At 68.3% G+C, this 57,671-nt stretch carries 25 protein-coding genes (2 of these 25 cut by a window edge); 19 read left to right on the forward strand and 6 right to left on the reverse strand.

Annotated features, from left to right (window positions below; translation table 11 throughout):
- Both U5A67_RS06090 and gtdA read right to left on the reverse strand, forming a co-directional pair.
- On the reverse strand, positions 1-338 hold the 5' end (the start) of the coding sequence (locus U5A67_RS06090) for a fumarylacetoacetate hydrolase family protein (protein ID WP_321818220.1). 361 nt of this gene lie to the left of the window's left edge; 338 of the gene's 699 nt are visible here — the first part of the coding sequence; the start codon lies at positions 336-338; the stop codon falls past the left edge of the window.
- A gap of 33 nt (positions 339-371) precedes the next feature.
- Positions 372-1,415 carry a gentisate 1,2-dioxygenase gene (gene gtdA / locus U5A67_RS06095; protein WP_321818219.1) on the reverse strand — a complete coding sequence of 348 codons (1,044 nt, stop codon included), beginning with the start codon at positions 1,413-1,415 and terminating at the stop codon, positions 372-374.
- A gap of 161 nt (positions 1,416-1,576) precedes the next feature.
- Here gtdA and U5A67_RS06100 point away from each other — a divergent pair, with 161 nt between their 5' ends.
- Complete coding sequence (locus U5A67_RS06100; protein ID WP_321818218.1) at positions 1,577-2,650, forward strand: LysR family transcriptional regulator; 1,074 nt, start codon at positions 1,577-1,579, stop codon at positions 2,648-2,650.
- A 19-nt stretch (positions 2,651-2,669) separates the two neighbouring features.
- On the opposite strand, the gene U5A67_RS06105 is transcribed toward U5A67_RS06100, so the two are convergent.
- Positions 2,670-3,758, reverse strand: a complete 1,089-nt coding sequence (locus U5A67_RS06105; protein WP_321818217.1) for a peptidoglycan DD-metalloendopeptidase family protein — start codon at positions 3,756-3,758, stop codon at positions 2,670-2,672.
- Positions 3,759-3,948: 190 nt separating this feature from the next.
- Here U5A67_RS06105 and U5A67_RS06110 point away from each other — a divergent pair, with 190 nt between their 5' ends.
- From U5A67_RS06110 to U5A67_RS06140, 7 genes are all read left to right on the forward strand, one after another.
- Positions 3,949-4,176, forward strand: a complete 228-nt coding sequence (locus U5A67_RS06110; protein ID WP_321959682.1) for a hypothetical protein — start codon at positions 3,949-3,951, stop codon at positions 4,174-4,176.
- Positions 4,177-4,271: 95 nt separating this feature from the next.
- Positions 4,272-4,508 carry an MbtH family protein gene (locus U5A67_RS06115; RefSeq protein ID WP_321818216.1) on the forward strand — a complete coding sequence of 79 codons (237 nt, stop codon included), beginning with the start codon at positions 4,272-4,274 and terminating at the stop codon, positions 4,506-4,508.
- Between the two features lie 10 nt (positions 4,509-4,518).
- Entirely contained in the window at positions 4,519-5,283 is a 765-nt protein-coding gene (locus U5A67_RS06120; protein WP_321818215.1) for a thioesterase II family protein, read from the forward strand.
- A gap of 67 nt (positions 5,284-5,350) precedes the next feature.
- On the forward strand, positions 5,351-6,796 hold the full coding sequence (locus tag U5A67_RS06125; RefSeq protein WP_321818214.1) for a peptide synthetase: 1,446 nt from the start codon (positions 5,351-5,353) through the stop codon (positions 6,794-6,796).
- Between the two features lie 221 nt (positions 6,797-7,017).
- Positions 7,018-24,210 (forward strand): non-ribosomal peptide synthetase, encoded by a 17,193-nt coding sequence (locus U5A67_RS06130; RefSeq protein ID WP_321818213.1) that lies wholly within the window; start codon positions 7,018-7,020, stop codon positions 24,208-24,210.
- Positions 24,211-24,234: 24 nt separating this feature from the next.
- Positions 24,235-35,418, forward strand: coding sequence for a non-ribosomal peptide synthetase (locus U5A67_RS06135; protein WP_321959683.1), 11,184 nt, complete (start codon positions 24,235-24,237; stop codon positions 35,416-35,418).
- A 4-nt stretch (positions 35,419-35,422) separates the two neighbouring features.
- Entirely contained in the window at positions 35,423-40,897 is a 5,475-nt protein-coding gene (locus U5A67_RS06140; RefSeq protein ID WP_321818500.1) for a non-ribosomal peptide synthetase, read from the forward strand.
- A 43-nt stretch (positions 40,898-40,940) separates the two neighbouring features.
- Here the strand turns inward: U5A67_RS06140 and U5A67_RS06145 are convergent, their stop codons facing one another.
- Positions 40,941-41,684, reverse strand: a complete 744-nt coding sequence (locus U5A67_RS06145) for a helix-turn-helix transcriptional regulator (protein ID WP_321818519.1) — start codon at positions 41,682-41,684, stop codon at positions 40,941-40,943.
- Here U5A67_RS06145 and U5A67_RS06150 point away from each other — a divergent pair.
- The 8 genes from U5A67_RS06150 to U5A67_RS06185 all read left to right on the forward strand — a co-directional run bounded on the left by U5A67_RS06150 (position 41,574) and on the right by U5A67_RS06185 (position 53,473).
- Positions 41,574-41,834 (forward strand): hypothetical protein, encoded by a 261-nt coding sequence (locus tag U5A67_RS06150; protein ID WP_321818521.1) that lies wholly within the window; start codon positions 41,574-41,576, stop codon positions 41,832-41,834. The genes U5A67_RS06145 and U5A67_RS06150 overlap by 111 nt on opposite strands.
- A 241-nt stretch (positions 41,835-42,075) precedes the next feature.
- Positions 42,076-44,280 (forward strand): TonB-dependent siderophore receptor, encoded by a 2,205-nt coding sequence (locus U5A67_RS06155; protein WP_205987867.1) that lies wholly within the window; start codon positions 42,076-42,078, stop codon positions 44,278-44,280.
- A gap of 39 nt (positions 44,281-44,319) precedes the next feature.
- Complete coding sequence (locus tag U5A67_RS06160) at positions 44,320-45,189, forward strand: ATP-binding cassette domain-containing protein (protein WP_321818520.1); 870 nt, start codon at positions 44,320-44,322, stop codon at positions 45,187-45,189.
- 1 nt (position 45,190) lies between these two features.
- Positions 45,191-46,171 carry an ABC transporter substrate-binding protein gene (locus U5A67_RS06165; RefSeq protein ID WP_321818501.1) on the forward strand — a complete coding sequence of 327 codons (981 nt, stop codon included), beginning with the start codon at positions 45,191-45,193 and terminating at the stop codon, positions 46,169-46,171.
- On the forward strand, positions 46,168-48,231 hold the full coding sequence (fhuB, locus tag U5A67_RS06170) for a Fe(3+)-hydroxamate ABC transporter permease FhuB (RefSeq protein WP_321818502.1): 2,064 nt from the start codon (positions 46,168-46,170) through the stop codon (positions 48,229-48,231). The genes U5A67_RS06165 and fhuB overlap by 4 nt, the downstream gene beginning before the upstream one ends.
- An 87-nt stretch (positions 48,232-48,318) precedes the next feature.
- Positions 48,319-50,052 carry a cyclic peptide export ABC transporter gene (locus tag U5A67_RS06175; protein ID WP_321818503.1) on the forward strand — a complete coding sequence of 578 codons (1,734 nt, stop codon included), beginning with the start codon at positions 48,319-48,321 and terminating at the stop codon, positions 50,050-50,052.
- A 54-nt stretch (positions 50,053-50,106) separates the two neighbouring features.
- Positions 50,107-52,596, forward strand: coding sequence for a penicillin acylase family protein (locus U5A67_RS06180; protein ID WP_321818504.1), 2,490 nt, complete (start codon positions 50,107-50,109; stop codon positions 52,594-52,596).
- A 28-nt stretch (positions 52,597-52,624) separates the two neighbouring features.
- On the forward strand, positions 52,625-53,473 hold the full coding sequence (locus U5A67_RS06185; protein ID WP_321818505.1) for a hypothetical protein: 849 nt from the start codon (positions 52,625-52,627) through the stop codon (positions 53,471-53,473).
- On the opposite strand, the gene U5A67_RS06190 is transcribed toward U5A67_RS06185, so the two are convergent.
- Positions 53,470-54,264, reverse strand: a complete 795-nt coding sequence (locus U5A67_RS06190; protein ID WP_321818506.1) for a 4'-phosphopantetheinyl transferase family protein — start codon at positions 54,262-54,264, stop codon at positions 53,470-53,472. The genes U5A67_RS06185 and U5A67_RS06190 overlap by 4 nt on opposite strands.
- A gap of 161 nt (positions 54,265-54,425) precedes the next feature.
- Here U5A67_RS06190 and U5A67_RS06195 point away from each other — a divergent pair, with 161 nt between their 5' ends.
- On the forward strand, positions 54,426-55,268 hold the full coding sequence (locus tag U5A67_RS06195; protein ID WP_321818507.1) for a helix-turn-helix transcriptional regulator: 843 nt from the start codon (positions 54,426-54,428) through the stop codon (positions 55,266-55,268).
- Between the two features lie 162 nt (positions 55,269-55,430).
- Positions 55,431-55,880, forward strand: a complete 450-nt coding sequence (locus U5A67_RS06200; protein WP_321818508.1) for a surface-adhesin E family protein — start codon at positions 55,431-55,433, stop codon at positions 55,878-55,880.
- Between the two features lie 67 nt (positions 55,881-55,947).
- Here the strand turns inward: U5A67_RS06200 and U5A67_RS06205 are convergent, their stop codons facing one another.
- Positions 55,948-56,835, reverse strand: a complete 888-nt coding sequence (locus tag U5A67_RS06205; RefSeq protein WP_321818509.1) for an SDR family oxidoreductase — start codon at positions 56,833-56,835, stop codon at positions 55,948-55,950.
- Between the two features lie 98 nt (positions 56,836-56,933).
- Here U5A67_RS06205 and U5A67_RS06210 point away from each other — a divergent pair, with 98 nt between their 5' ends.
- Positions 56,934-57,671, forward strand: the 5' portion of a protein-coding gene (locus tag U5A67_RS06210; protein WP_321818510.1) for a helix-turn-helix transcriptional regulator. Its footprint extends 135 nt past the window's final position; the window shows 738 of its 873 coding nt (coding positions 1-738); its start codon is at positions 56,934-56,936; the stop codon falls past the right edge of the window.

Here is a 57,671-nt window from a genome sequence, read left to right on the forward strand (position 1 = left end):
AGGCCGACTGCATAGCCCCACACATAATCGAGCGCGTTGTCGACCTCGATATCCGCACCGCTCTTGCCGATCACAGCCACGAGTTCGGCTTCGTAGTGATAGTTCGTGGTCTGCGCCGGATACGCGATGTCGAGCGTTTCGTCATAGGCCACCGGCACGATCGAATCGCCCGGCTTGCAGAAGAAGAACGGCGGTTCGCGGTCGGGATCGAAGCCCATTTCACGCGCATGTGCGGCGTAATTGCGGCCCACGCAATAAACGCGGCGCACGGCAAATTGATCATTCGAACCGGCGACGGGAACGGCAACAGGTGCCTCGGGAGTAAAGACGAATGCCATGATTCTCTGGATGCTCTCTGAAAAGGAATGGGATCAGCTACGCGCTTCGCGCAGCAGATTCAATGCGGCCATCACGGGACGGTCCGAATAGCTGAACAGCACGCTGTCGGCATCGGCGTCGAGTCGGACCGGCGCCCACGACGGCGCGACGAAAACATCGTGCGGCGCGAATTCGAATGCCTTGTCGCCGATATGCGCGGTGCCCTGCCCTTCGACCACGCAATAGACGGTGGCGTCGGTGCTGCGGTAAGTGCGGCCGCGAAAACCCTGCGGCAGAAACTGCATGAAGGTGGCGATGGTGGGCATCGGCCAGCCGCCGGTGGCCGGGTTCACGTAGCGCAGCTTCACGCCGTCCCATTCGTCGAGATCGCCGTGACGATACAGCGTGTCCAGCGCCTCGCGGCTGCGTTCATACGGATAACTAAAGATCGGCGAAGTCGGATCGCTTACCTTATGACGCACCGGCAGCATATTGCTGCCGTAACGCGCGAAGCTGTCGCCTTCGGGGCGCGTGACCGGCTGGGTGTCTTCGGGGAAATTCTCGGCGAAACTCGCGTCGAGATGCGCAACCAGCGGAATATCCAGACCGTCGAGCCAGATCACCGGCTCGCCGCCATCGTCGAGCGACGGATTGCCGTGGTCGTGCCACGTCCACGAAGGCGTGATGATGAAATCGCCCGGATGCATGGTGGTGCGCTCGCCGTTCACGGCCGTCCACGCGCCCTTGCCTTCGACGATAAAGCGCAGCGCCGACTGCGTATGCCGATGACTCGGAGCGATTTCGCCGGGCAGAATCAGTTGCAGGCCCGCGTAGAGATTCGGCGTCACGGCCGATTTGCCGGGCAGGCCCGGATTCTCCATCACCAGCACGCGGCGCACGGCTTCGGCCGCGCTGATCACGGAACCGGCCTGCATCACCAGTTCGCGGATCTGCGCGTATCGCCAGTGAGCGGGCTGCGCCTTGGGATGCGGCGACGCCGAAACGAGCGTGTGCAGCGACTCCCACAGCGGCGAGAGTTGCTGGCGAGCGATGCGCTCGTAATAGGCGGCGCGGGATTCGTTTTGAACCGTCGACATCGGTGTCTCCTTTTTTTGGCGGCGCGCGGCGCGCTTGTGAGTGCTGCGCGCGGCCGGATTCGATCTGCAACGAGTGAATTTATAGGCCTGCGAGGCATACCCTGTAAAATGACAAATTCATCTCATCCATATAGTTCTGTATATACCTTGGAGCGCGCGTCATGACGGACTGGACTCATCGGCTGCGGTTACGGCATCTGGAATTGCTGCTCAAAGTCGGCGAAACCGGCAATCTGAGCCAGTCGGCGGCGGCGCTCAACACCACGCAGCCGGCGCTGTCGAAATGGCTCAAGGAACTGGAGGAAGACATCGGCCTGCCGCTGTTCGAGCGGCACGCGCGCGGGCTGCGGCCCACGTCCTATGGCGAGGCGTTGATCGCGCACGCGCGCCGGATCGCCGGGCATCTGGATAGCGCGCGCGACGACCTGGCCGCGCAGCGCGACGGCGGCAGCGGGCTGGTGGCGATCGGTACGTCGGGGGTGTCGGCGGCGGATACCGTGCCGATGGCGGTCGCGCGACTCGTGAAAGATCTGCCGCGCGCGCAGGTGCGCCTTGTCGAAAGCACCATGAATCTGATGATGCCGCAACTCATGCGCGGCGAACTCGACATCGTGGTCGGGCGCACCTCCAGCGAGGCGATCGATCCGCTGCTGCAAGGCGAAGTGCTGTACCGCGAGCGCATCAACTTCGTTTGCGGGCTGGAGCATCCGCTCGCCGCGCGCGAGTCGATCGACTGGGACGATGCGTTTGCGTATCCGTGGATCATCTGGCCCGAGGGCACGCCGGTGCGCAAGGCGCTGGAAACGGCGCTGGCGGCGGCCGGGCGCGGCCTGCCGCGACATTGCGTGGAATCGAATTCGTCGATCCTCAACGTCACGCTGCTCAATCAGACGGCGCTACTGGGCGTGGCATCGCATCGCGCGGCCATGCGTTTTGCGCGGCTCAACGCGCTGCATGTCTTGCCGATGCGGCTGACGGGTTTTGGATCGGTGTCGATGTACTGGCGCGCGGACAGCGCGAACCGCGTGGCCGTGGCGCTTGCGCTAACGCATTTGCGTGCGTGCGCACGCATCGGCGTGGAAGGCGAGGAGGAGTGGAACGAGGAGGAAGACGAAGACCGGCTCGCAGCGGCCGCGCATGCGGGGAAAGGTCCGCGGAAATCACCGCAGAAAGCGGCAAGCAAAGCGGCAGCAAGCAAACGCACCAACAAACGGGCAAGCGCATCAAGTCGATGACGCGCTCGCCCGGAAGCGCTTAAAGCATCGGCGTGAGTTTCTGGACCTGCTGCGCGAAATGTTCCTTGTCGGCGCCGTCGAGCGCGGTACGCACGGGCAGATCGACCGTCAGCGGGTCTTGCGGCACGTTATCCACGTGCACTTCGTAATGCAGATGCGGCCCGGTCGCCCATCCGGTCTTGCCGACATAGCCGATCACCTGGCCCTGCTTCACCTGCGCGCCCGCACGCAGCGACTTCGCGAAACGCGAAAGATGCGCGAAGGTCGTCGAGTACTCGCCGAAGTTCTTGATCTTGATGACGCGGCCATAGCCCAGTTCCCAACCTGCGAACGTCACCGTGCCTTGCGCCGTGGCGTGGATCGGCGTGCCGATAGGCGCCGCGAGATCGACGCCTTCGTGCGCCGCCCAGCGGTGCGTGACCGGGTCCAGGCGCTCCGGCGAAAACTCCGACGAAACGCGCGTGAAGTTCACGGGATAACGCAGGAAGGTCGGCGCGGCCGGGCGGCCGTCGGCGCGATAGTAGAACGCCTTGCCGTCCAGATTGCGGTAGAGGAACAGATCGTGCGATTCCTTGCCCGTGGAAATACGCATGGCGACGGGCGTGGCGTCGGCGTTCGCTGCGCTGCCAGTCGTTGCATCCGCAACCGTCGCGGCCGATGCCGAAGAAGCCGCAGCAGCCGAAGTCGCCACCTGAGTCGTGCCGTTGCGGAACACGAAGCGCACTTCGCTGCCCGGACGCAGATCGTGACGGAAGTCGATCCGCCCTTCCAGCGCGTGCGCGAGCTTCGCGGTGATCGCGGCGTTGATGCCCATCTGATCGGCGGCTTCGGAGAAGCTGTGCTTGACCTGCACGGTTTCGACCCGGTACGCGGGCACGGCGGGTTGCACGACGGGAGCCGGCGCGGGAGTGGGAAGCTGGGCGACTGCGGGCACTGAGGCGCGGCGGGCGGCTTGCTCGGGCATGTCGTCGGATGCATGCAGCGAAACATCGTCGCCTGGCTTTGGCAACTGGTGCGAAAGCCATGCTGTGCAGACCGTGCTGAGAGCGGCCACGATGAACGCCTTGCCCGCGACTCCCGAAGATGTCGTCGATACGAGCTTGGGCATCTACTGGGTACGGATTACTGGCAGAAAACCGCGCGATGCGCCGTTTTCGGGGAGACATCGACGCCGTTGCAGCGACGATGAACGAAGGCACCGAGACTAACGGACGATTCTTAAGCGAAACTTAAAAAACTGTCAAAAGCGTTGAATCCCTGTTTTTAACGGATCGATCGCGGCAATTTACAGAGGAATCGTGAATTTTGCTGCAACCCCTTCGATCTTCGCTATGCCAGCGGCATCGCAAGCAGGTTCGCCCTTCGCTCAAACGCCTCTGAACACCCGCGACGTCACATTTTTAAATACGAATGATTCTCATTTCTTGACGGACGTAATGGGGCGCAATATTATTCTGACCATTCCAAAGACGTCGCCATTTGACGTCTACCTGGCGCCTAACGTCGTCATTGTCAGCTATTCGTAATGTTCGCGGATCGAGCGCCGAAGCCATGCTGCCTTCCCCACGGATCGCAGCCGCAGGCCCACCCTCGATAAGCACTGCTATGGAGATTCAAGAAAATGAGTTGGGGCGACGAAAGCACAGTTTATGACGTAGTCATCAACGGCGAAGAGCAGTACTCGATCTGGCCGACCTACAAGGCCATGCCGGCCGGCTGGCGCGCCACCGGCAAGCAGGGCAGCAAGGCCGATTGCCTCGCGCACATCGACGAAGTCTGGGTCGACATGCGCCCGCTTTCGCTGCGTCAGGCGATGGACGAAGCCGACCAAGCCGCCGCCGCCACCGCCGCGCGCTGACGAGCCACGCATGCAGCCCATTCGACTGTTCTGTCTGCCCTATGCGGGCGGCGCGGCGCATATCTATCGCGACTGGCCGCGCGACGTGCCGGCATGGCTCACGGTCACGCCGCTCCATCTGCCGGGGCGCGGCCTGCGCCTGCGCGATCCGCTCGAACCGCGCTGGGATCGTTTGATCGACGATCTGGCCGGCAGCATCGTCGCTTCGCTGGGTCACGCTTCAGACAGCCCTTTCGCGCTGTACGGCCATAGCCTGGGCGGCCTGATCGCGTTCGAACTCGCTCATGCACTGCGCGAGCGCATCGGCCGCGAACCGGTATGGCTCGGCATTGGCGGCTGTCCCGCGCCGGCTTTTCAGACAGTCGAAAACGCATGGCTCACCTGCCCCGAGCAGACCGTGATCGCCGAACTCGAACGCTTCGGCCAGACCTCGCCGGAGTTGCTGGCCAATCGCGAGTTCGTCGAGATGATCCTGCCGGTGGTACGCAACGATTTTCATCTGTACGGCACCTGGCGCGCCCGGCCGCGCGCGCCGCTTGCCGGAGCGCTGCATGTATTCGGCGGCCGCGCCGATCCGGCGACGCAAGATCTCGCGTCGCTCGACGGCTGGCGTAGCGAAACGTTTGGCGCCTTCGAGCGCAGTCTGTTCGACGGCGGTCATTTCTTTATCGACGCCCAGCGTCGCGCGCTGCTCGACACCATCACCAGTTCGCTCAACCTGATCGGTTTGCTCAGGTCGCGGCGGGACCGGATCGAGCAGCCCTTCCCGGCTTGAACTGACGGACCGGTGGCGCATCGCGGACAGCGACGCCGGCCTCTCTCATTCATAGGATTCCTCTCCAATGAACACCAGCGCCTTTCCTCCCCTGTTCGATTTTTCCGCGCAATTGCCGGAGCGTGACAGTTTCATGCAACTGCTGCGCGAATTCGCCGCCACCGACGCGTTTCGCAGCGCGACCGTGGACGAACTCGTGCTCGACGGCGACTTCTTCCGCCGTCCGCTGCGTCCCGAGGATTTCAGCTTCCTCCAGTACCGCAAGCCCGTGCGCGCCGATAACGTGAGCCGCCTGCCGTCGCTCGCGACCAACCGCACGCTGCTGACCATCAACGAACTCGACATCGCCCGCGCGCCCGGCGCCGACGCCACCGCGCAACGCCACTGGCAGGCGTTCTACTCGGCCAAACCACGCCTGCTGGGCGCGCAGATGGTGCCGTATCTGGAAGCCTACGCGTTCGACTATCTCGGCAACGAAGCCCAGCCCGGCGAAGATGCGCAAACGATTGGCGCCCGCCTGCGCGCCGTGATCGACGACGAAATGGCGGCCTGGTCGAATCACTTCGACATGCTGATGAAACGCGACTTCCTCGAAAACGGTCTGCGTTTCATCATGATCCAGCGCTGGGCAACGCTCACCACGCGCCGCACCGCGCTCGAACGCGCGCGCGCCTCGCAGTATTTCGACTGGCTCGAACCGATCGCGCAGCCCAGCCTCGCCAGCAAGCTCCCGGACGACGCCACCTTCGCCCGCATCGCCCGCATGTGCGGCGTGACCGCGCCCACGCATTCGTACTGGCAGTTCTATCTGCCGACCACGCTGCAGCGCTGCAACCTGCTCTACGCGCTCGGCTCGCGCCCGGACCGCGCGTTCGCGCTCGCTGGCGCCGCCTTCGTGGCCGAAGCCGAACATCTCGCCTTTGGCGCCGCGCTGCTGCGGGCCTGCGCGCATATCGCGCCGGACGCCGCCGCCCAGACGGACTTCGACGCGCTGAGCACGCAGTTGCAGCGCCGCTTCGCCCAGGCCATCGACACGCTGGTCGAACATCACGGCGCGGCGGCGCTGCATACGTTCGCGCAAGGCGTGGCCGGTGCGCAACTGCTGGGCGCGCGCGCTCGCTGGGACCTGGGCGAACAGCTCAACTGGCTCTCGCAGATCGACACGTATATGAATTACGCGCGCCAGATTCACGACCGCATCGAGCGCGACTTCCCGGATATCGATCGCGATACCTTCGTCGAGCCGCAGGAAATGTGCTCGACCACGCACGTGCATAACGAGCATCGTCTGGTCGTGATCGAAAGCGGCGACATGATCTTCTGGGGCAACCTCGGCATGCAGTTGAAGATGCATCCGGGCGATATGGTGCTGATCCCCGACGGCCGCCTGCATGGCTCGACCGTCGTATCGGATTCGTGCACCTACCACCAGCCGATCATTCCCAACGAGTGGATCGCCGACCTCAAGCCCGTGCCGCAACGCGCGCGCGAAGCCGTGGCCACGCCGGGCTGAGCGCCAGCGCCCGCGCCACTGACCGGGACAACGGCGCGTCCGGCATTAGCGTCACAAGCGACACAAGCAGCACACAGCACAAACCGCGCCCTCGAAGCAGCCTGCCTCGAGGAGCGCGCCTCCAAGGCTCAGTCATAGAGCCGCATTCCTCCGACCAGACACCTGCCCGGCGCGCCCGACGCGCGCCGGCTTCGCACACGCTCGCCTATTTGGAGTCATCCATGCAGCTACCCATGGACACGGCCAGTACCACGGTCCAGGACGAAACGATCAATCCCGGCGATTGGCGCTCGCGCATCATTCTCGGCCGCCAGGTGGGCGAGCAGGCGTTCGACCGCCCGCTGCCCGCGTGGCTGGAAACCTCGTACGAACGCCTGCGCGCCGACGTGATGGACCCCGGCTATCCGTGCTTCTTCGGCACCCAGGCCGAGAAGCGCGGCGAAATGTTCTATTCGTGGATCGACGGCAAGGACATCTCGACGCTGCCGCAGACGATGGCGATGTTCGCCGAACTCGCGAACCTGCCGCAGTACGAGAAGAACAACATCGCGATCTTCTTCGAGCCCGATGTCGAGCCGCTGTCGCACGCGGCCTATCACGACGCCTTCTGGCAGACGCTGCAATACCTGCACGATCACGATCCCGATCCCGCCGTCGGCCAGCAGGTCGACCCGTCGGACCCGGACTGGGAGTTCTCGTTCGCGGGGCTGCAGACCTTCGTGGTGTGCGCGTGCCCGTCGTTCGGCGCGCGTCATAGCCGCAATCTCGGGCCCGGCATGGTGCTGCTGTTCCAGCCGCGCGCCGTGTTCGTCGACAAGGTCACGAACCGCGCGATCAGCACGCAGGCGCGCTCGGAAGTGCGCCGCCGTCTGAACATCTGGGACGAAGTGCCGCCGCACGCCGATCTGGGCTATTACGGCGACACCGAAAATCGCGAGTGGAAACAATACTTCCTGCCCGACGACGAAACGCCGAACTTCGGCGCCTGCCCGTTCCTGCGCCGCAATCCGGGCCTGCAACAGGCGCTGGCCGCGCAATCGCACGAACCGGCCGCTGCATCTTACGACGCCCCTGAGGACGCACCGGCGGCCACGCTGCTCGACGCCATCGCCACCCATCTTGCGCGCCAGCCCGAGCAGATCGCCATCCGCTTTCTCGCCGATGGTGAACGCGACGAGCGCACGCTGACCTGGCGCGAACTCGACCATCGCGCCCGCACGCTCGCAGCCGCGCTGCGCGAACGCGTGGGCAGCGGCGAGCGCGCGCTGCTGATGCTGCCGTCCGGGCTCGATTACGCGACCTCGTTCCTCGCCTGCCTGCACGCGAACGTGATCGCCGTGCCGGTTTATCCGCCCGACGCCACCCAGGCGCAATCGTTCGAACGCCTGCTGGCGATTCTCGGCGATGCGGGCCCTGCGCTGCTGCTGACCGACCGCGCGCATGCCGCGGCCGTGCAGGCCTTCGCCGCAGCACGATCGACCGAAGCGGCCGACGAAGACAGCGGCACCGCGCCCGAAACGCTGGTCGTGGATGACCCCGCGCTGGTGCGCGCCGTCACGCCGCTCGAAGCGCGCGCTGTCGATCCGGCGTCGATCGCGTTCCTGCAGTACACGTCCGGCTCGACCAGCACGCCCAAAGGCGTCATGGTCACGCACGCGAATCTGGTCGCGAACGAGCGCGCGATTGCGCAATCGATGGCCTTCACGCCCGCCGACACGATGGTGAGCTGGCTGCCGCTCTTTCACGACATGGGCCTGATCGGCGGCCTGCTCGCGCCGCTCTACGTGGGCTTTCCGCTCGTGCTGATGACGCCGCAGCACTTCCTCGAAGCGCCCGCGCGCTGGCTCAAGGCCGTCGCCACCTGGCGCGGCACCGTGAGCGGCGGCCCGAACTTCGCGTTCCAGTTGTGCGCCGACCGCGTGCGCGACGCGCAACTCGACGGCCTTTCGCTCGATAGCTGGCGCGTCGCGTTCTGCGGCGCGGAGCCGATCCGCGCGCAAACGCTCGAATCCTTCGCCGATCGCTTCGCCGCACACGGCTTCGGCGCGAATGCGCTGTATCCGTGCTACGGCCTCGCGGAAGCCACGCTGCTCGTGAGCGGATCGACGCCGGGCGCGGGCATGGCCGTGCGTCACGTCGACGCCGAGGCGCTGGCGCAAGGCCGCCTCGAAACCGCGGCGGAAGAAGAAGGTCTCGCGCTCGTCAGTTGCGGACGCGTCGCGCAGGCGCATCGCGTGCGGATCGTCGATACGCGCACGCAAGCCACGCTCGACGATGGCGAAATCGGCGAAATCTGGGTGCAGGGCCCGAGCATTGCCGCGGGCTACTGGAACAACCCGCAGGCCAGCGCAGAAACCTTCTGGCAAGAGCAGGAAAATGTCTCTGGGCACGCGCCGCGCTGGCTGCGCACCGGCGACCTCGGCTGCATGAGCGAGGGCGAACTGTACGTCACGGGCCGCGTGAAAGACCTCATCATCGTGCGCGGCCAGAATCACTATCCTCAGGATATCGAAGCAACTATCGCTGCTCGCGTGGCGCGCGCCCGCAAGGGTCGCGTGAGCGCGTTCTCGGTCGAGATCGATGGCGTGGAAGGCATCGGCGTCGCGGCGGAAGTCTCGCGCGCCGTCGCCAAAACCGATCCCGCCGAACTGTTCGCCGAGATCAACGCGGCGGTTGCGCAGGCGCATGGCGAGCCGGTCAGCGTGATCGCCCTGCTCGCGCCCGGCGACCTGCCGCGCACGTCGAGCGGCAAGCTGCGCCGCAGCGCCTGCGCCAGCGCGTGGCGCGACTGCAGCCTGCCCACGGTGGCCGTCTATCGCCGCGAACACGACGCGCTCTCGCTTGCGCGGGCGCCGTATCGCGCGCCGTCGGGCGAACGGCAAACGCGTATCGCCGAAGCGTGGCAGGACGTGTTCGCCATCACGCCCATCGGCGCCGATGACGACTTCTTCGCACTCGGCGGCGACTCGCTCAAGGCCGCGCGTCTGGCGGCGCGCCTGAGCGCGGCGTGCGGCGTGGCGCTGCCGGTGCGCGCGCTGTTCACGGCGCGCACGGTGGCCGCGCAGGCGGCGTGGATCGAAGCCGCGCTCGCGCAGCCGTCGAGCGAAGCACACCTGGACGAAGCCGCCATCGACATCGTTGCGGATGCAACCATGCCGATGCCGCTCTCGCCCGCTCAGGAAGGCCTCTACTTCGAGTGGAAGCTCGCGCCGCAGAGCAGCGCGTATCACGTCAGCGGCGCGCTGCGCGTGCGCGGCCCGCTCGACGCCGCGCGCCTGCGCGACGCGCTGCTGCAAGTCTGCGCGCATCACGACGCGCTGCACATGCGCTTCACGGAACGAGACGGCATCGCGGCCCAACTGCGCGAGGACGCCCCGCGCGTGCGCTGGCAGGCGCTCGATTTGAGCACGCGCGACGCGGCCAGCCGCGAAACCCATCTGCAGGACACGTTGATCGTTGACGCGCTCGCGCCCTTCGACCTGCATCGCGACGCCCTGCTACGCGCCACGCTCGTGCGTCTGGACGCCGAATCGCACGTGCTGCAGTTCACGCTGCATCACATCGTCGCGGATGCGTGGTCGCTCGGCCTGCTTACGCAGGCGCTGTTCGCTGCCTACGACGGCCGCACGCCGCCCCGCGCCGATGCAACAGCGGACAACTATCTCGCCAGCCTCCAGCGCACGCGGGGCGCAACGGGAGAAACGCAAACGCAACTCGACTGGTGGCGCAGCGCGCTCGACGGCGATTACGCGCCCGCGCTCCTGCCCGAAGGCCGCCGCGAAACCCTCGCCGATACGCCATCCCGCGTACAGGCCGGCGCGCGTATCGAACGCCATCTGCCGAGCGCGCGAGTCGATCAGGCCGAACGCCGCGCGCGCGCCCACGGCGTCACGCTGCCGATGCTGCTGCTCGCGAGTTTTGCCGCGCTGCTGCACCGCTACGGCGGCCAGAACGCCCAGAGCGATCTGCGCATCGGCGTGCCGCTGAACGTGCGCCGCGAAGACGAACAACACACCTTCGGGTATTTCATCAACACGGTCGCGGTGCGTCTGGGCGTGAGCGGCGCGCAGCGCTTCGACGCGCTGCTGCACGCCACCCGCGACGCGCTGCTCGACGCCCAGGCGCATCAGGACGTGCCGTTCCATCGCGTGGTGGCCGCGCTCAAGGCGCGTGCCGGCAACGCACGCGCCAATCCGTTCGATGTCGTGTTCAATTTCGATCAGGTCGACTGGCAACAGTCGCTGCACGCCGACACGCTGCAACTCGACCGCTTCGATCCCGGCCCGCAGGCCACGCCCTTCGATCTCGCGCTGAACGTGTCGCGCGAGGCGCGCGGCCTGCGGTTCGCGTTCGAATACCCTGCCGATCTGTTCGAGAGCGCCACCATCGACGCTTTCGCCGATGCCTTGCTGACGCTCGTGGACCAGGCCGCGAACAGCGACGTGCGCGAAGTGCGTGACTTCCTGCTGGAATCGCCGAAAGCCTCAACGCAAACGGCAACGCAAACCCCGACACAAACCGCCGCCATCGAACCCGCCGTGCCCGCCGCGCTCGTGGCCGTGGCGCGCACGGCCACGGCGCATCCCGACCGCGTGGCGCTCGAATGCGAAGACGCGCGCCTGACTTACGGCGAGCTCGACCACTGGTCCGACCTGATTGCGCAACAACTGCGCGCGGCCGGCGCCACCATCGATACGAATATCGGCCTGTGCGTGCAGCGCACGCCCGGCATGATCGCCGCGCTGCTCGGCATCTGGAAAGCGGGTGCGGCCTTTGTGCCGCTCGACCCCGCCTATCCGGCCGCGCGCCTGCAACACATGCTCGACGACGCCCGCGTGCGCGTGGTCGCCAGCGACGCCGCGAGCCTCGCGCAACTGGACCCGCTGTTCGCGCACGTGCGCACGCTCGACATCGGCGCGAGCGAACAGACGGCCCGCGACCTCGCGCACACGCACGCCGCGCCGCGCGCTTTCGCGGTTCCGCATCCCGGCCAACTGGCCTACACGATCTACACGTCCGGCTCGACGGGCACGCCCAAGGGCGTCGCCGTCAGCCATCGCGCGCTGGCGCTGCACCTCGCGGGCTTTATCGCGACCTACCACATCGGCGCCGACGATTGCCAGCTGCAAAGCTCGACGATCAACTTCGACGTCGCGCTGCACGAACTGCTGCCCGCGCTCATGGAAGGCGGGCGCGTCGTCATGCGCGGCAGCGCGGCGTGGGATCTCGACACGCTCACGCGCCGCCTGGTCGAGCGCGGCGTGACCTTCGCGCGCCTGCCCACCGCGTACTGGCAGCAATGGCTGCAATCGCCGCCCGCGCGCGAATCGCTGCGCGCGCTGCGCCAACTGACCGTGGGCGGCGAGGCGCTGCCCGGCGACGCGCTCGCGCGCTGGCAGAGCGGCCCGCTGCGCGGCATTCGCGTCGATAACCTCTATGGCCCGACCGAAACCACGGTGGCCTGCCTGCATCGTGCGACCGATGCCTACGACGCCAGCCAGCCGATCGTGCAGATTGGCAAGCCGTTCCCGGCGCGCAGCGCGTGGGTCGCCGACGCGGATGGCAACGCCGTGCCGGTGGGCGCGGTGGGCGAACTGTGTATCGGCGGCGAAACGCTGGCGCGCGGCTACGCGGGGCGGCCCGCCCTCACCGCCGAACGCTTCGTGCCCGACCCGCACGGCAGTCCAGGCGCGCGCTGCTATCGCAGCGGCGATCTCTGCCGCCGTCGAGCCGACGGCGGTTTTGACTTTTTGGGCCGCATCGACCGGCAGATCAAACTGCGCGGTTTCCGCATCGAACCGGGCGAGATCGAAGCCGCGCTGCGCCAGTGCGAAGGCGTCGGCGAAGCGGCCATCGAAGCGCGCGGCGCGGCGGGCCACGTGCGCCTGCTCGGCTGGGTCAGCGGCCCGGCCACGCTCGACCTCGCGGCGATCCTCGACACGCTGCGCGCGCGCCTGCCCGCGCATATGGTGCCCGCGGTGCTGCAGCGCCTCGACGCGCTGCCGGTGATGGCCAACGGCAAGCTCGACCGCCGCGCGCTGCCCGATCCCGTCGATACCCCGAGCGCCGACGACGCCCTGCCCAGCGCCCCGCGCGACGCACGCGAAGCCCGCCTGCTCGACATCTGGCGCGCGGTGCTGGGTTCGGATCGCGTGGGCGTGCACGACAACTTCTTCGAAGCCGGCGGCGACTCGATCCTGAGCCTTCAGGTGGTCGCGCGCGCCGCGCAGGCCGGGCTGCACTTCTCGCTGCAGACGTTCTACGCGCAACCGGTGATCACCAGCCTCGCGCGCGTCGCCAGCGAAGCGCCGCACGACGCCGCGCCGCTGCCCGCCGAATCGCACGCGCCGCTGCCGCTCACGCCGATCCAGCGCGCGTTCTTCGAGCGCTTCCCGGCAGGCGAATCGCACTGGAACCAGACCGTCACGCTGCGCGTCGATGGCGAACTCGACGTGGCGCGCGTCATCGCCGCGTTGCGCGCGATAATCGCGACGCACGACGCGCTGCGCCTGCGCTTTTTCCACGACGCCGGGCAAGCGTCGCCCGGCTGGCGTCAGCAGGTTCAGGCGATCGACACGGTCGAAGCGCTCGACACCCCGCATACGCTGCTCGATATCGCCGATTTCGACGGTGACGCCAGCGCGCCCCACTGGCCCGCCGCGCTGCGCGAGATCGGCACGCGGCTGCAGGCGAGTCTGGACATCGGCGCGGGCCGTTTGCTGCGCGCCGCTTACGTGCGTCTGCGCGGCGAAGGCCGCCTTGTGCTCACGGCGCACCACCTCGCGGTGGATGGCATGTCGTGGCGCCTGCTGTTCGAGACCTTCGAGCGCGCCTACGCGGGCAACGCGAGCGACGCAAAAGCCGACGCCTTGCCGTGGAGCGCATGGGTCGAGCAGCAACAGGCCGCATCCGGCACGCCCGACGCAGCGGCGCTCGATGCAGCGGCGCCCGACGCAGCCACGCTCGAAGCATGGACCGCGATGCGCACGCGCGCGGACGCCGCAGCAGCACGCGCGCAAACCGCCGCCGCACGTCTTGTCGCAGCCGCCGAAGCGCCCGAAGCACACGTAGCACCCGAGGCGCCCGCTCGCCTGCGCGACACCGAAGTCCTCGCCTTCACCCTGCCCGCCGATCTCACCGCGCGCCTGCTGCGCGACGCGCCCGCACGCGCGCGCACGAGCACCGAAGCGCTGCTGATCGCCGCGCTCGCCGACGCGCTGCGCGACTGGAGCGGCGCGCCCGGCGCGTGGCTCTCGCTCGAAAGCCACGGCCGCAGCACCCACGACGCCACGGCACACGATCCGGCCCGCACGGTCGGCTGGTTCACGACGCGCCATCCGGCGTGGTTCGACCTCGAAGCCGACGCGCTCGCCGCCGTCAAATCGACGCTGCGCAGCCTGGTTGCGCGCACCGGCGGCCTGCACACGCAACACGCCGCGGCCACGCCCGCGATCAGCTTCAACTACCTCGGCCGCTTCGACCAGAGCCTGCCGGGCTCCGGCGAACTGGCTGGCGTGCTGTCCTTCGCGCTCGACGAAGACGTCGGCCCCGCGATCCACGCCGATTCGCCGATCGACTACGCGCTCGACGTCAACGCCTGGGTCGCCAACGCACGCCTGAGCGTGAGCCTGCGCCACCTGCCCGCGCGTCTGGACGCGGCCGCCGCGCAAACGCTCGCGACGCGCTTCGAAGCGCAACTCGGCGCGCTGGCCGCGCGCTGCGAAGCGGGCGACATCGCGCTCGACGCCGCCGATTTCCCGCTCGCCGCGCTGAGCCAGGACGCGCTCGACGCGCTGCGCCTCGACCCGCGCGACGTGCGCGACCTCTACCCCGCGACGCCGCTGCAAAGCGGCCTGCTGTTCCACGCGCTCGACGCGGGCGCGGGCGTCTACGTCAACCAGTTGCGCCTGACGCTCGACGGCCCGCTCGACCGCGCGGCCCTGCGCGCCGCGTGGCAATCGGCGGTCGACCGGCATGAGATTCTGCGCACGCGCTTCGCGCTGCCGTCGCACGGCGCACCCTTGCAGATCGTGCAGCACACGGCCACCGTGCCCTTCGAGGAAATCGACGATCTCGCCGATGGCGATCCCGCGCGTTATGCCGATGCGCTCGACGCCTGGTGCGAAGCCGACCGCCTGCGCGGCTTCGACTTCACGCGCGCGCCGCTGCTGCGTCTGACGCTGCTGCGCCGCCCGGACGGCGCGCACGACCTCGTGCGCACGATCCATCACGCCTTGCTCGACGGCTGGAGCAGTGCGCAACTGCTAGGCGAAATCGCCGACGATTACGCCGCGCGCGTGGCCGGTCACAGCGCGCACGCCGCGCCCACGCAGCCGTTCCGCGCTTACGTCGAATGGTTGCGCGCGCAACCTGAACCGCGCGACTGGTGGCTCGACGAATTCGAGCGCCATCCAGAACCGGCTACGCTGCTGCAACCGCTGCTGCAACATCCATCCGCCGATGAAAACAGCGCAGCCGCATCGGCCACCTATGCCCAAACGCTCGGCGCCGACTTCGCCGCGCGCCTGCGCGAAACCGCGCAACGCCAGCGCGTCACCGTGAATACGCTCGCGCAGGCCGCGTGGGCGCTGGTGCTGGCGCGCCGCGGCTTCGGCCGCCACGTGGCGTTCGGCACGACGGTCGCCGGACGTCCCGCGCAACTGGCGGGCTCGCAGCAGATGGTCGGCCTCTTTATCAACAGCCTGCCCGCGCTGATCGAAGTGCCCGCCGCGCAGCGCACCGGCGACTGGCTGCGCGCGCTGCACGCACGCCAGGCGCAGCGTCAGGAAGCGGGCCACGTGTCGCTCGCCGATCTGCAACGCTGGAGCGGCCGCAGCGGCGACGCGCTGTTCGACAGCCTGCTCGTGTTCGAAAACTATCCGCTCGACGACTCGCTGCGCGGACGCTTCGGCGCGCTGCGCGTGAGCGGCGTGGCCTCGGTCGAACGCACGCACTATGCGCTGACCATCCTGATGTCGAACGACCGCGAAGGCCACGTCAGCTGGCTCGCGGACGGCGCGCGCGTGAGCGCCGCGCGACTGCCCGCACTGGCGCAGGCGTGGCGCGATGCGCTCGACGCGCTGTGCAACGGCGAAGAACGCGCGGTTGGCGAACTCGGCCTGCAAGCCGCTTCTTTTGCTACCGATGTTACCGATGCCACCGCCGCCCGCCTGCCGCGCATCGCCGGTCACGCCTTCGCGCCGATTGGCGCGCGCCTCGCGGCCCAAGCCGTACAGCGCCCTGCGGCGCTGGCTGTTAGTTGCGAAGATGAGGCAATCGACTATGCCGCCTTGAACGCCTGGTCGAATCGCATCGCGCATCGGCTGCTGCGTCACGGCGCGCATGCGGAACGGCGCATCGGCGTGTGCGTGGCGCGCTCGGCGGCGATGGTCGCCGCGCTCTACGGCGTGAGCAAATCCGGCGCGGCCTATGTGCCGCTCGACCCGTCGCATCCGCCGCAACGGCTGCAGCGCATCCTCGATCACGCGGGCATCGACCTGATCGTGACCGACGCGGCCAGCGCCGCGCGCCTCGCCGATTGCTTCGCGGGCCGCACGCTCGTCGATGCCAGCGATGTCGCCAACGAAGTGCCGACCGACCTCGCCACGCCCATCGCGCCCGAACAGGCCGCCTACGTGATCTACACCTCCGGTTCGACCGGCGAGCCGAAAGGCGTGTGCGTGAGCCACGCGAGCCTCGACCGCCTGCTCGCGAGCCTGGAACAGCATCTGGACTTCTCCGCGCGCGACGTCTGGCTCAGCGTGACGACGATTTCCTTCGATATCGCCGCGCTCGAACTGCATCTGCCGCTCACGCGCGGCGCGCGCGTGGAACTGGCCTCGCGCGACGCCGTGCTCGACGGCGCGCGTCTGCTCGATCTGCTGGCGCAAAGCGGCGCGACCGTGATGCAGGCCACACCGACGGGCTGGCGCATGGTGCTGGAAAGCGAAGCGCGCGCCGCCGCGCCGCTGGGCTCGCATCTGCGCACGCATGAGAGCACCCAGCGGCTCAAGGCGCTGTGCGGCGGCGAGGCGTTGTCCGGCGATCTCGCCACCGCGCTGCTGCAACGCGGCGTCGATCTGCGCAACGTCTACGGCCCGACCGAAACCACGATCTGGTCGAGCATCGGCCGCGTGGCAGCCGGTCAGCCGGTGACGCTGGGCGTCGCGCTGCACGACACGGCGCTGCGCGTGCTCGACCGCGACGGCGCGCAAGTCGCGCCTGGCGCGGCGGGCGAGTTGTGCATCGGCGGCGACAATCTCGCGCGCGGCTATCTGCACGGCGCGGCGCTCACCGCGGCGGCCTTCGTGCCCGATGCGTGGGGCGCGCCCGGCGCGCGGCTCTATCGCACCGGCGACCTGTGCCGCCTGCGCGAAGACGGCGGCCTCGATTACCTCGGCCGCATCGACCAGCAGTTGAAACTGCGCGGCCACCGTATCGAGCCGGCCGAAATCGAAGCCGCACTGCGCGCGCTCGACGGCGTGCACGACGCCGCCGTGATGCTGCGCACGGACACCGGCACGCCGCGCCTCGTCGCCTGGCTGGCCGCGCCTGGCCGCGACGCGCAACGCGACGGCGCAAGCTGGCGCGCCCAGCTTGCCGAGCGCCTGCCCGCCGCGCTCGTGCCCGCCGCCTGGGTCGTGCTCGACGCGCTGCCGCTCACCTCGAGCGGCAAGATCGACCGGCGCGCCCTGCCGGCTCCCGCAGCCACCGAAGCCGATACCGGCCACACGCCGCTGATCGAGCCGCGCACGCCGCTCGAAGCGCAACTCCTTGCGATCTGGCGCGCGGTGCTGCCCGCGCAGTCGCTTGGCGTGACGACCGACTTTTTCGCGGCCGGCGGCGACTCAATTCTCAGCCTGCGCGTGGTGAGCGCGGCTCGCGACGCGGGCCTCGCGCTCTCGCCGCGCCTCGTGTTCCAGCATCCGAGCGTCGAGCTGCTTGCACGCGTGACGACCACGCTGACGCCGCAAGCAGAACAACAACCAGCGGCCAACCGCGAACTCGACACGACGATCGCCGCTGCCCTCACGCGCGCCGGCATCGACCTGCAAACGCTCGCCGATGTCTACGCCACGACGCCGCTGCAACGCGGCCTGCTCTCGCTGGGCCTGCGCGCCGATGTCGATCCGTATCATCTGCAACGCGTGTTCGAGTTACGCGGACCGTTCGACACGGCGGCCTTCCACGCCGCGTGGCGGCAGGTTTCGGCGCGTCACGGCGCGCTGCGCACCGACTTTTTCGCCGATGGCCTCGACGTGCCCGTGCAACTCGTGCGCCGCGAAGCGAGCATCGATTTCGACACGCTCGACTGGCGCGCGCTCGGCGACGACGAAGCCCGCGACGCGCTCGCCGCCCAATGGCGCGCGACCCAGGCAAGCGGTTTCGACTTCGCGCGCGCCTCGCATCAGCGCGTTTTGCTGATCGAGCGCGGCGAGCATTGCCGCTGGTTCGTGTGGCGCTTCCATCACGCGCAACTCGACGGCTGGAGCATCGGCATCGTCTTGCGCGATCTGCTGCAGGCGTATGGCGCGCTGCGCGAAGCCCGGCCGCTGGCTCTGCAAGCCGCACCCGCCTTCGCCGATTACGTGCGCTGGCTCGACACGCATCACGACGAAGCCGAAACCCTCGCACCGTGGCGCGAAACGCTGGCAGCGTCGACGCCCACGCCGCTGCCGCTGGCTCGCCCCCTCGCGCACACCACGCGCATCGATGCCAATAGCCGCGCGCTCGAACACACGCTGCAGTTGAGCAGCGACGAATCGGCGCAACTCGAACGCTTCGCGCGCACCTGTGGCGTGACGCTCAACACGCTGATCCAGGGCGCGTGGATCTGGCTGCTCTCGCGCCACGCGAACCAGCGCGATATCGCGCTGGGCGTGACGGTATCGGGCCGCAGCGACGGCTGGGCAGGCGCCGACGAAACCGCAGGACTCTTTATCAACACCTTGCCGCTCGCGGTCACGCTGCCGCCGTCCATGACGGTGCGCGCCTGGCTTACCGATCTGCAGACGCGCAACCTCAGCTTGCAGGAACACGCGCAGACGCCGCTTGCCACGCTGCAACGCGCGTTCGCGGGCCAGGCCGGCACGCCGCTGTTCGAGAGCATTTTCGTGTTCGAGAACTATCCGCTCGACGCCGCGCTGCGTGCGCCGCTGGCGCAAGGTCTAGCGATCCGCCGCGTGGCAACCGGCGTCGACGGTCACGCGCACGACGGCCGCAACCACTTCCCGCTGAGCCTGATCGCGGTGCCCGGCGAAGCGCTGACGCTCACGCTCGCCGCGCAGCCGACGCATTACGACGAAGCCGCCGTGCAGCAACTCGCGACGCAGTTGCGCGGCGCGCTCGACGCTTTTGTCGCCGATCCGGCGCGGGCGATGGGGGCGATCGGCGATACCGGTTTCGCCCAGCCACAAACCGCTGCCCCGAAGCACGCAGAAACCAACCTGCTCGCCCGCGTCGCTCACCACGCGGCCACGCAGCCGCGCGCCGTTGCGCTGCTCGACGAAACCGGCCCGCTCGACTGGGGCACGCTCTGGTCGGACGCCGGTGCGCTCGCGGCGCGCCTCACGGCGTTCGGGATCGGCGCTGAAGACACGGTGGCGGTCGCGCTGCCGCGCAGTCACGCGCTCGTCGTCGCGATGCTGGCGATCTGGCGCGCAGGCGGCGTCTATGCGCCGCTCGATCCGTCGATGCCCGCCGCGCGTCTGGCATGGCAACTGCGCGATGCAGACGCACGCTGCCTGATCGCCGCCGATGACCCCGTCTGGCGCGCGCAGGACATCGCGCTGCTCAAGCCGGCAGCCACGCACGCAAGCGCCGAACCGCACACCATCGACGCACACATCGCCCTGCCCGCGCAGCGCGCCGCGTACCTGATCTACACGTCCGGTTCCACGGGCACGCCCAAGGGCGTCACGATCCCGCACGGCGCGCTGGCCGCTTACGTGGCAGCGCTGCTCGAACGCCTGCCCACCGGCATCGGCAGTGCCGGGTATCTCTCCACGCCCGCCGCCGACCTCGGCCATTCGACGCTGATGGCCGCGCTCTGGTCGGGCTGGACGCTGCATCTGATCGACGACGCCCGCGCCTTCGACGCCGACCGCTACGCGCAATGGTGCAGCGAACATCCGGTCGATCTGCTGAAGATCTCGCCGAGCCATCTCGAAGGCCTGCTCCACGCCGCCGATGCGCGCGCCGTGCTGCCGCGCCGCGCGCTGCTGCTCGGCGGCGAAGCGAGCGGCGCGACCCTGCTCGACCGGCTCGCCGCGCTGCGCCCCGAGTGCGCGCTGATCGGCCACTATGGGCCGACCGAAAGCACGGTCGGCGTGCTGACCTCCGAGCGCGACGCGAGCGGTGCGCTACCGCTCGGCCGCCCGCTGCGCCACGCGCACGCCTATCTGCTCGACGCCGATGGCGCGCCCGCGCTGCCGGGCGCCACCGGCGAAATCCACCTTGGCGGCGTGGCGCTGGCGCGCGGTTATCGCGGCCGCCCGGGGCTGACCGCCGAGCGTTTCGTGCCCGATCCGCGCGTGCCCGGCGCGCGCGTCTATCGCACCGGCGACCGCGCGCGTCTGCGCGAGGATGGGCAGTTCGAATTCCTTGGCCGCGTCGACGACCAGCTGAAAATTCGCGGTCATCGCGTCGAGCCCGCCGAAGTCGCCGCGCATCTGCGTGCGCTGCCCGGCGTGCGCGACGCCGCCGTGATCGGCCAGAAAGACGCGCAGCAGCGTTTGCGCCTGATCGGCTATGTGACCGGCGACGATCTCGATGTGCACGCGCTGCATGACGCGCTCGCGCAACGTGTACCGGCGGCGCTGGTGCCTTCCGCACTGCATCGGCTCGATGTGCTGCCGCTCACCCGCAACGGCAAGATCGATCGCGCGGCGCTCGCTGCGCTGAACCTGAGCAATACGGCGGATTTTGCCGACGCTGCCTCGCACGCCAAAGCCACCGAAGCCGCCGCGCCGCAAACGCCCACGCAGCACGCGCTGCTCGCGATCTGGCGCAGCGTGTTGCGCGCGCCGCAACTGGGTATCGACGATAACTTCTTCATGGCGGGCGGCGACTCCATCAACGCGTTCCAGGTGGTCGCGCAGGCGCGTCGCCAGGCGCTGGTGTTTTCGTCGCGCGAGTTGTTCGCGCAGCCGACCGTGCGCGAGCTTTGCGCGACGCTCGACGCCGCTGCTGGCGAAGCGAACTCGCAGGTCTGCAGCGCGGTGGCATCGCTCGACGCCGCGGCGCTGGGCGCGCTCGGCCTCGATCCCGCGCGCGTGCAGGACACCTACCCGGCCACGCCGATGCAGCAAGGCCTGCTGTTCCACAGCCTCGCGCACGGCGACCGCACGCCCGGCGACGGCGGCATGTACGTCACGCAACGCCGCCTCAAACTGGCGGGCGTGCTCGATCGCGAGCGTTTGATCGCGGCGTGGCAGCACGCGGTCGCGCGTCACGACATCCTGCGCACGCGCTTCGAATGGCATGGCGACACGCTGTTGCAGGTTGTCGATAAAACGGTCGATCTGCCGTTCGCCACGCACGAAGCGCGCACGGAAAGTCGTGCGGAGTACGAAGCACGTCTGATCGACTGGATGCGCGCCGATCTCGCGCGCGGCTTCGACGCGGCACGCGCGCCGCTGATGCGTCTCGATCTCTTCGCCGCGCCGGATGGCGCTCACGATCTGGTCTGGACCACGCATCACGCGCTGCTCGACGGCTGGAGCGCCGCGCAACTGCTCGCCGAAACGTGGACGCACTACCGCTCGCCCGAAAACGCCGTCACGCACGAGGCGAGCGCGCCGTACCGCGCGTATGTCGACTGGCTCGACGCCCAGCCCGATGCCGCCGACTGGTGGCGCGAGGCCGCGGCCCATTGCGACGATCCGGCCACGCTGACCGCCTGCCTGAACCCGCCTGCCGCGCCGCAGGAAGGCGCGTTCCGCATGGAAGCGCCGCTCGGCGCGGCGCGCGAACGTGCCTTGCGCGACGCGGCGGCGGCCTTCGGCGTCACACTCAATACGCTGATGCAGGGCGCGTGGGCGGTGCTGCTCGCGCGCCTGGGCAATCGCGATTCGGCGGCGTTCGGCTGCACGGTGTCGGGCCGTCCGGAAACGCTCGACGGCGCGGCACAGATGCTCGGCCTCTTTATCAACAGTCTGCCGGTGTGGACGCCGGTGCAGCCCGATGCCGAAATCGGCGCCTGGCTGCGTACGCTGCAATCGCGCGCCGCCGCGATGCGCCATTACGAGCACACGCCGCTTGCGCAGTTGCAGCGCTGGGTGGGCCGCAGCGGCGACGCGCTGTTCGACACGCTGTTCGTGTTCGAGAACTATCCGCTCGAAGCGACGCTGGAAGCGCTCGACGATGCCGGTCATGCCGGCGAAGCGCTGCGCGTGAACGGCGTGGAATCGGCCGGACGCACGCACTATCCGCTGACCTTGATGGTCGTGCCGCAACCGACGCTGCGCCTGGAGTGGGAGTGGGACGGCTTGCGCCTCGATCGCGAACATGTCGGGCGTCTTGCGCAGGCGTATGAGGCGCTGCTCGATCAGATCGCTTCGGGTGCGGGGGCTTCGTTGTGCTCGCTGGCGTTGCCGGTTTTGACGCGTGAGGCCGTGCCGCTCGATGGATATGCGTTCGAGCCGGTAGCCGAGCGTGTGGCGCGGCAGCTTGTGGCGCAACCTGAGCGTGTTGCGCTGCGTGGTGAACACGCTGCGTTCAATGCCGCGCAGCTTCAGCAATGGGCGAATTCGATTGCGGCTTCGGTACGCAATGCAGGCGTGAAACGCGATGCCTGCGTGGCCGTTTGCGTCGAACGCTCGCCTGCGCTGATCGCAGCGATGCTCGGCCTCTGGCAGGCTGGCGCGGCCTATCTGCCCGTCGATCCTGCGTATCCCGATGAGCGCATCGCCGCCATGCTCGACGATGCGCGCGTGACCTGCGTAGTCGCCGATGCTACGACCGCTTCGCGTTTTGAAGCGCTCAACGTCGTGCGCGCCGATCTCGCTTTGGGGATGGCTTGCGAGGCTTCGTTCGCTCCGGTCCATCCTGACCAGCTTGCGTATGTGATCTATACGTCGGGCTCGACGGGCAAGCCTAAAGGCGTTGGCGTAACGCACGGCGCGCTGGATCGGCTTGTTGCCAGCATCGCGCGCAAGCCGGGGCTGCCTGCCGAAGCTTCCTGGCTCAGCGAATCGGCACCTGTGTTTGACATCAGCCTGCTTGAATACTGCCTGCCGCTGGTTGCGGGCATTCCGCTGGAAATCGTCTCCGCGCAGACGGCACGCGACGGTTTCGCTCTCGCGAAACGTCTCGAAGAAAGCGGCGCAAATGTGTTCCAGGCCACGCCTAGCGGATGGCGCATGCTGATCGAAGCGGGCTGGCGTAAGGACTTCGAAGCCGCACAACATCCGCCGCTGCTCGGCATTTCAGGCGGCGAAGCGCTGCATCCCGATCTCGCCGCCGCACTGATCGCGCGTAACGTCACGCTCTGGAACATCTACGGGCCGACCGAAACGACGATCTATTCCGCAGGTGCGCAGGTTCACGCCGATGAAGCCATCACGCACGGCGATCCGCTTCCCGATACGGTCCTGCGCGTCATCGACCGACAAGGCGCAGCCGTCCCCGATGGCGGACTCGGCGAGCTTTGCATCGGCGGCGAGAATCTCGCGCGCGGCTATCTCGGCCGTCCGGGCCTCACGGCAGAGCGCTTCGTGCCCGATCCCGATGGCGCGCCCGGCGCACGCATCTACCGCACCGGCGACCTCTGCCGTCTGCGCGCCGATGGCCGTCCCGAACCGTTCGGGCGTCTGGACCAGCAGATCAAGCTGCGCGGTTTCCGCATCGAACCGGGCGAGATCGAAGCCGCACTCTGCGCGTGCGAAGGCGTCGCGCATGCCGCCGTCGTGCTGCGTGGCGAAGGCGCGCGCCAACGCCTCGCGGCTTACGTCAGCGGCACTGCACAACCTGCCGATCTGCGCGCGCAACTCACGCGCACGCTGCCCGCGCATATGGTTCCATCCGCGATCGTTGCGCTCGCAACCTTACCGCTCACACCCAGCGGCAAGCTCGACCGCCGCGCCTTGCCCGAACCCGCCTGGGACGACGACAACGCGCAAGCCATCGCACCACGCAACGAGCGCGAGCAAACGCTGCTGGACATCTGGCAAAGCGTGCTCGGCCACGCGGTCCATAGCGTCTGCATGAACTTCTTCGAAGCGGGCGGCGATTCGATCAGCGGCGTGCGCGTTGCGGCGCGCATCAACGAAACCTTCGGGCGCAGCGTGCCTTTGGCCGATCTGTTTGCGCACGCAACCATCCGCTCGCTGGCCGATCTGCTCGAAACGCAGGACAAGAACCCGCAGCAAACCGACGCCGACGCGCTGAGCCAACTGCTCGCCGATTTTGAATAACCGATGGCTCATCACACCGAATCCATGACTCAACCGAATGCGTCCATGCTGGCCCTTTCGCAACGTTACGCCGCGCTGCCGCCCGAGCGCCGCGCCGCGTTCCGTCAACGCGTGGCCGAACAGCGCATCGATCCGGGCGCGCTGCCGGTCGTGCCGCTCGCCGATGCCGACAACAACGAAGGCGGCGACGCGCCGCTGAGCTTCGAGCAGGAACATCTGTGGTTCCTCTGGAAGCTGCAACCCGACGATCCCGCCTATCACATGCCGGGCGCGCTCGACCTGCACGGCGCGCTCGACGCCGAAGCGCTCGACGAAGCCCTGCGCCGCGTCGCCCAGCGCCATCAAGGCCTGCGCACGCGCTTCGTGCAGCGTGCCGATGGCGAACTGCGCCAGACGGTGGCAGGCACGCCGCTACCGGTTTGCCGCCGCCACGATCTGCGCGGCGAGCAGGCCAATGCAACTGCACTCGACGCCGCGATGCGCCGCGCCGCCGCCGCGCCCTTCGACCTCGAAGCGGGGCCGCCGATGCGCGCGGACCTGTTTTGCATCGGCGAAACGCATCATGTGCTGCTGCTCACGCTGCATCACATCGTCACCGACGGCCAGTCGATGAACCTGCTCGTGCGCGATATCGCGCAGACTTACGCGCAGTTGTGCAGCAAGGAATCAAACATCGCTGAAGAAAGCACGACGCCAGGTTTGCAGATGCGCGATTGCGCGCGCTGGCAACGCGAATGGCTCGACGAAGCGGCACTGAACACGCACCTCGATTACTGGCGCGCGCAACTGGGCACGCGCACGCCGCCCTCGCCGCTGCCTTACGACGCGCCGCGTCCGCACGATGCGGCCGAAGCGTCGGCGGGCGCGCGTCTGCGCCGCGAGATTGTGCCCGAACTCGCCGCGCGTTTGCAGGCCCAGGCGGGCGCGCACGGCGCGACGCTGTTCATGGCGCTGCTCGCGGCGTTCGGCGCGCTGCTCTATCGCTACAGCAGCCGCGACGATGTGCGTATCGGCGTGCCGTCGAGTACGCGCACGGGCGTGGAAACCGAGAATATCGTCGGCTTTTTCGTCAACACGCTGGTGGTGCGCCAGCGTCCGCGCGGCGCGATGCCGTTCACCGCGCTGCTCGGCGAAACGCGCCAGACGCTGCTCGACGCGCAGGCGCATCGCGCGCTGCCGTTCGCGCGTCTCGTGCAGGCGCTGCGTGGTGCGGGCAACGACCGCCATGACGAAACCGCGCCGTTTCACGCGATGTTCAGCCTGCAACGCAGCCAGCGCAGCGCACTCGACGCGCTGCCTGGGCTCGACGTGCACACGCGCGAGATCGACACGGGCGCGGCGCAATTCGATCTCTCGTTCAACCTGGTCGAAAGCGCGCAAGGCATTGCGCTGAACATCGTCTACGCAAGCGCGCGTTTCGACGCACGCACCGTCGCGCGTCTCGCGGATCACTACCTCGACGTGCTCGCGCAGATCGCGCAACGGCCCGACATGCTGCTCGCCGAACTCGATCTGAGCGCTGCCGATGCGGAATCGGCGCAACCGGCCACCGCGCACAAACACGCCTTCACCAGCGTGCTCGAACATATCGGGCGCCACCTGCGCGAGCGTCCCGATGCCGAAGCCGTGACCGGCGAGCATCGCTCTTTAAGCTGGCGCGAGCTGCACGACTGGACGCAGGCCGTGAAACACGCACTCGCTATCGAAGCATCGAAAGCGCCTGGCACGATTGCGCACGATCGCTGCGTGGGCCTGTGCACGGGCCGCACGCCCGCGCTGGTGGCGGGCGCGCTCGGCATCCTGCGTAGCGGCGCGGCGTATCTGCCGCTCGATCCGCACTATCCGATCGAACGACTGCAAGACACGCTCGCCGATGCAGGCGCGCGTTGCGTGGTCGCCGACGCCGAAGGCATGGCCGCGCTCGGCGACTGGGCGCGCGAGCACGGCATCGCGATGATCGACGCCGATGCGCTCGCACTTGCACCGCAGGCGCAATCCGGCGAACTCGCCAGCGTCGTGCCGCATCCCGATCAGCTTGCCTACATGATCTACACCTCGGGTTCGAGCGGCCGTCCCAAGGGCGTGGGCGTCACGCACGCGAATCTCGCGCGCCTGTTCGACAGCACGACCGAACGCTTCGGCTTCGGCGCGCACGATGTCTGGACGCTGTTTCATTCGCCCTCGTTCGACTTTTCGGTGTGGGAACTCTTCGGGCCGCTCGTGCATGGCGCGCGTCTCGTACTCGTGCCGTACTGGACCGCGCGCGCGCCCGACGCCATGCAGCGCCTGCTGCGCGAGCAGCGCGTGAGCGTGCTGAGCCAGACGCCCTCCGCGTTCGAAGCGCTGATGCGCGCCGACCTCGCCGCAGAGGCACCGTTCACCGATGTGCGCGTGGTCGTATTCGGCGGTGAAAAACTCGAACCGGCGACGCTGGCCGCCTGGCATCGCGCGCGCCGCGACGCGCGCACGCCGCTGCCGCAACTCGTCAACATGTACGGCATCACCGAAACAACGGTGCACGTCACGTACCGCGCGCTGAACGACGCCGATATTCATGGCTCGAATGGACGCATTGCCAGCCCGATCGGCGAAGCGCTCGACGATCTGCAACTGCATCTGCTCGACGCCGATATGAACCCCGTGCCGCCCGGCGCGACCGGCGAACTGTTCGTGGGCGGCGCGGGCCTTGCGCGCGGCTACGCGAATCGTCCGGGCCTGACCGCCGAGCGTTTCGTGCCCGATCCGTTCGGCACGCCAGGCACGCGTCTGTACCGTTCCGGCGACACGGCGCGCCGTCTGGCCGATGGCGAACTCGCTTATCTGGGCCGCAACGACGATCAGGTCAAGCTGCGCGGCTTTCGCATCGAGCCCGGCGAAGTGCGCGCGGCGCTGCTTCGCCACGCAGACATTGCCTCTGTCGAAGTGGTTTTCGACGAACATCCGCAGCGCGGCGCGCGGCTGGTGGCGTATCTGGTTCCTTCACCAGTTGATTCGCCATCCAAATCATTGATTCAGAGCGTGCGCGCATTCGCGGCTACGCAATTGCCCGCACATCTGCGTCCGGCCGCGTTTGTCGTGCTCGACGCGCTGCCGCTCACGATCAACGGCAAGCTCGACCGTCACGCCTTGCCTGCGCCCGAAGCCTCGTCCGCATTCGCCGATGAAACCGGCGACATCGAACCGCTGACGCCATCGCAGCAAGCGCTCGCGGCACTGTGGCGCGACGTGCTCGGCGTGCTCGGCGTGGAAGCGCTGCGTGCCAGCGATGACTTCTTCGCGCGCGGCGGCCATTCCCTGCTCGCCGTGCGGCTCGCCGCGCTGATCCAGACGACATTCGGCGTGGCGCTGCCCTTGCGCGCCTTCTTCGATTACCCGACGCTCGGCGCGCTCGCGGCGCAAATCGAACTCGCGCGTAGCGAAGCGCCATCGAATATTTCGGCGTTGCCGCCACTAGTTGCGCGCTCAACCAACGCCGAGCATGTGCCGCTCGCGTTCGCGCAGGAACGTCTGTGGTTCCTGTGGCGCTTCGATCCGCGCGATACCGCTTACACGATCACCTGCGCGGTGGACCTGCAAGGCACGCTCGATCGCGCGGCATTGCGTAGCGCGTTCGATGCGCTTTCGCTGCGCCATGAAGCGCTGCGTACTTCGTTCGGCGAGCGCGATGGCGTCGCGTGGCAGCAGATTCACGATGCGCCGCGCTACACGTGGAGCGAACGCGAAGCAAGCGGCGACGCGCGTATCGCAGCCTGCCTGCGTGAAGCGGCCGCCCAGCCGTTCGATCTCGCTCACGATCCGCTGCTGCGTATCACGCTGATGCGCGCCGACGAGACGCGCCATGTGTTGCATCTCGCCGTCCATCACATCGTCGCCGATGGCGAATCGCTCGAACTCATGCTCGACGAACTCTGCGCGCTGTATCGCGCGGCGGCCGAACCAGGCGACACGACCCATACGCTCGCGCAATTGCCGCTGCAATACGGCGATTACGCGCACTGGCAACGCCACGACGCAGGTGAAGCCGCGCTCGACGCCCAGATCGATTACTGGCGCGGCCTGCTCGGCGAATCGGCCACGGCGCTCGAACTGCCGCGCCGCGTCGATCGCGACCAGCAAGCGTCGCGCGCGCTCGCCCGCGTGGAACGCACGCTCGACGAAACGCGCATGCACGCGCTGCAAGCGCTCGCCGATGCGCAGCGCACCAGCCTGTTCACCGTGCTGCTCGCCGCTTTCGATGTGCTGTTGCAACGTTACAGCGGCCAGGACGGAATCCGCGTAGGCGTGCCGGTGAGCGGCCGCACGCAGGCGCACACGGCGCAGATGGTGGGCTGCTTCGTGAACACGCTCGTCATGCGCGCCGATGTCGATAGCGCGCGCCCGTTCGCCGATCTGCTCGCGCAGGTGCGCCAGCGCGTGCTGGATGCCCACGCGCACGCCGATGTGCCGTTCGCGCGTCTGGTCGAAGCGCTGCAACCCGCGCGCGACGAAGGCGCATCGCCGCTGTTCCAGGTGATGTTCAACTATCAGCGCACGCAAGGCGCGACGCGGTCGCTGCCCGGCCTGAGCATGTCGCCGCTGCCCGTTCAGGGCGGCACGGCGCAGTTCGATCTGAAACTCGATGTGCTGGAGATTGCGGGTCGTGCCCGTCTGCATTTCGATTTCGCCGATGGGATGTTCGATACTGCGGTCATCGAGGGAATGGCCGATTATTTCGTCATGCTTATCGATTGGATTGGCGATCATGCCGATGTGCCGTTGCGCTCGCTGGCGTTGCCGGTTGTGACGCGTGAGGCGGTGCCGCTCGATGGGTATGCGTTCGAACCGGTAGCCGAGCGTGTGGCGCGGCAACTTATGGCTCAACCTGAGCGCGTTGCGCTGCGTGGTGAACACGCTGCGTTTAACGGCGCGCAGCTTCAGCAATGGGCGAATTCGATTGCGGCTTCAGTTCGCAATGCAGACGTGAAACGCGATGCCTGCGTGGCCGTTTGCGTCGAGCGCTCGCCCGCCTTGATCGCTGCGATGCTCGGGCTCTGGCAGGCTGGCGCGGCGTATCTGCCCGTCGATCCTGCGTATCCCGACGAGCGCATCGCCGCCATGCTCGACGACGCGCGCGTGACCTGCGTAATCGCCGATGCTACGACCGCTTCGCGTTTTGAAACGCTCAACGTCGTGCGCGCCGATCTCGCTTTTGGTCAGTCCTGCGAGGTGTCTTTCGCTCCGGTCCATCCTGACCAGCTTGCGTATGTGATCTATACGTCGGGCTCGACGGGCAAGCCTAAAGGCGTCGGCGTAACGCACGGCGCGCTGGATCGGCTTGTTGCCAGCATCGCGCGCAAGCCGGGGCTGCCTGCTGAGGCTTCGTGGCTCAGCGAATCGGCACCTGTGTTTGATATCAGCTTGCTTGAATACTGCCTGCCGCTGGTTGCGGGCATTCCGCTGGAAATCGTCTCCGCGCAGACGGCACGCGACGGTTTCGCTCTCGCGAAACGTCTCGAAGAAAGCGGCGCAAATGTGTTCCAGGCCACGCCTAGCGGATGGCGCATGCTGATCGAAGCGGGCTGGCGTAAGGACTTCGAAGCCGCACAACATCCGCCGCTGCTCGGCATTTCAGGCGGCGAAGCGCTGCATCCCGATCTCGCCGCCGCACTGATCGCGCGTAACGTCACGCTCTGGAACATCTACGGGCCGACCGAAACGACGATCTATTCCGCAGGTGCGCAGGTTCACGCCGATGAAGCCATCACGCACGGCGATCCGCTTCCCGATACGGTCCTGCGCGTCATCGACCGACAAGGCGCAGCCGTCCCCGATGGCGGACTCGGCGAGCTTTGCATCGGCGGCGAGAATCTCGCGCGCGGCTATCTCGGCCGTCCGGGCCTCACGGCAGAGCGCTTCGTGCCCGATCCCGATGGCGCGCCCGGCGCACGCATCTACCGCACCGGCGACCTCTGCCGTCTGCGCGCCGATGGCCGTCCCGAACCGTTCGGGCGTCTGGACCAGCAGATCAAGCTGCGCGGTTTCCGCATCGAACCGGGCGAGATCGAAGCCGCACTCTGCGCGTGCGAAGGCGTCGCGCATGCCGCCGTCGTGCTGCGTGGCGAAGGCGCGCGCCAACGCCTCGCGGCTTACGTCAGCGGCACTGCACAACCTGCCGATCTGCGCGCGCAACTCACGCGCACGCTGCCCGCGCATATGGTTCCATCCGCGATCGTTGCGCTCGCAACCTTACCGCTCACACCCAGCGGCAAGCTCGACCGCCGCGCCTTGCCCGAACCCGCCTGGGACGACGACAACGCGCAAGCCATCGCACCACGCAACGAGCGCGAGCAAACGCTGCTGGACATCTGGCAAAGCGTGCTCGGCCACGCGGTCCATAGCGTCTGCATGAACTTCTTCGAAGCGGGCGGCGATTCGATCCTGAGCCTGCAACTGATCGCGCGTCTGCGCGGCGCGGGCTGGACGCTGACGCCGCGCCAGATCTTCGATCAACCGACGATCGAGCAGCAGGCGCGCATCATGACCGCCTGCGCCGACAACGCGCCGCTGCCCGCCGAGCGCCACGACGCCCTGCCGCTCACGCCCATTCAGGCCGCGTTTTTCGCGCGCCGCCCGCACGGCGAATCGCACTGGAATCAGTCGGTGCTGCTCGAATCTGCCGATGCGCTCGACGCCGATCGACTGCGCGCCGCCCTGCAAGCGCTCGTCCAGCGCCACGATGCCCTGCGCCTGCGCTTCGCCCAAAGCGACGCTGGCTGGCAACAACGCGTCGCGCCGCAAGAAACCGCCGACCTGCTGCGCGTCGTGCAACTCGACGAACACAACTGGAACGAAGCACTCGCGCAGGCTGGCGCGACGATCCAGCAAAGTCTTGACATCGTCGAAGGGCCGCTGCTGCGCGCGGCCTGTTTCGAAGCGGGCAAGCAACACCGCCTGCTGATCGCGATCCACCATCTGGCCGTGGACGGCGTTTCGTGGCGCGTGCTGCTCGACGACCTGCAGGCGCTTTATGCGGGCGATGCCGTCGGCGGCCCGGCGCTGCCGTGGAGTGCGTGGGTGGCGGCTCAGGCCAGCCACAGCGCACAAAATGCGCAAAACGCGAGCGCCGATACCGCCGCGCACACGCAATGGCAACGCACGCTGGACGCCGCCCGCCCGGCCTTCGCCACGCCGCCCGCGAATAACGCCGCAGAAAATGCCGCAAAACGCTCCGCCGACCGCTCGCTGGGCGCAAGCCGCCGCGTAAGCGTGAGCCTCGACGCGCAGGCCACGGCCCGCCTGTTGCAGCAAAGCGCGCACGCGTACCGCACGCGCCCGGACGATCTGCTGCTCGCCGCGCTCTCCAACGCGCTGAACGCAACCCGCGACGACGACGATGAAACCGCCATCCTCATCGACCTCGAATCGCACGGCCGCGATCTGCCGCCCGGCCCGCTCGACGCGTTCGATCTGAGCCGCTCGGTGGGCTGGTTCACGGTGCAATATCCGTTCGCGCTGCCGCGTGCGCAGACGCCCGAGCGCACGCTGATCGCCGTGAAGGAAGCCTTGCGCGCCGTGCCCGCGCAAGGCTTCGGCGCGAGCGCGCTGAACCATGCCGATGCCCAGTTGCGCTTCAACTATCTCGGCCAGTTCGACGGCGCGCTCGGCACGAACGCGTCGCGCGCGCAGTTCGCGTTCTCGCACGACTTCGCCGGTGCGCCGCTCGCGCCGCACGACACGCTCGAACATCTGCTCGACATCACCGCGATGGTGTCCGGCGGCGAACTCGCGCTGCACTGGCGCTTCAGCCCCGATCTGCTCGATGCCGCGCAGGTCGAAGCGCTCGCCGCGCGCACCGTCGCCGGCTTGCGCGCGCTGATCGAGCATTGCGTCGCCGCGCCCGCAGGCGCGAGCGCCAGCGACTTCCCGCTCGCGGGCATCGACCAGACGACGCTCGACGCCATGCGCCTGCCGCTCGCCGATATCGAGGACATCTATCCGGCCACGCCGCTCCAGCAGGGCCTGCTCTACCACAGCCTGCTCAACGAAGGCGCGGGTCTTTATGTGAACCAGTTGCGCCTCACGCTCGACGGCGCGCTCGACGCCCGCGCGCTGCGCGCCGCGTGGCAGCACGTGATCGCGCAACATGCGGTGCTGCGCACGCACTTCGAACTCGGCCAGGAAAGCGGCCCGCTGCAGGTCGTGCATCGCGCGGCGCAGGTGCCGTTCGGCGAGCTTGACTGGCGCGCCAGCGGCGACGATTACGAAACGCGTCTGGCCGCCTGGCGCGATGCCGATCTGCGCGCGGGCTTCGATCCGGCACGCGCGCCGCTCATGCGCGTGGCCTTGATCGCACGTCCGGACGGCGCGCACGATCTGGTCTGGACCAGCCATCACGCCTTGCTCGACGGCTGGAGCAGCGGCCAGTTGCTCGGTGCGCTGTCGCGGGTTTATCGGCATTACGCCGATGCGGCCGCGCCGGAACCCACGACAACGCCCGCCGCGCCGTATCGCGATTACGTGCGCTGGCTCGCGCACGACGCCGCGACGCGCGATCACGCCGCGTGGTGGCAAGCCTTCGCCGCCAACGCCGAAGATGCCACGCTGCTCGCGCCCAGCCTCGGCCAGCCGCGCCCGCAGGACATCCACCAGGAAGCCCACCACGAAGCGGGCGCGCACGACTGGTCGGTGCGCATCGACGGCGCGCTGCACGCGCGTCTGCGCCGCGCCGCCGAGCGCGCCCAGGTCACGCTCAACACGCTGATGCAAGGCGCGTGGGCGCTGCTGGTCGCGCGTTACGGCGGGCGCTCGCGCGCGGCCTTCGGCGTCACGGTCTCGGGCCGTCCCGCCGGTCTGCCGGGCGTCGAGCGCATGCTCGGCCTCTTCATCAACAGCGTGCCGATGTGGGTCGATACGCCCGCGGGCGCGAACACGCGCGACTGGCTGCGCGACCTGCACGCGCTCAACGAGACGCTGCGAGACCACGAGCACACGCCGATGACGCGCATCCAGCAATGGACCGGCCGCAGCGGCGACGCGCTGTTCGACACGCTGTTCGTGTTCGAGAACTATCCGGTCGATCGCGCGCTGGACGCGGCGCCCGGCGGGCTGACCATGCGCAGCCTGCATAGCGCCGACCGCACCCACTATCCGCTCACGCTGGCCGTGCTGCCGCGCGGCGATCTCGACCTGCAATGGGCGTGGCAAGGCGAGCGCTTCGCGCGAGCGAGCGTCGAGGCGTTGTCCGCCGATTACGTGCACGTGCTCGAACAGTTCGCCGCCGCGCTGCTGGACGCACCGCAGGCGGAACACGCACGGTTGGGCGCGCGCTTGGGCGATATCGCACTGGCCGCCGCGCCGCGCGAGACCCAGCCGCAGCGCATCGACGTTTTCGATGCCGTCACAACGCGCTTCAGCGCGCGCGCCTTGCAGCATCCGGCGCGCATCGCGCTGGCCTGTCGCGGCGACACGCTCAGCTACGGCGCGCTCGACGCCTGGAGCGACGCCATCGCCGCGCGCCTCGTGCAGGCCGGCCTGCGCGCCGACCAGCGCGTGGGCGTGTGCGTGACGCGCGGCGTGGGCCTGCCGGCCGCACTGCTCGGCATCTGGAAAGCGGGCGGCGCGTGGGTGCCGCTCGATCCCGACTATCCGCGCGACCGTCTGGCCGACATGCTCGACGATGCCCAGGTTCAGCACCTCGTCGCCGATGCAGCGTGTCTCGCGCGTCTGGGCGAATTGTTCGCCGCGCGCCGCGTCGTCACGCTGGAACGCGCCGATGCGGATGCGAATGCCCGCGCAAACACCAACGCCGCGCTGCCCGCACTCGCCTCGCCCGAACAGTTGGCCTACGTGATCTACACCTCCGGCTCGACCGGCAAGCCCAAGGGCGTGGCGATCAGCCATCGCGCGCTGAGCCTGCATCTGGCCGATTTCCAGCGCGTCTACGGCATCGCCGAAAACGACGTCGTACTGCAATCGTCGACGATCAATTTCGATGTCGCGCTGCACGAACTGATGCCCGCGCTGCTCGCGGGCGCGCGCGTCGAAATGCGCGGCCCCGACGCCTGGGATCTCGATACGCTCAACGCCACGCTGGTGAACGCGGGCGTCACCTTCGCGCGCATTCCCACGGCGCTCTGGCAGCAGTGGCAGCACAGCGCGCCCGCGCCGCAGGCCTTGCGCGCGCTGCGCCAGATCACGGTGGGCGGCGAAGCGCTCGCGGGCGACGCGCTCGCGCGCTGGCGCAACGGGCCGCTGGGCGCGATTCGCGTCGATAACCTGTACGGTCCGACCGAAACGGCCGTCGCCGCGCTCTGGCATCGCACCGGCGCCGCAGACACCGCGCACAGCATCGTGCCGATCGGCGTACCGTTCGCGGCGCGCGGCGTGGCGCTGCTCGACGTGCATGGGCAGAGCGTGCCGCCTGGCGGGATCGGCGAGTTGTGTATCAGCGGCGCGTCGCTCGCGCGCGGCTATCTGGCGCGGCCCGGCCTGAGCGCCGAGCGCTTCGTGCCCGATCCGCTCGGCGCGCCCGGCGCGCGTCTGTACCGAACCGGCGATCTTTGCCGCATCGGCGCGGATGGCGTGGTGCAGTTCCTCGGCCGCATCGACCAGCAGATCAAGCTGCGCGGCCAGCGCATCGAGCCCGGCGAAATCGAGGCCGCGCTGCGCGCCTGCGCGGGCGTGCGGCAAGCCGTGGTCGGCCTGCATGGCGAAGGCGAGCGCCAGCAACTCGTGGCGTGGATCGTCGGCGCGGCCGCCACCGACGTGCTCGCCGCCACGCTGCGCGCGCGTCTGCCCGAAGCCTGGGTGCCGGGCGCGTTCGTCACGCTCGAACGCCTGCCGATGCTGCCCAACGGCAAGCTCGACCGCCGCGCCCTGCCCGCGCCCGATCTGCACGCCAGCGCCGCGCCAGTCGCGCCGCGCGACGACCTCGAACAGGCCATCGCCACGGTCTGGCAGGACGTGCTGGCCGCGCCCGCGCTGTCCGTGCACGACAACTTTCATGCGCTGGGCGGCCACTCGCTGCTCGCCGTGCAGATCGCCGCGCGCCTCACCCGCGTGCTCGCGCAGCCGGTGGCGCTGGCCGCCGTGCTCGCACACGGCACGGTGGCGCGGCTCGCCCAGCATCTGCGCGACAACGCGGCTGAGCAGGCCGCCGCCGCGCAACAACAGGAAGCAGCGGCCGACGACCGCGATGTGATGAAACGACTGCTCGCCGAACTGGATTAAACGAATGACACGCGACAACAACGAATATCTCGAGATCGCGCGCAGCTACGCGGCGCTGCCCGCCGACAAACGCGCGCGCTTCAAGGCGCGGCTGCGCGAACACGGCATCGACGGCTCGATCCTGCCGGTGGTGCCGCTCGCGCAGCGGCCCGCGCGCCTGCCGCTGTCCTGGGCGCAGGAGCGCCTGTGGTTTCTCTGGCGTCTCGAACCCGATGGCCACGCCTACAACATCGCGCGTGCGCTGCGCATCGACGGCGCGCTCGACGATGCCGCGCTCGACGCCGCGCTGGCCGCCCTGATCGCGCGCCATGCGGTGCTGCGCACGGTGTTCGGCGAAACCGGCGGCGTGGCCTGGCAGGAGGCGCGCGCGCCGGGCGCCGGGCCGCAAGCTCGACGGCTCGATCTGCGCGACGCCACTTCCGACCTGCACGCGACGCTGCTCGACAACGCCGCGCGCCCATTTGATCTGGAATCCGAAACGCCGTTGCGCGTGAGCGTGCTGCGCACCGGCGACGCCAGCTACGTCGTGCAGATCGTGATCCATCACATTGCGTCCGATGCGTGGTCGATGGGCATTCTGATCCGCGAATTCACGACGCTCTATGCGCAGGCGCGGGCGGGCGCGAAGCTCGACGCGACGCCGCCCGAACTCCAGTACGCCGATGTCGCCCTGTGGCAGCGCGAATGGGTCGACAGCGCGCGCCTCGACAAACAGGCCGCTTACTGGACCGCGCAACTCGCGGGCAGCGCGCCCGTGCTCGCGCTGCCCGCCGACCGCCCGCGCCCGGCCGTGCGCGACGCACGCGGCGCGCGCCACGCCTTCGATATCGACGCCTCGGTGGCGGCCGCGCTCAACGGCCTGTCGCGCCAGCACGACGCCACGCTGTTCATGACGCTGCTCAACGCGTTCAACCTGCTGCTCTACCGCTATTGCGGCGAGACCGATCTGTGGGTGGGCGTGCCCGTTGCGGGCCGTCAGTGCGAAGAAACGCACGCGCTCATGGGGCTGTTCGTCAACACGCTGGTGATCCGCAGCCGCGTGTCGGCGGCGCAGAGCGCGGCGCAACATCTGCGCACGCTGCGCGACACCGTGCTGGCCGCGCAATCGAACGACGACCTGCCGTTCGCACAATTGCTCGATCTGCTGAAAACGGAACGCGACCTCTCGCACGCGCCGCTGTTCCAGACCCTGTTCAATCTCGATCGCGCCGATGCCGCCACGCAACCCGATCTCGACGGCCTGCGCGTGACGCCGCTCGACAGCGACGCGGGCGCGGTGCGCTTCGACCTCACGCTCAACGTGATCGACAGCCCGCAAGGTCTGCGCGCGATTTTCAACTACGCGAGCGACATGTTCGACGCGGCCACCATCGAGCGGCTCGCGCGCGATTACGCAGGCGTGCTGGCGCAGTTCGCCGCCGATCCGGCGCGGCGTCCCGGCGATTTCGCGCTCGAAGAACCGGCGGCGGGCTCGCAGGCGCTGGCGCATTACGCATTCGAAGCGGTCGCGCCGCGCTTCGCCGCGCGCGCGGCCTTGCAGCCCGACGCGCCCGCCGTGCTGGGCGACGACGCCACGCTGAGCTACGGCCAGCTCGACGCCTGGAGCAACCGCATCGGCCGCCAGCTCAAGCGCGCCGGCGTGCGCCAGGAAGTGCGCGTGGGCGTGTGTCTCGCGCGCTCGGTTGCGCTGCCGGCCGCGCTGCTCGCGGTCTGGAAAGCGGGCGGCGCCTACGTGCCGCTCGATCCCGACTATCCGGCGGCGCGTTTGCGCGACATGGTCGAAGACGCGGGCATCGGCGCGGTCGTGATCGATACGGCGAGCCGCGCGCAGGTGGGCACGCTGTTCGACGGCCTCACGCAGATCGACGTCGCGCAGGTTCACGCCGAAGACGCGCAGGGCTGGGACGAACCCGTGCATCCGCAGCAGCTTGCCTACGTGCTCTACACCTCGGGATCGACGGGACGCGCGAAAGGCGTGGCGCTCGATCACGAGGCGCTGAGCCTGCATCTGCGCGATTTCGCCGACGCTTACCGCATCGGCGCACAGGACACGATGCTGCAATCGTCGACGATCAATTTCGATGTCGCCTTGCACGAGTTGCTGCCCGCCCTGCTCGCGGGCGGCCAGGTGCGCATGCGCGGCCCGCAGCCGTGGACGCTCGACAGCCTGAGCGCGGCGCTCGCGCAGGCGCGCGTGACGTTCGCGCGCATTCCCACGGCGCTCTGGCAGCAATGGCAGCGCAATCTGCCCGCGCCGCGGACGCTGGCCGCGCTGCGCCAGATCACCGTGGGCGGCGAAGCGCTGCCCGCCGATGCGCTCGCGCACTGGCAACGCGGCCCGCTGCGCCACGTCGCGCTCGACAACCTCTATGGGCCGACCGAAACCGCCATCGCGGCGCTGCACTACCCGACCGGCGAAGCCGATGCGGATGAGTCCGTGGTGCCGATCGGCCGGCCGTATCCGGGACGCGGCGCGCTGGTGCTGGACGCCGACGGCAACCCGATGCCGCAAGGCGGCGCGGGCGAGTTGTGCATCACCGGGCCGTGCGTGGCGCGCGGCTATCCGGGCCGCGCCGCGCTGACCGCCGAGCGCTTCGTGCCCGATCCGCACGGCCGCCCCGGCGCGCGGCTCTATCGCAGCGGCGATCTGTGCCGCGTACGCGAAGACGGCGTGATCCAGTTCCTCGGGCGGCTCGACCAGCAGGTGAAGCTGCGCGGCCAGCGCATCGAACTCGGCGAAATCGAGGCGGCGCTGCGCGCCTGCGACGGCGTGCGCGAAGCGGCCGTGGTGCTGGAGCGGCGCGGCGAGCAGGCGCGGCTGGTGGCGTATGTCGTGGCGGCGGTGATCGGCGATGAAAACTTCGACGCCTTGCGCGCGGCGCTTGCAGAGCGTCTGCCTGCGTTCATGGTGCCCGCGTGTTTCGTCGCGCTGGCCGCGCTGCCGGTGATGGCCAACGGCAAGCTCGACCGCCGCGCGCTGCCCGCCGCACCCGACGATACCGCCAGCCACGAAGCCGACCAGATCGCGCCGCGCACGCCGCGCGAACGCACCTTGCGCGATATCTGGCAGCAGGTGCTGGGACGCGAGATCGGCAGCGTGACCACCAACTTCTTCGCGGCGGGCGGCGATTCGATCCTGAGCCTGCAGCTGCTCGCACGTGCGAAAGAAGCCGGTCTGGCGCTCACGCCGAAGGAAATCTTCGCGCATCCGACCATCGCCGAACTGGCTTTGGTGGCGCGCGACAGCAGCGCGGAACACCGCACCGAGGCCGCCGAACGCCACGACGCCCAGCCGCTTACGCCCATTCAGGCAGGCTTCTTCGAGAAACATCCCGCAGGTCTCGCGCACTGGAATCAGGCGGTATTGCTGAGCGCACGCGAAGCGCTCGATCCGGTGCGGCTGGATGCGGCCTTGTGCGCGCTGGTGGCGCGTCACGATGCGCTGCGTCTGCGTTTCGGGCGCGACGCGCAATCGCGCGGCTGGCATCAACGCATCGCGCCGCAGGAGGACGCCGCGCTGCTGCGTAGCGTCGCGCTCGATCCGCACGACTGGCAAACGCAGATGGCCGATGCGGGTCTCGCACTGCATCGCAGCCTCGACCTCGAAAATGGGCCGCTGCTGCGCGCGGCGTCGTTCGAAGCAGGTGAGGCCCGCAGGCTGCTGATCGTCGTGCATCACCTGGCCGTGGATGGCGTGTCGTGGCGCGTGCTGCTCGAAGAATTGCAGGCGCTTTACGAGCGCCCGGAAGCGGCGCTGCCCGCGCTCACGACGCCGTGGAGCGTGTGGGTCGCGCGTCAGCCCGAGTATGCGCAGCAGTCCGAACGGCTGTGGCAACTGGCGTGGTGGCAGCGCAATCTGCACGGCGCATCGGCGCATGTGCCGCTTGCCGGGCCGGATGACGGCGCGGGCGAAATCGATCGCCGCGTGAGCGCGAGCCGTGTCGCGAGCGTGCGTCTGTCCGCGCAGGCCACGCAGCGTCTGGTCGAGCGCGGCGGCGCGGAAGAACGGCTGCTGGCCGCGCTCGCGCAAACGCTCGGCCCGTGGAGCGGCGCGCCGCGTCTGCTGATCGATCTGGAAGGTCATGGCCGCGAAGATCTGATCGATGGCGTCGATCTGAGCCGCACGGTGGGCTGGTTCACGACGCAGTATCCGCTGGCGTTTGGCTGGCACGACGATCCCGCGCGTGCGCTGGCCGCCGTGCGCGAAACGCTGCGCGCGGTGCCGGACAAGGGTTTCGCGTGGGGCGCGTTGCGCCGTTTCGGCGATGCCGCGAGCCGCGCCGCGATGGCCGCACTGCCGGTGCCGGCGCTGCGCTTCAACTACCTCGGGCGCTTCGATCAGGCGCTGCCGTCGGACGGTCCGTTCGGCTTCGCGAGCGAGCGCTCGGGCGCGCAATCCGACGATGCGGACACGATGGATCACGTGCTCGACATCGGCGCGTTGATCGTGGATGGCCAGTTGCGCGTGAATCTGCGCTACAGCCCGGGCGTGCTCGCCGAGGCAACGGTGACCGCGCTGGCCGCGCGTTACGAGCGCGCGCTGGAAGCGCTGATCGATATCGACGATGACACGCCGTTTGCCGCTCACGTTGCGCCGGTTCCGCCAGCGCCGGTCGCGGCGGGCGCCTCCGCGGCCCTGACCGAAGCCGAACAACGCGACCGCGCCGTGTTCGATCTGTGGATGCAGCGCGCGCGGCTCGAAGTGATGCTCGGCGCGCTCGCTGGGCCGAACCGTGCGGGCAACGCCGATATCGAAGATTCACGCGATTCGCGCTTTGGCCCGCTGCCTGCGGGCATCGTCGCGCTCAACGATCTGCGCGCGCCGCGCGCGGTGTTCTGCATTCACGCGGGGCATGGACTCGTCGCCGAATACCGCTCGCTGGCGAAGGCGCTCAATGGCCGCGCGACGCTGTTCGGCCTGCAGGCGCCGCTGCTCGCCGACGCGCAGTGGCAGGCGCAAAGCTTCGACGATCTCGCCGCCGATTACATGGCGCGCATCCGCGCGGTGCAGCCCGAAGGGCCGTACCGGCTGCTGGGCTGGTCGTTTGGCGGGCGCGTGGTGACGGCGCTGGTCGAGCAGTTCGAGCGCGCGGGCCAGCAGGTCGAACTGGCCGGTCTGATCGACGCACTCCCCGACCGCGACGCCGACGACGACGTGGAAGCCGAAGTGCGCGCGCTGCGCAAATGGATCGCGCAGCACGCGGCGAATGGCGTGCATCGCGCCGAGCGAGCGCTGTTCGAGCGCGCCTGCGACGTGATCCTCGAACACGGCAGGCTCGCCGACACCTTCCGCATGCCGCGCCTGAGCACGCCGCTGACAGTGTGGTGGTCGACGGAATCGGTGCAAAGCGGCAAGCCGCGCGACTGGCCGGCGCGCACCGGTACGCGCGAAACCGTGCTTGCGGAAATTCCCGCCGGCCACACCAGCATCATGCATCACCCGATGCTGGTGGACAGCCTGCTGGCCTTGCTGGACTGAGGCTGTCGGCGACGGCTGGCCGGACGCTTGAAGCGGCGTCCGGTCAGCCCGCGTGGGCCTTGTTCAGGCTCTGGCGAAACTGCTGCGGCGTGCTGCCGAACGCGCGCCGGAACATCACCGTGAAGGTGCGCACATCGGCATAACCGAGCGCCTGCGCGACTTCGCCGGGCGCCTGGCCGACCGAGAGCTTCGACAAGGCATCTTCGAGCCGCAAGCGCTCGCGCCATTGCACGAAGCTCATGCCGGTCTGCTGGCGAAACAGCCGCGCGATCGTGCGCACGCTCGCGCCGGAGCGCTCGGCCCATTGTTCGAGCGTGTCGGCGTTGGCGGCATCGGCGATCAGGCTTTCGCAGATCGCGCGCAGACGCGGATGTTCGGGCAGTGGCAGGCGCGGGTTGTCGACGGCGTCGGCGGTATCGACGTTGTCGATGCCTTCGCTAGCGCCGCTGCTGGCCGCAACCGGCGCTGCCGTCAAAAATTCGTGCAACAGATGCAAGATTAAGGGCACAATCACTGCCGTCCGCGTCTCGGGGGCTTCGTTGCCCTGGGCGTCGAACATGCCGAGGATGCTCGCCCGCAGCAGATCGTCGAGCGCGATCACGCGGCAGTCGCCGGTCAGCGGCGGCAGCGTGTCCGGGTCGATGTAGAGCGTGCGCATGGAAACCTGGCCGACCATATGCAACTCGTGCTCGATTTGCGTTCCGATCAGCAAGGCCATGCCGGGTTTGAGAGTCCACAAACCCTGTGGCGTGATCACGCGTACGATGCCGCCGGCCAGATAGATCAGCTGCGCGCGATGGTGTATGTGGGCAATTTCGTGGGCGCCGTCTGTATAGTTGATCGCCTGCGCGATCACTTTTCTGGCAGCGGCGCTCTGTCCAAAAGTCTGGAGCCGGGGAGCGGCCATGTCCTGGTCAATGACAAGTTAGTAGTTTGATACATCGATGACGCCAAAAATGTCCCTTTTGACGTCAAAGTTGTCCTGACGAAAGTCAGCGACTCCGATTATAGTGCCTTCTTGGCGCGCGTTCGCGTGGCCTTGACCTGTCGTATCCCCCAAAAGTTTGCCCATCTAAAGCCACCAAGAGCGAGCGTTGTTTTCTTTCACGATGTAAGTACGAATCATTCTCATTCATATTCAACAACAGTAATTCAACCTAGTAGTGGGTAGATCACACATGAAGACCGGGGTACGCGTTTCGACCGCGTTGAGCAACGCCTTGCTGTTCTGTCTGCTGAGTAGCTTCCATGCCGCTCAGGCGCAGACCGCTTCCGACAACACCGCCAGCAGCACCACGACCGGCACGGGCACGCAGTTGCCCACGGTCAAGGTGACGGGCAGCCGCGAGAATCACGCCACCGGCACGGCGGACGGCTATGTGCCGGTCACCGCGGTGTCGGCGACCAAAACCGACACGCCGCTGATCGAGACGCCGCAGTCGGTGTCGGTGGTCACGAACGACCAGATGACCGCGCAAGGCGCGCAGTCGGTGGCCGAAGCATTGCGCTATACGGCCAGCGTGACATCGGAACAGCGCGGCGCATCGACGTCGGGCGCGGCCTACCTCTACAGCCGCGGCTTCCTGATGGAGCAGTTCCTCGACGGCTCGCGCCTGCCGAGCGACACGAGCTTCGGCTACGCCATCGCGAACTTCGACCCGTACGGTCTCGAGCGCATCGACGTCCTGCACGGCCCGGCTTCGGTGCTCTACGGCCAGACCAATCCTGGCGGCGTGGCCAATCTGGTCAGCAAGCAGCCGACCACCACGCCGATCCACGAAGTCTTCTTCACGACCGGCAGCCATAACCGCGTGCAGGCGGGCTTCGATATGGGCGGCGCGCTGACCTCGGACGGCAAGCTCTCGTACCGCGTGACCGGCACGGGTCTGGACTCGACCACGCAGGTGAGCGGCACGCGCCAGGAGCGCGTCTACATCGCCCCGGCCATCACGTGGAAGCCGGACGAAAACACCACGCTGACGATTCTCGCGAAGTATCAGCGCGACCCCGATGTGGGCTACTACAACTTCGTGCCCGCCAAGGGCACGGTGCTGTTCAATCCGGCCGGCAAGATCTCGTCGCACACCAACATGGGCGACCCGGATTTCGATCACCACTCGCGCACGCAGTTCTCGCTGGGCTACCAGTTCGAGCATCGCTTCAACGACACCTGGACGGTGCGCCAGAACACGCACTACACCTACGTGAAGGACGACTTCGCGAACGTGTTCCCGTACGCCTACGCGTCCGGCTCGAACACCACGCTGAACCGTTACTCGTTCTACAACAAGGAGAACGCCGACGTCTTCACGATCGACAACCAGGTGCAGGCGAAATTCGCCACCGGCGCGGTCTCGCATACGGTGCTCGGCGGTCTCGATTTCCAGCGCGTGATCTTCGGTCAGGACGTGGGTTCGAACTTCGCCGCGCCCTCGCTCGACGTGTTCGATCCGGTCTACGGCAACAACACCATGCCGTCGCAGACCTCTTACGACCACATCCGCCAGAAGCAGCTGGGCGTCTACCTGCAGGACCAGATGGCGTTCGGCAAGTGGCGCTTCCTGATCGGCGCGCGTGAAGACTGGGCCGATGCCGACGACAACAACCCCGTCACGTCGAGCTACACCTCGCAGTCGGCGCGCGCGTTCACGTGGCGCACGGGTCTCGTCTATCTGTTCGACAACGGCATCGCGCCGTATGCGAGCTTCTCGAAGTCGTTCGATCCGCAGGTCGGCGAACTCTATGGCGGCGGCATGGCCAAGCCGACCACGGCGCAGCAGTACGAAGTGGGCGTGAAGTATCAGCCGCCGGGCTACAACAGCTTCATCACGGCGTCGCTGTTCAACCTGACCGAGCAAAACGTGCTGACGTCGGACCTCGATCACTCGGGTTACTACACGCAGGCGGGCGAAGTGCGCGCGCGCGGCCTCGAACTCGAAGGTCACGCAAGCCTCTCGGACAACCTGAACCTCGTGCTGTCGTACACCTACCTGAACGACGTCACGACCGAGTCGAACGACACGGCCACCACCGTCGACGGCACCTCGACCTCGCTGCAAGGCAAGAGCGTGTGGGGCATTCCGCGCCATCAGGCGTCGGCGTGGCTCGACTACACGCTGCACGGCGGTCCGCTGCGCGGTCTGGGCTTCGGCGGCGGCGTGCGCTACATCGGCGGCAGCTACGACCAATCGAACACGATCCACGTGGGCGCGGTCACCCTGCTCGACGCCGCGGTGCACTACGACACCGGCCGTCACTGGCTGTTCTCGGTCAACGCGAAGAACCTGCTGAACCGTCAGTACATCGCGTCGTGCTTCAGCTCGTCGACGTGTACGTATGCCGACGGCGCGGAAGTGCTCGCGACCGCCCGTTATCGCTGGTAAAGCCGCAGGAAAGTCTCAAGGAAGAGCGTGTTGACTGACATGACATCGACGGTTTCGCCCGAAGCCAACCCAACGACGCAAGCCGCGCGGGCCGCCCAGCCCGCGCCGCACGTCGCCTCCTCATCGCGCAACGCGCAGCCTTTGTTCGAGCTGGAAGGCGCGGCGTTCGAGGCGGACGGCCGTGTCCTGTTGCAACCGCTCGACCTGAGCCTGCCCGCCGGCCGCATGATCGCGCTGATCGGTCATAACGGCTCGGGCAAGAGCACGCTGATCAAGCTGCTGGCGCGCCAGCAGGCCTGCACGCGCGGCGTCGCGCGTCTGCATGGCACGGCGCTGGCCGACTGGTCGACGCGCGATTTCGCGCGGCAGGTCGCGTACCTGCCGCAAAACCCGCCCGCCGCCACCGATATGACCGTGCGCGAACTCGTCGCGCTTGGCCGCTATCCGTGGCACGGCGCGCTGGGCCGTCTGGGCGCCGACGATCACGCCCATATCGACGAAGCCCTGCGCCTCACCGATACCGCGCGTTTCGCCTCGCAGCTCGCCGATCACCTCTCGGGCGGCGAGCGTCAGCGCGTCTGGCTGGCGATGCTGGTGGCGCAGGCCGCGCCCTGCCTGCTGCTCGACGAACCGACATCGGCACTCGACATCGCCCATCAGATCGACGTGCTGCGCCTGCTGCGCACGCTCACCGACGAACGCGCGCTCACGGTCGTGATCGTGCTGCACGACGTCAATCTGGCGGCGCGTTTCTGCGACGAGATGATCGCGCTGCACAGCGGCCGCCTGCTCCAGTGCGGCACACCCGACGAGATCATGGACGCGCGCGTGCTCGAATCGATTTACGGGATTCCGATGGATATCCTGCCGCATCCGCATAACGGAAGCCGCCTTGCGGTCGCGCGCTGACATGCAGCGACGGACCTTCCTGCGGCACGCGGCGCTGCTGCCGCTGGCGAGCGCCCTGCCCTTCGCCTTGCTCGATATGCCGCGCGCGCTTGCGGCCAATCCGGCCAATCCGGCGAGCTCCGCGCGCGCGCCGCGCGTCGTGGTGCTCGACTGGGGCATCGTCGAAACCCTGCTCGCGATGGGTTTCACGCCCGCGGGCGTCACCGAAACCGACAGCTACAACGAGAGCGTGGTCGCGCCCGCCATCCCTGCGGGCGTGCCCGACGTGGGCCTGCGCCTCGCGCCCAGCCTCGAATTGCTGCAGCAGATCGCGCCCGATCTCATCCTGATCAATTCGAGCCAGGAATCGCAGCGCGAGATGCTCGAACGCATCGCGCCGGTGCGCGCGTTCGCGATCTATACCGATGCCGGTTCGCCGTATCGGCGCTCGTGCGAGGTCACGCTGGAACTCGGCAAGCTGTGCGGGCGCGAAGCGGCGGCGCAGGCGCTGGTCGACGGCACGCAGCGCGCGATCGACACGGCGCGCGCGCGGCTGGTTCACGCCCGGACACAAACACCGCAGCCCGGCACGCCCAGTCCTGCCGATCCGCTTTATCTGATCCGCTTTTTCGATGGCCGCCATGTGGGCGTCTACGGCGCGCGCAGCCTGTTCCAGGACGTGCTGGACGCGATGGCCGTGCGCAACGCCTGGCATGGCGCGACCGATTACTGGGGGATCGGCGTGGCCGGGCTCGAACAGCTCGCGAACGTGCCCGATGCCGGTCTGCTCTATTTCAACCCGCTGCCCGCAGGCGTCGACCATCAACTCGCCGATAACCGCCTGTGGCGCGCCCTGCCGCCCGTCGCCGCGCGTCGCGTGGCCGCGCTGCCGCCGTTCTGGGGCTTCGGCATGCTGCCTTCGGCGGCCCGCTTCGCCGGTGCGCTCGCCGATGCGCTGACCGCTCCCGCCGCCACCGCAACCGCAGGCGCGCAACGCTCATGAATACCGCCCGTTCCGTTTCGCTTCGTTCGCTTCGTTCGCTCTCCCGGCACCGCTTGCCCGCGTTGCTGACGGCCGCGCTGTTGACTGCCGTGCTGGCGATTGCGCTGGCGCTGAGCGTCGCCAATCTCGGCGCGCTGCTGCCCGCCGCGCAATGGGCGCAGGCGCTGCGCGCGCCGCTCGATATCCAGCAGATCATCGTGCACGACAGCTGGCTGCCGCGTCTCGTGGTCAGCTGGCTGTGCGGCGCGATTCTCGGTCTCGCGGGCACGATCTTCCAGCAGGTGCTGCGCAACCCGCTCGCCGAACCGATGACGCTCGGCGTCTCCGCAGGCGCGCAACTGGCGCTGACGATCGCCACGCTCGCCGCGCCCGCGCTCGCCGGTGCGGCCGGTTCGTGGATCGCACTGGGCGGCGCGCTGATCGCCGCGCTGCTGGTGTTCGGCCTCGCGTGGCGCAGCGGTCTCGCGCCGGTGCCCGTGGCCGTCGCCGGGATGGTGGTGACGCTTTACTGCGGCTCGATCGGCGTGGCCTTGCAGATGTTCTACGCGCCGTATCTGCGCGGACTTTTCATCTGGGGCGGCGGCTCGCTGGTGCAGCAGGACTGGAGCGCCGCGACGATGCTGGCCGTGCGCCTCGCCATCGGCGGCGCGCTGGCCTTCCTACTGCTGCGCCCGATGACGCTGTTCGGTCTCGCCGATGCCAACGCGCACAGCCTCGGCCTGTCGCTGCGCCGCATGCGTTTGCTGGCGCTCGCGCTGGCCGTGATGCTGAGCGCCGCCGTGGTGAGCGCGGTGGGCGTGATCGGCTTTATCGGCCTGGCTGCGCCGCCGCTCGCGCGCATGGCGGGCGCACGCAAGCTGTCGCAACGCCTCGTGGCCGCACCGCTGTGCGGCGCGCTGATTCTCTGGCTCGCCGATCAGGCCGTGCAGCGCTTCTCCGGCGCGATGGGCGATCTGCTGCCCACGGGCGCGGCGACGGCCCTGTACGGCGCACCCGTCATGCTGATCCTGCTTGCGCGCATGCAGCGCGGCGCGAGCCTTGTCGCTGCGCCCTCGCCTGCGCCGCAAGGCCAGCCCGCCAGCGCCGCCGCGCTGCGCTGGCGCTTCGCGGCGCTGATGCTGGCGCTGCTCGGCGCGCTCGCGCTCAGTCTCGTTTTCGCGCGCGGCCCGCAAGGCTGGCACCTCAGCAGCTTCACCGAACTCTCGCAGGTGACGATCTGGCGCGCGCCGCGCGCCCTCGCCGCACTCGCCGCCGGCGCGATGCTCGCGGTCGCCGGCACGCTGATACAGCGCCTGACCGGCAATCCGCTCGCCAGCCCGGAACTGCTCGGCGTCAGCGCGGGCGCGGCGCTCGGCCTGATCGTGCTGGTGATCGGCGTGGGCGGCTGGTTCGATATCGGCAGCGTGGGCGGGGCGAGTCATGCCGCGCGCCTGGCGGCGACCAGCCTTGGCGCACTGGCCGCGCTGCTCGCGATCCTCGCCTTCTCGCATCGTGCGCGCTACGCGCCGGAGCGCGTGATGCTCGCGGGCGTGGCGATCGGCGCGCTGTTCCAGGCGGTGGTGGCAGTGTCGATCGCCACCGGCGGCGAACAGGCCGCCACGCTGCTGCAATGGCTTTCCGGTTCCACCTACACGATCACGCCCACCGACGCCGTCTTCGCGCTGCTGCTCTGCGTCGCGCTGTGCGCGCTACTGCCGTTCACGCAGCGCTGGCTGCAGATCCTGCCGCTGGGCGATGCGTCGGCGCGCGCGCTCGGCGTGCCGATGCGCGGCGCGCGCCTCGCGCTGCTCGTGTTGATCGCGCTGCTCACGGCCGCCGCCACCTTGATCGTCGGGCCGCTGTCGTTCGCGGGCCTGATCGCGCCGCATTTCGCGCGGCTGTTCGGCGCGCGCAGGCCGTTGCAGCAACTCGCGCTGGCCGCGCCCACCGGCGCGCTCACGCTGGTGCTCGCCGACTGGCTCGGCCGCACGCTGCTGATGCCGCGCGAACTGCCCGCAGGACTCGTGGCGACGCTGATCGGCGCGCCTTATCTGATGTGGCTGCTCAGCCGGCGTCGCTGAGCTTGCCGCTGTTGTGATGAACGCTGTGGAACACCGTGCCGCACTCCGGTGCGCGCGCATGAACTTCTGAAATTTCTGGGGAACACGATGCTTGCGCAATTGCTAAGACTGCTCAGACGCCTTTGGCCGATCACCGTGCTGGCCACGATGATGGGCGCGGCGAGCGGGATCGCCACCGCCGCCCTGCTGGCCGTCACCAACCGCACGCTGCAAAGCGGCACCGACGCCCTGCCCACCCTGCTGCTGAGCTTCGCGGGACTGTGCGCGATCGCGCTGATCGGCGAGGTGGTCTCGGATATCGGCAACAACATCGTCGGGCAGCGCGTGATCGCGATGCTGCGCAAGGATCTGAGCGAGCGCATTCTGGCCGCTCCCATCGGCCAGATCGAGCAGTTCCGCAGCCATCGGCTCGTGACCGCGCTCAATCAGGATATCGATACGATCAGCTCGTTTTCCTTCATGTTTTCGAGCCTCGCCATCGCCACGGCGACGATTCTGGGCTGCCTCGGCTATCTGCTGGTGCTGTCGCCGGTCATGCTGCTGATCGCGATTGCCGCGATTGCCATCGGTTCGGTGGTGCAGACGCTCGCGCGCCGCGTGGGCATCGGCCGTTTCGGTCAGGCGCGCGCCGCCGAAGATCGCCTGCAAAAACACTATCGCTCGATCACCGACGGCGCGAAGGAACTGCGCCTGAACGGCCAGCGCCGCCGCTTCGTCTTCGATAACGAACTGAGCGGCACCATCGACGAAATCCAGCGCCTGCGCGTGCGCGCGGCGAACGTGTTCGTGTCGGCCAATGCGTTCGGCTCGCTGCTGTTCTTTATCGTGGTCGGGTTGATGCTCGCGCTGCAGCACGGCGTGGCGGGCGCGGACCGCGCCATCGCCACCGGCTTCGTGCTGGTGCTGCTGTACATGAAGGGGCCGATCCAGGAGATCGTCGGCGCGCTGCCGTCGATCGGCCGCGCGCAGGTGGCGTTCCAGCGCATCGCCGAACTGCAGGCGCGCTTTTCGACGCGCGAACCGGCTCTGGTGGTCGAAGGCGCAAACGTACAACCTGGCGCGCAAAGCTGGGAGAACTTCACGTCGATCTCGCTCGATCACGCGCATTACCGCTTCGCCGCGCCGCTCGCGACCGGCGACGACGATAAAAACAAGCACGCGGATCAAAACGATTCGCCCGCGCCTGGCGGCTTCGCGCTCGGCCCGGTCGATCTGACCATCGCGCGCGGCGAGACGCTCTTTATCGTCGGCGAAAACGGCTGCGGCAAGACCACGCTGATCAAGCTGCTGCTCGGCCTCTATCGTCCCGATGCGGGGCAGTTGCAAGTGGACGGCCAGCCCGTCGACGACCGCGATCTCGACGCTTATCGCCAGCTCTTTTCGGCGGTGTTTTCCGACTACTACCTGTTCGACACGCTGATTCCGGGCGAAGCGCGCCTGGGCGCCCAGGCGCAGCGCTATCTCGAACGCCTCGAAATCGCCCATAAGGTGCAGGTGCGCGACGGCGCGTTCACCACCACCGATCTCTCGACCGGCCAGCGCAAGCGGCTTGCGCTCGTGCACGCGTATCTCGAACAGCGCCCGGTGATGGTGCTCGACGAATGGGCCGCCGATCAGGACCCGACCTTCCGCCGCGTGTTCTACACCGAGATCCTGCCGGACCTGAAGCGCCAGGGCAAAACGCTGATCGTGATTTCGCACGACGACCGTTATTTCGATGCGTCGGATCGCTATATCCGGCTGGAGAACGGCCGCATCGTCGAGGAAGTGCGTCCGCAGCGCACCGGCGAAGTCCAGCCCGCTCGCGCCGACGCGCACTGAAGCGCACTGAAGCGCCAGGAAGCTCGCACACCAACGCAACCGATACCGAAAGCCATGCCCGATTTTTCGTTCGCTCACCGCCTTCGCCAGCTGCATCGCCAGCTTGACGCTTTGCGCGCGCCGGCCGCGCTCGGCGGCGCGCTGGCCGTCGCGCTGCTGCTGCAAAGCTGCGCCACGCCGCCGCGCGATACGCAGACGTCGTTCGCCCCGCAAGGCGGCCCGTACCAGGTCGATATCCGCCGCACCGCGCTCGGCATTCCGCACGTGAAAGCCGACGACTGGGGCAGCCTCGGCTACGGCTATGGCTACAGTCAGGCCGAAGACAATCTCTGCACGATGGCCGAAGCCTTCGTGACCTATCGCGGCGAGCGCTCGCGCTACTTCGGCCCGCAGGCGCGGCCCGAAACCGGCGCGACCTTCGGCCAGCCGGACAATCTGGACGCCGACTTCTTCTTCCGCTTCGTCGCCGACGATGCCGCCGTCGCCCGTTACCGCGACAGCCAGACGCCGACCATGCGCAAGCTGATCGACGGTTTCGTCGATGGCTACAACCGCTATGCGGGCGAAGTGCGCGCGGGCGATCACGCAGGCGCGCACGCGGCCTGCCGCGGCGCAGCGTGGCTCACGCCGATTGCGCGCGCCGATGTCTACCGCCGCCTCTACGCCGCGAATCTCGCGGGCGGCGAAGCGCGCTTCGTCGCGGCGATCGCGACCGCGCAGCCGCCCGCCGCCCAGGCCGCCGCCGAACCTCACGCCGCCATCGGCCAACACGCCGAAACGCTTGCCGCAACCGCGCCGCTCGACTACGTGGGCGGTCAGGCGGGCATCGGCAGCAACGCCCTCGCCTTTGGCGCGGACGCGACCCACGACGGCCGCGCGCTGCTGTTCGGCAATCCGCACTGGTTCTGGACCGGCCCCGACCGCTTCTACCAGGCACAGCTGACGATTCCCGGCCAGCTCGATGTGAGCGGCGTGTCGTTCCTCGGCGTGCCGCTGATCGTGATGGGCTTCAACCAGAACGTCGCGTGGACCCACACGGTTTCCAGCGCGAAGCGCTTCGGCGTGTTCCAGCTCAAGCTGGTGCCGGGCGCGCCCACGCGCTACGTCTACGACGGCCACGAAGAAGCCATGACGCCGGTGCGCCTGAACGTGCAGGCGCGCGCCGCCGACGGCACGCTGCACACCGTCACGCGCACGCTCTACCGCTCGCGCTTCGGCCCGCTGGTGAATCTGGGCGCGCTGTCGCCCGCGCTCGGCTGGAACGCGCAGCAGGCCTTCGCGCTGCGCGACATCAACGCCGATAACTTCCGCGTGTTCGAAAACTTCCTCGACTGGGGCCAGGCGCGCTCGCTCGACGATTTCATCGCGATCCAGAAGCGCAACGCGGCGGTGCCGTGGGTCAACACGTTCGCGATCGGGCGCGGCGATCCGCGTGCCTGGTATGCGGATATCGGCGCGGTGCCGGACGTGAGCGCCGCGCTCGCGCAACGCTGCACGCCGCCGCTCGGGCACGCCGTCGCCGCGCGCATGCCGGGCCTGCCTTTCCTCGACGGTTCGCGCAGCGACTGCGATTGGCAGAGCAATGCGCAGGCAGCGCAGCCCGGCGCCATGCCGGCCGCCGATCTGCCCTCGCTCGCGCGCCGCGATTACGTAGGCAATTTCAACGGCAGCTACTGGCTCACCAATCCGGCCGCGCCGCTGACTGGCTTCGCGCCGGTGGTCGGCGAAACCGGCACCGCCCAGTCGCTGCGCACGCGTCTGGGTCACGAGATCGCCGCGCAGCAGATGGCGCAGCCGGGCCGCGTGAACCCCGCCTCGCTTATGCAAAGCGTGCTCGACAGCCGCGCGATGTCGGCTGTGCTGTTCAAGGATGCGGTGCTCGCGCGCGTCTGCACGCCCGCCGCGACCGCACACGACGCCGATCTGCACGAAGCCTGCAGCGTGCTGGCCGCCTGGAACGACGAAGGCAGCGCGAACGCACGCGGCGCGACGCTGTGGGACGTCTACTGGAAGCAGCTCGCGGCGATCCCGGCGCAGCAGCTCTATGCCGTGCCCTTCGATCCGCAGCAGCCGCTGACGACGCCCGCGGGCATCGCCGCCGATCCGGCCACGCTCACCGCCGCGCTGCGCAAGGCGATCGCCACGCTGCGCGGCGCGGGTCTCGCGCTCGATGCGCCGCACGACGCCGCGCTCTACGTGCAGCGCGACGACGCACGCATCGGCCTGTACGGCGGCTGCGACGCCGAAGGCTATTTCACGGCGGCCTGCGCCATGCATCCGTTCGATAAGGAAGCCGAATCGATGAACCGCAACCCGAATGGCAACACGTATCTGCAAGTGGTGTCGTTCGACGATCACGGCGTCCTCGCGCATACGCTGATCGCCTCGTCCGAATCCGACGATCCGGCCTCGCCGCATTACGCCGATGGCGTGCGCGCCTACGCGGCGCAGCGCTGGCTGGCCGTGCCGTTCACCGAAGAAGCGATCACGCGCGAAACGCAGAGCCGCCGCGTGCTCAGCAGCCCGTCCACGCAGATGCAATAACCCGACACTGGCATGGAGGACCGACCGCATGTCATATCTCGCCTCGCAAACGGAACTCACCCCGCGCTACGGCCAGCGGCTGTCGCGCAGCCGCGCGGCGCGCAGCGCGTCGAACTCGCCCGTCTTCACGACGCACCGGCTCACGCGGCGCTATCCCGCGCAGCTCAAGATGCCCGATGCCGGCGTGCTGCATCTGTGGCGCTTTCGCGCCAGCTGGCTGCCGGTGGCGATCCACGAAAGCGAAAAATGGCTGTCCGACGCCGAGCGTAATCGCGCGCGCTTTCATCCGAACGCGGCGCTGCGCCATCGCTATATCGCGAGCCGCGTGATGCTGCGCTGGATCGGCGCGAATCTGACTGGCTTGCCGCCGCGCGAAGTGCAGATCGTCGATGGACACGGCGAGCATCGCGGCGCGCAGATCGTGGTCGGCGATCGGTGTTTGAGTGTGGATATCGCGTTTGGCGGCATCTGGGTGTTGATCGGCATCGGGCCGTCGACGCTGGGACTGGGCATTACGATGCCGCGTCCCGGCAGCGAAACCAGCGGCGCGGAGGACCTCGCGCGCGCGAGCGTGTGGGAATTCGCCCAGGCCAGCACGCGCCGCCAGCAGGAAGACGCCAGCCGCCGCCACGCCGATGCGCTGCGCCGCACCGCGCGCCACACCAGCCTGTCGGGCGCGATGCGGGTCGAAGATGCGACGGCGGCAGGCGACGACCTCGACGAACTTGACGAAGACAGCCCCGCCGTCTGGATCGATCTCGCCGACGAAGGCCGCTGGCATGTAATCGACGTGCCGATGCCCGGCGAGATTCGCGGCGCGATCTCGGTGTCGCAGCCGGTCAGGCAGATTCACGCGGTAGGCTGGATCGGGCCTTAAGCGCCGTTGCGCGCGCTGCTGCCGGGCTTTGCAAAGGCGAGGCAGCAGGCGTAGCCGGGCACATCGTCGAGCCAGCGGTAGTGCAACTGGCTGGCCGCGCCGAACTCCCCGGCGCTGCCGGGCACGTGCGGCGATGCGGCACGCTCCACGCCGCCCTCGCCCGCCAGATCGACGCCCAGCGCCAGCAGTCCGTGCGCGATGCCCAGACCCAGCGCCTTGAGCAAGGCTTCCTTCGCGGTCCAGCAGTGCATGAACAGCGCGGCCTGCGATGGCGGCGGCGCGCTGTCGAGCGCCTGCCGCTCGGCGGGCGTGCACACGAGCCGCGAGAGACCGCGCCAGTCGATCGACGCGTTGTGCTGCTCGATGTCGATACCGACCTCGCGCGTGCGGGAAAGCGCGATCAACGCGTGATTGCCCGCGTGCGAGACGTTGAACGATAGCCCGATGTGATCCTGCAACTGCGGCTTGCCGCGCTCGGAAAAGACGAAGCGCAGCGCGTCGGGCGCATCGCCGATGGCATCGGCGAGCAACTGGCGCAACACGGAGCGCGTGACGGCGAAACGGATCTGATCGGCGCGCTGGAGATAGCGCTGCGCCCTGGCGCGCTCGGCATCGTCGAGAAAAGGCGCGTCGGCGGGCGTCTGCGCGAAGTCGAAGTCGACACGCCAGAGCGCGATATCGTCGGGCCAACGGCCGCGCGCGGCGAGCCGCTGCGGTCGAGCGCCGGCGCTTTGCGTCGCCGGGCTGATGGGCTGTCCGGCGTCGGGCCGGGCTGAAGCATCGAACACCATCCGCTTATGCCATCGCTTGAAAAATGAACTTTGAATGATAATGCATCTTATTACCGACACAAAAGCTATACTGCCCCGGTCGATCAAGACCGCAGACAGGTCGCTGAAAACGGGCAAAAACGGACGATAGCGCCCGCAGCCGCCTTGCCAGCTGGAATGTTATGGAAGACTTTTCGAATCGAACGGACAACGCGCTCATCATGCCCGATCCGGCCGCTGCTGCGGCGCCGGAGGACGTTCTGCCGCCCGTGTACGGCGAGGCGATCGAGTACGAAGCGGGCGCGCGCGAATTCGCGCACCGGCATGCTCACGCCCAGTTGCTCTACGCCACGAGCGGGCTGATCCGCGTGCGCACGCCGGCCGCGAGTTGGGTCGTGACGCCCGATTGCGCGATGCTCGTGCCGCCTTTCGTCGAGCACGAACTGGAGATGGTCGGCAAGGTGGGGTTTCGCACGCTCTATCTCGATCCGTGTCCGCTGAACGCCTCCGACGAAGGCCGTCTATTGCCGGTCGGCGGCCTGCTGCGCGAGGCGATTCTCGCGCTCGTGAAGGAGCCCGCGCGAACGCGCGCGCCCGGCAGTCTCGCCGATATCCTCACCCAGTTGATCGTCAAACTGCTCGCCGCGGCCACGCCCGCCGACGAGCCGCCCGGCCGCCTGCCGCTGCCGCAGCATCCGCGTCTGCACCGCATCTGCCAGGCGCTGATCGAAGAGCCCGCCAACAGCGATTCGCTCGAACATTGGGGCGACCGTTTCGGCGCGAGTTCGCGCACGCTCGCGCGGCATTTCCAGCGCGAAACCGGCATGCCGTTCGCGAAATGGCGCGAGGAAATGCGCGTGTCGGAAGCGATGTGCCTGCTGTCCACGCATACGCCCATCGACGAAGTCGCCCGCTATCTCGGTTACGCCGACGCCAGTTCCTTCGCCGTGATGTTCAAGCGCGTGCTGCATATGACGCCAGTGAAATACCAGTCGATGATGCGCTCGGGTGTGGTGGAGGCGTAGTGTCTCGCCGGACGCTGGCCGTCCTGGCTGGCGCGGTCGCGCACAGTCGCGCTAATTGAGCGGTTTTCTGCGCTGTTTTCGTCGCTGCTTGTGGCTAGCTCGCACGCTTACAATCAAGGGCCAATGATTGACCCACGAATTGTTCCGATTGCAGAGAAAGCTATGAGCGCCCAAGCACTTTCACATCATGACTGGCGCCGCGCGCGGCGGCTTCTGACTTGTCTCGCCGTAGCGTCGGCGGCGCTGGCCGCATCGGCCGTTCATGCGGCGGGCTGGACCACCGTGGCGTCCGTGCCGAACCGATGGACCGAATCGGTCAACACCGATTCCATCGTGCGCGAAGGCGCCATTCGCCGCGCCTGGATTCAGATTCGCTACGCCGAGCCCACGGCGATTTCGCACGCGCTCGCGCCGGTAACGTTGCTCAAGCAACGAATCGCGTTCGACTGCAAAAAACATCAGACCTCGCTGACTAGCCGCCTGAGCTACGACGCGCAAGGCCAGTTGCTGGATCGCGTCGACACGCTGCCCACGGTCAGCAACGAAACCTTCACCGATGTCGAACCCGACACCGAACTCGACCGGGCGTTCAAGTTCGTCTGCGCCTCGTAACCATTCGCATACCGTAACAATGCGCGGCTCCGCCGAGGCGAAACCGCGCGCTGCTTCTAGTCAGCGGTTACAGATACCGCGCCTGATCCAGATCCGAGATCAGCGACGGCCCGCTCGGCCGCCAGCCCAGACGCGCCTGCGTCAGGGCGCTGGAAGCAGGCATATCCATGCCGACGAACATCGCCATCCAGCCGAACTGCGCTTGCGCCTGCTCCGCCGGAATCGACACGACCGGCAGTTTCAGGCCGCGCCCGAGCGACTCGGCGATCTCGCGGCTGCTGACACCCTCTTCGCCGACCGCGTGATAACGCGCGCCGCGCTCCGCTTTTTCGATCGCCAGCCGATAAAGCCGCGCGACATCGGATAGATGCCCGGCCGGCCAGCGGTTGCGCCCCTCGCCGACATAGGCCACCGCGCCTTTTTCGCGCGCAATCGCAATCAGCGGCGAAATCAGCCCTTGCCTGAACGGGTTGTGCACCTGCGGCAAACGCATCACCGAAACATTCACGCCCGCTTCGAGCAGCGCATTACCCGCGATTTCCGAGCCGATGCGCGGATTGGGATGCGTCGTATTGAACACGTCCTCGCGCGCAAGCTCGCCCTGTTCGCCGCTGCCGACGCCGGTGCCCGACGTAATCAGCAGCGGCCGGTCCGAACCGGCCAGCACGGAACCCAGCGCCGCAATCGCGCGCTTGTCCTTTTCGCAGTTCTCCACGAAGCGGGAAAAATCGTGATCGAACGCCGCGTGAATGACCGCATCCGCGTTTTCGGCCCCGCGCTTGAGGCTTTCGACGTCTTCGAGCGTGCCGAAGTGCGCCTGGGCGCCCGCTTGCGCAAGTGCCTGCGCACCGGCGTCCGAGCGCGTCATGCCGCTCACCTGATGGCCGGCCTGAATCAGTTCAGGGATAAGGGCCGAGCCGATAAAACCGGTCGCGCCCGTCAAAAAGATTCGCATCGTCAACTCCTTCTGGTCGTGACCTCCGCACTATCTGACGGATTCTTATTCCGTTAAAGTAGTGACGGTATCATGGTAAAACGACTAACAGGATTCCCATGTCGGTCACCACGTCCTCCCCCAGTTCCACCTCGCTCGGCGACTTCCTGAAGAGCCGCCGCACCCGGCTCGATCCCGCGAGCTTCGGCTTTTCCGGGCGGCGGCGCACGCCTGGCCTGCGTCGCGAGGAAGTCGCGCAGCGCGCCAATATCAGCCCGACCTGGTACACATGGCTCGAACAGGGGCGCGGCGGCGCGCCCTCGGCGAGCGTGCTCGAACGCATCGCGGGCGCGCTGATGCTCACCCACACCGAACGCGAACATCTCTTCATGCTCGGCCTCGGCCGGCCGCCGGAAGTGCGCTACCGCGCCGTCAACGACGTGCATCCGCGCTTGCAGCGCTTTCTGGATTCGCTGCCGTCGAGTCCTGCCATCATCAAGAATCCCGTCTGGGACGTGATCGCGTGGAATCGCGCCGCTGCGGTCGTGCTGACCGACTACGGCGCGCTGCCGCCCGACGGCCGCAATATCCTGCGCTTTCTGTTCGGTCATGCCGAGGTGCGCGCGAAACAGCATGACTGGGAGAGCGTCGCGCGTTTTGTGGTGGGCGCGTTTCGGGCCGATGTGGCGCGCGCGGGTCTGGTGTCGGAGGCGGGCGAACTCGTCGAGGAACTGAGTAGCGTGAGCCCGGAATTCGCCGCGCTTTGGCGCGAGAACGACCTGCACAATCACGCCGATGGCGGCGTCAAGCGCCTGCAGCATCCCGTGCTTGGCGCGATCGAGCTGGAGTATTCGGCT

It is taken from the genome of Paraburkholderia sp. J69-1 (genome assembly GCF_905220255.1).
Taxonomy (GTDB): Bacteria; Pseudomonadota; Gammaproteobacteria; order Burkholderiales; family Burkholderiaceae; genus Paraburkholderia.

Excerpts from the sequence above, each read along its gene's own strand:
- U5A67_RS06135 (WP_321959683.1), top strand. The coding sequence starts at position 24,235 with ATGACTCAACCGAATGCGTCCATGCTGGCCCTTTCGCAACGTTACGCC.
- U5A67_RS06195 (WP_321818507.1), top strand. The coding sequence starts at position 54,426 with ATGGAAGACTTTTCGAATCGAACGGACAACGCGCTCATCATGCCCGAT.
- U5A67_RS06130 (WP_321818213.1), top strand. The coding sequence starts at position 7,018 with ATGCAGCTACCCATGGACACGGCCAGTACCACGGTCCAGGACGAAACG.
- U5A67_RS06205 (WP_321818509.1), bottom strand. The coding sequence starts at position 56,835 with ATGCGAATCTTTTTGACGGGCGCGACCGGTTTTATCGGCTCGGCCCTT.
- U5A67_RS06175 (WP_321818503.1), top strand. The coding sequence starts at position 48,319 with ATGCTTGCGCAATTGCTAAGACTGCTCAGACGCCTTTGGCCGATCACC.
- fhuB (WP_321818502.1), top strand. The coding sequence starts at position 46,168 with ATGAATACCGCCCGTTCCGTTTCGCTTCGTTCGCTTCGTTCGCTCTCC.
- U5A67_RS06140 (WP_321818500.1), top strand. The coding sequence starts at position 35,423 with ATGACACGCGACAACAACGAATATCTCGAGATCGCGCGCAGCTACGCG.
- gtdA (WP_321818219.1), bottom strand. The coding sequence starts at position 1,415 with ATGTCGACGGTTCAAAACGAATCCCGCGCCGCCTATTACGAGCGCATC.
- U5A67_RS06190 (WP_321818506.1), bottom strand. The coding sequence starts at position 54,264 with ATGGTGTTCGATGCTTCAGCCCGGCCCGACGCCGGACAGCCCATCAGC.
- U5A67_RS06115 (WP_321818216.1), top strand. The coding sequence starts at position 4,272 with ATGAGTTGGGGCGACGAAAGCACAGTTTATGACGTAGTCATCAACGGC.
- U5A67_RS06150 (WP_321818521.1), top strand. The coding sequence starts at position 41,574 with ATGCAACTCGTGCTCGATTTGCGTTCCGATCAGCAAGGCCATGCCGGG.
- U5A67_RS06185 (WP_321818505.1), top strand. The coding sequence starts at position 52,625 with ATGTCATATCTCGCCTCGCAAACGGAACTCACCCCGCGCTACGGCCAG.
- U5A67_RS06160 (WP_321818520.1), top strand. The coding sequence starts at position 44,320 with ATGACATCGACGGTTTCGCCCGAAGCCAACCCAACGACGCAAGCCGCG.
- U5A67_RS06155 (WP_205987867.1), top strand. The coding sequence starts at position 42,076 with ATGAAGACCGGGGTACGCGTTTCGACCGCGTTGAGCAACGCCTTGCTG.
- U5A67_RS06165 (WP_321818501.1), top strand. The coding sequence starts at position 45,191 with ATGCAGCGACGGACCTTCCTGCGGCACGCGGCGCTGCTGCCGCTGGCG.
- U5A67_RS06120 (WP_321818215.1), top strand. The coding sequence starts at position 4,519 with ATGCAGCCCATTCGACTGTTCTGTCTGCCCTATGCGGGCGGCGCGGCG.
- U5A67_RS06100 (WP_321818218.1), top strand. The coding sequence starts at position 1,577 with ATGACGGACTGGACTCATCGGCTGCGGTTACGGCATCTGGAATTGCTG.
- U5A67_RS06180 (WP_321818504.1), top strand. The coding sequence starts at position 50,107 with ATGCCCGATTTTTCGTTCGCTCACCGCCTTCGCCAGCTGCATCGCCAG.
- U5A67_RS06105 (WP_321818217.1), bottom strand. The coding sequence starts at position 3,758 with ATGCCCAAGCTCGTATCGACGACATCTTCGGGAGTCGCGGGCAAGGCG.
- U5A67_RS06200 (WP_321818508.1), top strand. The coding sequence starts at position 55,431 with ATGAGCGCCCAAGCACTTTCACATCATGACTGGCGCCGCGCGCGGCGG.
- U5A67_RS06125 (WP_321818214.1), top strand. The coding sequence starts at position 5,351 with ATGAACACCAGCGCCTTTCCTCCCCTGTTCGATTTTTCCGCGCAATTG.